Raw genomic sequence first — 57,671 nt, 5'->3', positions numbered from 1 at the left:
ACCCTAACCTAGACCTTGATAAAGTCAAAAAAGAATGTCAAGGAATGGTAAAAAGACGCGCTAGAGTTTCTGCTGGTGTAGCGGTTGTGCCAGTGCCATTTTTTGATGTAGCAGTTGACGCGGGCATGTTGACGCAGTTGATTCCAGAGATTAGTGAGCGTTTTGGTCTCATTGAAGACCGTCAATCAGCCATTAACTTGGAATCTCGCGAAGTGCATTGGAGCGCAGTAAAAGACCGTACGGTAGATTTCGCTGGGCTAATGGCAACACGTGGTATCGTCAAAAAAACTATCCAAGGTTTCGGTGGTCGTATCGCTGCCAAACAAGTTACTAAGTTTATCCCACTTGGTGGTCAACTGGTTGCTGCAACTATGGGCTATACCATTTTTAAGAAAATTGCCAATGACCATATCAATGAATGCTATAAATTGGCAAAAGATATTCAGCAAAAAGAACACGGCAAAAACGTATAAATAAGCTGAATAGCTTGGTCTATATTAAGCCAGTTAAGTGATTACTTAGCTGGCTTTTTTGTGGTTTATACATATAGGTTATAGAGTTCTAAAATAACATGCGCTTGTGGTTAATGATGTCATTACTAGGTTTTACTGATAATATACAGCTTTATTTATGACAGACACCTTAAAGGACTAACTTATGAAAAAAATCTTGGCTTCAACGATTATGCTAGCCACTTTTGCCTTGGCGGGATGTACCACAACAGGTGCTACAAACAATGGTACAGGTACAGCAATCGGTACTGCAAATGAGATCGGCATGAATGTTTTTAGAGCTGCGATCGACAACCAATGCCGTAGCCAAATTGAAAAACAAAACGCGTGGCGTGTTGCAAGCGTCGCCATGACAGAAGCACAGCAAGAATCTGTTAAAACCAATGTTTGTGGCTGCGTCAGTGAGCAAGCACCGCAGCAAGTGACGATTGTTGAACTGGGCAACGCCGCGATTGACTCTCAGTACCGTACTCAGTTAGTCGCACAAGTCGTCGCCAAATCTCTACAGAGCTGCTATACAAGCTTTGTTCAATAGAACAATCAAATAACTGGTTAGAATAAAAAATAATAAAAAGGGTGCGTTATACATAACGCACCCTTTTTATTGCTAATAGATTAGTTCAGTTCTTAGCCTAAAATTTATTTGTGTCAGCTGGTTGAGACGTTATAGAAGCAGTAAAAGGTAACGATTGGCTACGACGGAAATACTTCGAGGTGCTATCAATAATTTTATCTACTTCCTTAATTAAATCATTAATCACATCATCATAAATACCATGATATAGCTCTTTTTCAAATGCTGTAAATGGGTGCTTGCGCGAAGCTGAACCCACCTCAGTGACACCGTCTTTACTATAAAAAATATCTACGCGACCATCACTATTCAACACACAATTTAATAGTCCGCCTTCAATCTCCATCTCTACGCGTTCTGGCATAAAAATATAGTCATCTACATTGATAAGCTTTTTCTCTACTTCTCGTTTAAAAAATGATTTGATATCAAACATAGGTACATCCCTAACTTTATAATTATAAGATACGTGAGCATGCCGAGCACTGTGACTGTTACCCAGTATTCATCTGTGTGATTAACGGGTCATGCTTTACTCAGTTATCCTATAAGATAGCGTTAGATTATTTAAGGTGCGATATGTAAAACTGCGTTTGATGTTGGTAAAAATGTGCGATTGATTTTGACTGGGATATAGACCCAACAAAACAGAACCAGAAAAATATACCCAACAAAAAAAGCTACCAATAAGCAACTTCCTTTTTTATTATTGAACTGCATTAACTGACTTAATTAAACCCAGCCCTTTTCACGAAATGATTTGAGTACTTCTACAAATACTGCCATCTCATCAGGTCTGCCAAGTGTTAAGCGATTAAAGCCAGTGATTGGCGCAAACTCACGCCCGACCGCAATACCATGTTCGCGCATTCTATCGATATAGATTTGCACATCGCCTTGTATCTCATGAAATATAAAGCTCGCTTGTGATGGCAAATAGCGCAAACCAAGCTCATCTAATGTTTGCTCAACCAGCTGACGCGATTGATTGGCTGTACGTAAGCTCAATGCTAGAAATGCTTCATCATCAAGCGTCGCTAACGCAGCTACAGCACCTGACAAATTGGTATTATCAATCGAGATAAATGCTTCTAATCTAGCAATCGTTTGCGGGCTAGCAACTGCATAGCCGACACGCATGCCAGCGAGTGCACATAGTTTTGAGAAAGTACGCACCACAACGATATTTTCTGAGTACTCCTCTCGTATCCATGCGACACCACTCTCAAAACTTGGATCAGTCACATACTCTGAATAAGCTTCATCTAATAAAAAGTAATAGTTACTTGGTGCATGCCCTACCCATTCTTTGAGCTTTACTGTGTCAGTAATAGTCGACGTTGGATTATTTGGATTGCACAGATAAAACAAGCTAATACCGTCAAAGTCATCAGCGACTTTTTGCATGCTTTGCAAGTCAAAGGCATAATTTTCAGTGGTCAGCGGTACTTTTACCACAGGCACATCGATGGATGTCGCGTATAACTCAGCATAGGCAAAGGTTGGATGCGGCACGATAACTTGGAACTTCTTGCCTTCTACCAAAGCTTGATTTTGTAGCATTTGGACGGCAGTACGAATATTTTCACTAGAGCCACTGCCTAGAGAAATTTGACTCTCTGTCACATCATTTATCTCAGCAACTTTGGTAATCAGCGCCGCACGTTGGTCATCGGGATAACGAAAACCGATGTCTAGAGAGTCGATAACCGCTTGTTTGGCAGCATCTGACATGCCGAGTGAGTTTTCGTTAGAGTTTAATTCTATTAAGTTATTGGTAAGCACAGTGAATAATACGCCTAGATTATGTCCATTCCAAAAATTTAGTCTGTGTTGATAATGTGAGCTATAAAAACAGTAAGCCTAGCCTACCAAGAACATTACACGTACTCGGCTTATTAGCTTGTGCCTTAAATTTTTGAAATATTATATGGATGGTGAGGTTTATGCGGATATGGTAAGTGGCAATGCGGTGTATTACAAGTATTCTGCACATTCCGATATTGAATAACCCATAAAAAAGTGGGGTACTCAAAAAGCACCCCACCTTCGATATTACTTAGCCTCTTTTTAGCTTCAATATTCGACCTACGCTATCAGATTAAATGTGCTTTTAACTCCAGCACTTTATCACGCGTTTTTGCTGCTTCTTCAAACTTCAAATCACGCGACATTTGCTGCATTTGCTTCTCTAGACGTTTGATTTCTTTGGCAAGCAGATCAGGGCTACGCAAGATATTGATATCCACATCTGGCAAATTACTCTTAACTGGGATAGCTTGATTGTCATTGGCATCCAAGCTTTCACCCGTATCAATCTTGTCCGTGATACTACGGCGAGCACCTTTTGGCGTGATATTATGCTCAAGGTTAAAGGCAATCTGCTTATCACGGCGACGATCCGTCTCATCTATCGCCTTCTGCATACTTGGCGTAATGCGATCAGCATAGAGAATAGCTTTACCATTCAAGTGACGGGCGGCACGACCAATGGTCTGAATAAGCGAACGCTCTGAACGCAAAAAGCCTTCTTTATCGGCATCAAATATCGCTACCAATGATACCTCTGGCATATCCAAGCCTTCACGTAATAAGTTGATACCGACCAGCACATCATGCACGCCAGTACGGAGCTCATGGATAATCTGCATACGCTCAACAGTATCGATGTCCGAATGTAGATAGGCGACCTTTACATCGTACTCTTTAAGGTAACTGGTCAGATCTTCCGACATACGCTTAGTCAATGTGGTAATCAGTACACGCTCGTCCTTTTCACGGCGTTTGGTAATCTCTGATAACACATCATCGACTTGCGTCAAGACTGGACGTATCTCAATCTCAGGATCAATCAGACCCGTCGGACGGACGACCTGCTCTACGACTTGCTCGCTATGCTCAAGCTCATATAGCGCTGGCGTAGCACTGACATAAATGGTTTTGGGCTTGATACGCTCCCATTCTTCAAACTTCATCGGACGGTTATTCATCGCACTTGGCAATCTAAAACCATAATTGACCAAGTTTTCTTTACGTGATCTATCGCCTTTATACATCGCGCCAATCTGCGAAACCGTCACGTGCGACTCATCAAGGAACAACAAGGCATCTTCTGGAATATAATCAAACAATGTCGGCGGCGCTTCCCCTGATGGACGACCAGAGAGATGCTGCGAGTAGTTTTCGATACCGTTACAGTAACCAAGCTGCTGAATCATCTCTAAATCATACTGTGTACGCTCTTTGAGGCGCTGTGCTTCAATTAACTTATTATTGTCACGGAAGTACTCTAAACGCGGCTCTAATTCAGCACGAATCGTATGACTGGCAGCTTCTAACTTATTGCGCGGCGTCACGTAGTGCGACTTTGGATAAATGGTAATACGTGGCACGCTGCGTACCGTCTTACCCGTTAAGGGATCAAACCACGTAATCTTCTCGACTTCGTTATCGAATAAATGCACACGTACCGCTAGCTGCTCAGACTCAGCAGGATAGATATCTAACAGCTCTCCACGCAAACGATACGTACCACGGCCAAAATCTAGCTCGTTACGTGTGTACTGCATCTCAACCAAACGCTTGATAGTCGCTGTACGATCGATGTTATCGCCCACAACGACATGCAATAGCATTTTTAGATAACTTTCTGGATCACCCAAACCATAGATACAAGATACTGAAGCGACGATAATCGCATCACGACGCTCTAACAAGGCACGCGTGGCGGACAGGCGCATCTGATCAATATGATCGTTAATAGCGCTGTCTTTTTCGATAAAGGTATCACTAGCAGCGACATACGCTTCTGGCTGATAGTAATCATAATAGCTGACAAAATATTCGACCGCATTATTGGGGAAGAACGATTTAAACTCGCCATATAGCTGAGCGGCTAGCGTTTTATTGTGCGCCATGATAATGGTCGGACGCTGAGTTTCAGCAATGACCTTTGCCATGGTATAGGTCTTACCAGAGCCAGTCACACCCAATAGCAACTGCTCGTCCATGTCCGAATTGATACCGTTAACTAGCTTTTTGATGGCTTGCGGCTGGTCGCCTGCTGGCTCAAAATCAGTAACCATCTCGAAGGCACGACTTGATATTTGCGTCCCTGACGCATTAACACCACTAATTTCAGCTTCGCCTTGGAGCTGAGTGGCCAATTGATTTAACTGACGCGATGAGCGCGGTTCAGGCATTCGCATAATGGCTTTCTTCTTCTTAAGGTTTATAACAATATGGGGTCTGAGCAGCGGTTTTTAAAGGAGAATAAGGAGTCTCATCCTATAATTAAAACACTGTCTCGCTGCCCAAAAATATGAGTGTATAAATGTACGGTTTATCAGAAATTAAAGCTTAATATTAGCGGATAAAACTTACATCGTTATAAAAAACGCACACAGTATTCGATAAATTTACAAAGCTTTTCACGGTTAACAAACTCGTTACACGACCACTCAACAAAGCCTAACACTCAAGGGTTCCAACACTGAGTTAAGCTGCTATTATCATTCTTGAATTAACAAGTTGATGACTTTTCAGTACTAGTGAGCAGTATTGATGAATTGAAAGATTTATAGCAATTCATATTGTTAGCTTTAACTTAATTGTCATCGAATAGAAGACCAATAAAAATACATTGAACTTTCATTCAATATAATAATTTTAAATAAATGACGGAGTAAAATATGAGAGAACGTTACGCAAGTGGTATTTCAGACGAAACTGCGAAAAAAATGATTGATTTATTAAACGCTAACCTAGCAAACGTTATCGATTTAACATTAGATGGCAAACAGTGCCATTGGAATCTACAAGGCACTGGCTTTATCGGTGTACATCAATTATTAGATGAGACATCAGATCGTATCCTTGAAGTATCAGATACTATCGCAGAGCGTATTGTAATCTTAGGTGGTCAACCAAATGGTTTGGCAAGTCGCGTAGTAAAAGAGTCTATCCTAGATGACTACCCAACCGACATCACTGAAGTAGATCAGCATGTACGTGAGTTAACTAGCCGCTACAAGAAAGTCGCAGAGACATTGCGTGAAGCGATTGCTACCGCTGGTGATGCAGGTGATGAAGACACCGCTGACTTGTTTACAGAAGCTAGCCGTATTGTTGATAAAGATGCATGGTTCATCGGTGCAAACGCACCAAAGAAATAGTACCGTTTAAGTTAAAAAATTACTAAGTACTAAAGTTATAAGAAAAGCCGTCACTCATGACGGCTTTTTTGTGTTTTGATTTTTGAATTTAGAAAGTGTACTTAAAAGTATTCAATAGGATTTCTCTACCACATACTTAATCTACTAGGGCGTGTCTTCAATTCATCTTACAATGAACGATAGTACACGCCAGATAAAGCATTGACTTAAAATTACGCGCTAACTTCTCATAGCGAGTGGCGATACTACGAAAGTGTTTAAGCCTTGCAAACATATTTTCAACAAGATGACGCAGCTTGTACAAATAGCTATCAAACTCTGGATTAGGCTGTTTGGCGTTCTTCCTTTTAGGAACGACAGGTATCATATTATGGCTGCGAGCTTTGTCTCTGATACACTCTGAGTCATAGCCTTTATCAGCGATAAAGTAATCTGCCTGTCCAATCATCTCAATCAATTCACCTGCAATTTGACTGTCGTGGACGTCACACCCAGTGATTTTAAAATGGAGCGGATATCCATCGGCATCACAGGATAGGTGTATCTTTGTAGTTGCTCCGCCACGGCTTTGTCCAATTGCTCGCTCTTCACCACGCCGAGCTCCACTTGCATGCTGATGACAGCGAACATAGCTTCCGTCTGTGAATACCCATTCCGTATCAACTTCTTTTCGTAAGCCAAAAAAAAATCCGCCCATAAGCCAGTTTTCGACCAGCGGTTGAAACGACTATAGGCTGTTTTCCACGAACATAATTCTTCAGGTATGTCACGCCAAGGCGCCCCTGTGCGTAGTTTCCACAGTATGGCTTCCATGATCTCTCGGCTGTTTTGAGTTTGATAGCAGCCGTACTTTATCATCGTCGATTGCAATTGATCCCAAAGCGTATCTGTTAATGCTTTTCTTGCCATAACTTGTATTTCTCGCATCGACTCAATAGATGCGGTATTGTAACTATTATTTAGGGCTTATCCAATTGAAGACACGCCCTAAGCTTTTAAATTAAATATTCTCTAAACTTAGCAGCTCAGCGTTAGGTTCGGACAGTGTCAAGATAGCCTCTTGAAAGACTGGATTACCTCTGAATAGATTTTCAATCTCTTCAAACTTCTGTGCGATATGCTCTTCTTTTTGATTGCCTGCGATATCTACTGCCGCCACCATAAATATCTTCTTTGGACCGACCCACTCTAGGTGCAGATAGGACACACTATCGATATCTGGATGATTTAGCAGCTCGCTCAAAACGTATTCGTGCATCCGGTCAGTGACTCTATGCCCGACTAAGAAATCTCGGTTACGACTAATCAAGAATATCGCGACGACGCCCAATAGTAGACCGACAATGATAGACCCTAACGCATCCCAATATGGTTCGCCCGTATAAGCGTGCATACCCATAGCAGCAGCGGCAATCACCAAACCGATGACTGCTGCTAAATCTTCAAAGAATACGCCGCGCAACGTTGGGTTGGACGTATCTACGACATAGCCAAGTGCACTGATATCGAGCGCTTCACCATGCTTTTTACTTTGTCTGTATGCCTGAATCAATGAGATCCCTTCGAGCACAAACGCTACTGCCAATACGATAAAGCCAATCGTATAGTTAGCCTCAGACTCAGTAGCGTTCCATTCCTTAATACCGGTATAGATAGAGACAATCGAACCTGCCGTAAATACACCGAAAGCCGCAATCATCGACCAAACGTAAGACTCTTTGCCATAGCCTAACGGATGGCTTTTATCAGCAGGTTTGATCGATTTTTTTTCTGCGACGATGAGCAAAGTACCATTACCAGCATCTGCCCATGAGTGAGCTGCCTCTGCAATCATGGAGGCTGAGCCTGTCATAAAGGCGGCAACTGTTTTCGCGATTGCAATAACCAGATTGGCTCCAACTGCAATTAACACGGTAATGAGTGAGCCTGAATGCTCATCATTGGTTTCGGGGCTTTGATTAAGGGTATGTTTTAATTCAGGGTCATTTGGAATTTTAGGATTGCCCGCCCCACGCGCGCGAGGTGTTTGCGCCTTAGGAGAGGCTGGTAGATGGCGCTGGGGATTAGCAATAGATGGCTTTAGACTCATGCTAGACTCACTGAAATAACGTATTTATATAGAATTTTTGCCGTAGATAGATGGCTTGAAATATATATCAGCTTAAAATAAGCGCTCTACAATATCAGTGTCTTTTTAGTGAGTCGTTGTATGAATTATTAATTTAATAAAACTAGATAACTTTATACAATTTTAGATAGCTTTGAATAACTTTAGATAAATTAGGCTACTTTTCCACCTCGGCATTTTCTTCGTGTTCGCTAAACTGCTTGTTAATTTCTTCGAAGTCGCAACTAGGACGATGTGAGCTTTCCATACGCAGTTTCTTTCGTTCTTTAGCCGCATCAGCTCGACATTGCTGCATCTTGTTTTTGATATCGAGTGGCGGTGCGGATGTCGGTTTACCATTGTCATCGATAGCCACCATCGTAAAGTAACAGCTATTGGTATGACGGACGGTACGACCGCGCACATCTTCTGCTTCGACGCGGATACCTACTTCCATTGAGGTGTTACCAACATAATTGACACTGGCGGCAAAAGTAACCAGCTCGCCCACATATATCGGCTCACGGAACATCACCTGATCGACAGACAGTGTCACCACATAGTTACCACTATAGCGACTGGCACAAGCATAAGCGACCTGATCAAGCATCTTGAGCAAATCCCCACCATGCACATTGCCAATGAAATTCGCCATATCAGGTGTCATCAGTACTGACATATATAGCTCGTGGTTTAATGGGGCTTTTTTGGCAGTGGAGCTGGTATTGTATTGCGGCATAATATTCCTTAATGGGTTAACACTTATTTATTATGTCTACCATTTATACAGCAGGTCGCCGTATAGCACAAACAGACCTCTGTCATTGGACAGTCTAAATTGTGTAAATCAGGGCTATTTAAACAGCATTAGGGCGTGTCTTCAATTCAATCGATAGTCATCTAAATGGGTTAAAAATGGCTAAATCTTGCCAAATGGCGTCAAATAGCTGACTAATATCTCGATATTATCTGCGCTATTTTCCTTGTTTGACTGCGATTTATCTCATTTTTATCACCATTTTTAAAATGAGGACACGCCCTAGATAAGCCAAAATAATAAGCTTTAGGCCAACCAATGAAAGCGATACGCAAGCCATGCCACTATCGCACTCACTGAACCGGTCAAAATACCACCCCATACAAAGTCAACCAACGCTGTATCTAGCGTAAAGCCTTTATACAGTGCCAAATTGGTAAAGTCGTATGTTCCATAAGCCATCAAGCCAATCAGCCCGCCGAGTAAGAAGATATGACCAACGGATGCGCCAGCTTTGATTTGCGGATACAGAACCAAAATACAAAGCGCCAATATATAAAACATATAAAACACGCCAGCCGCCATCATGTTTGGCTCATCAGCCAATAGATGCCCGATACGCGACTCATAAAAGGCGCCTTTCATGGTCGTTAGCCATACAGCATCGACACCCAAAAAGATAACCACAGCAGCGAGATAAATAAAAACGTAACCCATGATATTACCTCTTATAAAATGAATAAAAACGGATAAAATTTATAGTGTCAGTCTTGGTTGAATAAAGTCTAAAAATGCCAGAATACGCGAAGATACGGCACTGTTTTTGTAATATACCGCCTGTATGGCTTCGCGGTTATTTGGTCTGACTATCGCCTCGGGCAATACCTCAACCAATCGTCCAGATTTCAAATCTTCACCAATCATAAAATGTGACAATAAAGCGATACCTTGGTGATTTAAACATAGCTGACGCAGGGTCTCGCCGCTACTGGCTGTCATGTGGAAATTCAGTTTAACTGGTGTTTTTAGTGGCCAGCTATTTAGTTTTGACGCATCGTTAAAGCCAATTAACTTATGGGTGCTCAAATTATCAATATTCAAATCCTCAATATGAGTCACTTCATTATACTGATGTAAATATTCAGGACTGGATACTAGCCGCAGCTTACTTTTACCTAATAGACGTGCATGCAAATTTGAGTCTTTTAAATCGCCAATTCTGATAGCCAGATCCGTTTTGTGCTCAAGCAAATCGATAATATTGTCATGCGAGGTAAGGTCGAGAGTAATGTGTGGATATTGCGCCACAAAATCACCAACCAAAGGCGTCAATTGATGAAAGACAAACGGGCTCGCGGCGTCAATTCGTAGATGCCCACTCGGCGCTTGTTTTAACAGCTTAATCGCTTCTTCACCGGTATATAACGTATTTAAACTCTCACGCGCATATCTTATAAAGACATGCCCTTCCTCCGTCAGCTCCAAACGCCGTGTCGTTCTATTTAGCAGCGTACATTGCAGCGTGTCTTCGAGTCTGGACACTGCACGAGATACTTTGGCTACTTGCTGATTCAATAAGTTGGCAGCGCCAGTAAAGCTGCCCGTGTCTACTACCGTCAAAAATATCTCTATGTCTTCTGTTTTAGCATGTCCCATCATCATGATTACCTTTACAAAATTAACAAAGGTATTTTGTCATTTGTGCTGTTTTTTGCAAACTATAAATCGGTCAAACTACGCGCATCATTTAATTATTAGGATGTCGTTATGCCACTCGCTTTATGGGCGCTTACTCTAAGCGCATTTGCAATTGGGACAACCGAATTTGTCATCGTTGGATTGGTACCAACTATTGCCGCCGATCTGGGCGTGAGCTTACCTTCAGCAGGGTTACTCGTTAGCCTATATGCTGTCGGTGTTGCTATCGGTGCCCCTATACTCACCGCACTCACTGGCCGCTGGAACCGCAAAATAGTACTGATGAGCCTAATGGGTCTGTTTGTCATCGGCAACTTGCTGGCTTGGCAAGCACCCAGTTATGAAACCTTAATACTTGCCCGTATCTTGACTGGTCTGGCACATGGTGTGTTTTTCTCTATTGGTTCCATGATTGCTACTAGCCTTGTCAGTAAAGAAAAAGAAGCCAGTGCAATTGCCATTATGTTTACCGGACTCACTGTGGCGCTCGTCACTGGCGTCCCCCTTGGTACATGGATTGGACAGCATTTCGGTTGGCGCGCTACGTTTTTGGTCGTCTCAGCACTGGGCTTAATCGCTTTAATTGGTAGCGCGATATTAGTACCAAAAAACCTAAAAAAATCTATCCCTGCAACCTTCAAAGAGCAATTACAAGTCATTGTAAAACCGCAATTACTACTGGTCTATCTAATGACTATTCTCGGCTATGGCGGTACGTTTACGGCATTTACCTACCTAGCACCTATCTTAGAACAGCAAACCAAATTTGCGCCATCAGCCATCGGTCTTATCATGCTCGTATATGGCGTGTCCGTTGCTATCGGTAATATCTGGGGCGGCAAACTTGCAGATAAACGTGGCCCTATTAGTGCGCTTAGCATTATATTTAGCGCCTTAAGTGTCATTCTTTTATTATTCACCTTTACTATGCAATCCAAGATCGCTGCTGTACTCACTATTTTGGTATGGGGTGCTTTTGCCTTTGGTAATGTACCGGGCCTACAAATCTACGTGGTCAAACAAGCTGAAAAATATACACCGAACGCTGTCGATGTCGCTTCTGGATTGAACATTGCTGCATTTAATATCGGTATTGCACTGGGCTCAGTCATCGGTGGTAGCGTGGTTGAAAATATGTCACTGCAAGATACAGCTTGGATCGGTGCTGTTATCTCTTTAATGGCATTAGCGGTAACACGCTATTCAGGTCTACTTGATAAGCGTGCCCTGCAAACATCATAGAACCTTTCGATGTAGAACTTTTCAATGTACAACCTCTCAACATATGTGTCTCAAACTGTTCATGCAGTATGAGACTCTATGAATGTTATGAACAAACCATATCTGTATCACTTAACTTATACCGATGCTGTGTCTGCCCTATCTTCTTCACTAAATGTCTCATTGTTCAAAACCGTTTTATGATTTAAGACAGCAGATGGCAAATCGGAAAAATGCAGCGTATCAATGTTGTTAGGCTTCACCGCAGTGACTTGAACCACACCGATGGTACGCTCCAAGAATCCCCCTTCGCAGTAACAGAAATAAAACGCCCATAGGCGGATAAAGGCATCGTCATAGCCAAGCGCTTGAATTTCTGTACGCTGCGCCATAAATGCAGCACGCCAGTCACGCAGCGTGTACGCATAATCAAAGCCATAATCATGTAGTTGCTTGATGACCATGTCCGTCTGCTCAGTAAACTGTGTCGTCAGCTCTTGGTTGGATAGCAGACAGCCCCCTGGGAATATATGTGTCTGGATAAAATCGACCGAATCGATATAGTCTTGATAATTCTGATCATTAAAAGTGATGGCCTGCAATACCATAAGACCCGTCGGTTTGAGCAAGCTATTACATTTAGCAAAGAACGTCGGTAAGTACTCATGTCCCACCGCTTCAATCATCTCGATACTGACCAGTTTGTCGTACTCTCCCGTCAGATCACGATAGTCTTGCTTAAGAAGCGTGATCTTATCAGACAATCCTGCCGCTTCGACTCGTCTCTGCGCCTCATCATATTGCGCATCAGAGATAGTCGTGGTGGTCACATGGCAGCCATAATGAGTAGCTGCATAGATAGCGAATCCGCCCCACCCTGTACCAATTTCAATCACACGATCGTCTGCATCGAGTTGCAAGCGTTGGCAGATTAGCGACAGCTTGTGCTGCTGAGCATCGCTGAGCGTCACGTCAGGCGTAGGATAGACTGCTGATGAGTACATCATCGTATCGTCCAAAAAACGCTCATACATGTCATTACCCAAATCATAATGCGCTAGGATATTGGATTTGGATCCAGATTTGTCATTGCTACGTAGTTGATGCTTCGCTTTTTCAAATGCTTTACTAATACCAGCAAAACGATTTTCTAGTTTATTGAGTACGGCTAAGTTACGAGCTGCCAAACGAATCAAACCTGTTAGATCATCCGTATCCCACTCACCATCGATATAACTGTCTGCTAGCGCGATAGAGCCGCCAAGTAATAGCTGGCGATAGACAGCAGAATCGTGAATCTCTAGCGTCACATGTAGCGAATGGCGACCAACTGCCGAGCTACTAGCGTCGTTAGTAGCTACTTTACCAAAACTACTTGTCTTAGGTTCCTGCTCGTCAAATGTTTCAATCAGCGTGAGGCTACCAAACTGAACGTGCTGTAACGCACGAAAGATAAGCTTTCTAGCTAAGTGATTAACACTATTGCTGACTGGCTGTAGTGCAGCACTTTCATTAACCACTTTGCTCACACGAGCAGTTAATTTTTCTAGTTTTGTGACTGGTGCTCGATCGGTCGGTCGTGCTGGCATCGTGTATTTATCCTTATTTAAATGCTTTATTTTTAGTGATTCATTTTTAGTATTACATTGACAAAATTTTTGGATTGTTGATATTTGAAAATTGCTGTAACTGTAAGACATCTTTTTGCGATCAAGACTGCTGGCTGCTTTTCTGTTGACTGCTTTTCTGTTGACTGTCGGCCAACTTTTCATCATAGTTGATATATGGCACTTTTTTTATCGCATAGAGCTTAAACGCATGCCAATAAATACGGGTTAAGGACGTTATATTCATCAGAGGGTTTTTTCGCAAGCTATGACGAACAGCCTCTTCTGTCATCGGTACGCCTGATATCTTTATACCAGTTTTTAGCACTTCACCGCGCTCATCGCTGATATTGATAGCAATACGAACTTGTAATCCAGTATTAGGCAGCTCATCCGTTTTAGTACCTTTTACTGTGACCTGCCAGCGGTACAGCTGATCGATAGGGTTAAAAGGTGATACGTGAAAATCCTTGTCATGACAGAACTCAGTGTCTTCTCCTTCTAATAAAAACCCATAGTAATGGCGCTTGTCCCATGGCGTATTAGACACTTCAGCCAACAAATGAGTGGGCGTCTGCTGCGCATCAAACCCCAAGTAAAAATTAACTGGGCTAAAGTACATGCCCGCATTACGGCAGACAAGCAATCCCAACATATCTCCTTGAGGCGCGCTTCCTGCATATTTTTCAAATGCTCGGCTTAGACGTTTTTCTAGTGCTTGAATAGACTGTCCGTTACTATCATGTTTTTCATTGTTACTTAGGCTATTAGCACTCTGTAGGTCAGTATGCTGTAAATAATCATCAGCACAGAATCGTTGTAGCGCCTTTTTCTTTGCTGAAAATAGAGGCAGACCTTTTGCTAGTAGCTTTTTCGGTAATACTTTACGTAATGGTAATTTCCCTGAAACTTTACTCTCATCAAATGCTGCCGTACTAATTTCAGGAAGTTCCTGTCCTGCCGCGAGCGCGCTAATATTGACGCCCCAATAGCGATACGGATAAACAAATTTATTCACACTAGGTAGCAGCCGACTGTGCCATGTCGTACCCTCAAACAGCTGATGCGGCAATGCAGTGGTACCATAAGAAGACTCATGATTTGGCGTAGCATTGGTATCTTGGGCGGATATGGTCATAAATAGTCTCTTGTGTAACGTCGTACTTTTATATGGCGAATCTTTCAAAACACTTAGAATACATAGCGGCATTAATCGTCATATTATTTGGTTTTACGGCGACCGAATAAGCCACGTTTCTTATATTGGCGCGTATCAGCAGTTGAACTCTGCAAACGATTAGCATACTCGACCAGCTCCTGATTGGTTGTCGCTATGGTTACTTCGCGCTTGTTCAGTTTACGTAATTTGGTATCCGCTTTTATAGGTAAGTCTTTATAACGAAACGGCGTATGCGCGCTATCAGCATCAGGTAAATGAGCTGGATCAACCTCGTCTTTTATATCAATATCAAAACCGAGTGCCTGACAGACACGTAATCCACTGCGTACGCCGTCTTCATGAAAGCCATTAAACCAATAAGCCCCGCAGAAATGTGTGTGAGAACCGTTACTAGAGATACTCGACCATTTAGTCTGCGCATCAATCATCGCAAGATCAAACACTGGATGACTATAATCGATGCTCTTAACTATCTGCTTATCATCAACGCTTTTACTGTCTACAGATGGGTTTAGTGTGACTAAATAATTGTGTTTTTTGGTCAAGCGTTGCAAAATATTCATATGATAAGTCAGCACTGGCTTTGCAGGTACCTGTGCGTTTCCAGACGCCTGCTCATCCTTAGCATTGCCTGAAACTGTTTCATCTATTAAGTAATTCCAGCTTGCCCATGCCAGTGGTTTCTTAGGTAAAACACTGGTATCGGTGTGCAATACAGCCGTGTTTTTAGTAAAGCGGAAATGACCTAATACTTCAGATTCATTGGTGCTCGCATCCTTTAGAATCTTTAGCGCAGTATCTGCATGACAAGCAAAGATCACATCATCGAATACAAGATTTTCGCTACGGTTGTCAGCGTTATCTTTATCCTGCACTGTCAAAGCATTCTTCACCGTCAAAATCACTTGCTCACCATCACGAACCACAGACTGTACTGGGCTATTGACTCGTATCTTGCCACCCGCTTTGATAAAGCGTGGAATCAGTTTATTGACGTACTGCTTTGAGCCGCCTTTTATCGTAAACCACTGCGGACGATTGACCACGTCTAGCAACCCGTGGTTGTCAAAGAATTGTGCAAAGAACACCAGTGGGAAATCTTGTACTTCATCTAAACTGGTTGACCAAATAGCCGAGACCATTGGTAGTAGATAGTTATCGGTAAATAGCTGACCGTATTTCTTTTGTGCCAAATAACCACCGAGCGTTTGTTCTGCAAAGCTACTAACGTCTTGTCCTTGAGAGCGCGCACTATCGTAATCTTGGCGTAGCTGTTTGATATGCTTATTAAACTGCAAAATATCTTTGATAAATTGCCAGAACTTTGGATTAAGTACATTTTTACGTTGTGACAATAAAGTGTTGAGCGTATGACCATTGTATTCAAAATGACGTACGGTATTTTTGACAGAAAAGCTCATGTCTGTTGCCTGAAACGGCACCTGCAACTCATGAAGCAAACGAAAGAAGTTCGGGTATGTGCGCTCATTAAAAACAATAAACCCTGTATCTATCACACTACTCTCTACATTGCTACTCTTTGCTTTTTTACCGTCTTGTAGTGCCACATCAATCGTGTTTACATGCCCGCCGATATAGTCATTGGCTTCAAATACCGTCACATCATGTTGCGTACCTAAATAATGGGCACATGTCAGTCCTGATACACCTGAGCCAATGATAGCAATACGTTTCTGGGTAGTCTGATGGTCAGAATCTGTTGCAGCATCGGTAGCATTTTTTTGGTTACTTGCACGCTTGAAACGAGTAAACGGCATAAAAGCATTCCCTTCTGTATTTTTCTGTCGATATGATGGCTGAGAGTTCTATTAGATAAGAGCTCTATTAACAGTAGATTATTTTTTATTAAGTTTTTCACTAACTTGCTGCCAGATCAAATCAGGCAACGTACCTAAGGCTTTTAATGGCATGGTTAGTTTTTTTGGAAATTCAATCACCTCATGTCCGCTCTCGATACCATCGCGTATGGCTTGACTGGCCTGCGCTGGCGTCTGGATAAATGGCATCGGAAAGTCATTCTGTTTGGTCATCGGTGTCTCAACAAAACCAGGCACGACTAAGCTAACTGACACATCATGCGGAGCAAGGCTAATCTGTAGGGTCTTCATCAGATAATGAATAGCAGCTTTTGAGCTACCATAGGCCTCAGCGCGCGCAAAAGGTACATAAGCAGACGCTGAACCGATACCGACCAAGCGACCTTTTGAAGCGATTAGCTTTGGCAGCACTCCCTCTATCGCATGAGACAACGTACCCATATTGACCGACATGACTTTCATAAAGACACTGCTATCAAAGTTCGGCATATCTAAGTACTCGCACATGCCAGCACCGCAAATCGCTAGATCGACATTGTCGATTTTTTCAAAAGCTTCGATGACCTTTTCTCGATCCATTAAGTCTAAATCAATCGTTTCCGCGCCTAACGCCTGAAGTTCAGACAACGCTTCGTCGTCACGGCCAACTGCATATACATGATGTTCTGCTAGCAGATAGTCTTTTGCCAACTGCTTACCAATGCCTGACGTCGCCCCAGTAATGAGAATATGTAATTTTTCAGTAGAATCTGTCATCGCAAATATCCTTTTTGAGTATTCTTATCTTTTTAAGTATTTTCATAATATGGAATTAATGTGCTTAAACTGATTGCTTAACGAACCTTAGAACTTTGATAGCAACTAGCTATTAATTATCGTTATTCTGCGCAAATATCATTGGTCGCATTTCATTAAGCTATAAGCCATTTTATTTAACGAATCTAAATAATTATAGTGGTCGGCTACAGGTTTATTGTTGTGTCTTCGCAATCGTCTGGGCTCAAGCTTAATCTCAGCGTGTTATTTACTACTTTCACAAGGATGCTGCTATCACAAGCAACGACACAAGATTCTGTTACTAGCGTCATAAGACAGCTCAATATCAGCATGCTACAATGCAAAAACTAGCAATCGCGTCGTTTGCCGAAGCATCATCACCATCATCTATAATCGAATGACCGCCGTATCAAGGTAAGATAACACTATCTTTTTTCAAACTGCATGACATCTTGTCCTGATAGCAATGAAAACGTTATATAATTAATATCAGATTTTCACCAACCCCACCCTCATATAAAAAAGGATCTCTCATGAGCGAGTTGCAACTGTCTGACCGCGTCAACAACATCCAACCATCACCTACGCTAGCGATTACCAATAAAGCCAAAGAGCTAAAAGCAGCTGGTAAAGATATTATCGGTTTGGGCGCTGGTGAACCTGATTTTGATACTCCTGAACACATCAAAAAAGCAGCAATCGACGCAATCAATAATGGCTTTACTAAATATACAGCTGTCGATGGTACGCCAGAGCTAAAAACAGCCATTATCGAAAAATTCAAGCGTGACAACGACATCAGCTATGAGCCAAACGAAATCCTAGTATCGGTCGGTGGTAAGCAGTCATTTTTTAACCTTGCTCAAGCATTTATCAATCCTGGCGACGAAGTCATCATCCCAGCACCATATTGGGTCAGCTATCCTGACATGGTTATCATCGCAGAAGGCGTGCCAGTCATCGTCAAATGCCCAGCTGAACAAGATTTCAAAATTACTCCTGAGCAGTTGGAAGAAGCCATCACTGACAAGACTAAATTGTTAGTATTAAATAGCCCATCTAACCCAACGGGTATGATTTATACGTTAGATGAGCTAAAGGCCATCGCTGAAGTATTGAAAAAGCATCCACAAGTCTATGTAGCTTCAGACGATATGTACGAGCACATCCGCTGGACAGGCGATAAGTTCTACAATATCTTAAACGCGGCACCTGAGCTAAAAGATCGCGCCATTATCTTGAACGGTGTGTCTAAAGCGTATGCGATGACGGGCTGGCGTATCGGCTATGCGGGTGGCCCTGCTAAGCTAATTGGCGCGATGAAAAAGGTACAGTCACAGTCTACTTCATGCCCGACATCAATCAGCCAAGTGGCTGCCGAAGTTGCTATCAGTGGTGATCAGAGCGTACTAGAGCCGATGGTAGCCGCTTTTGAGAAACGCTGTGACCTAGTCGTAGATGGTCTAAATGCCATTAAAGGCATTACCTGCCTACGCCCTGATGGCGCATTCTATGTATACCCAAATATCGTACCGCTCATCAAAGCGGCTGGCCTGTCATCATGTACTGAATTCTCAGCATGGTTATTGGACAAAGTAGGCGTAGCAGTCGTACCTGGTGATGCGTTCGGTCTTGGCGGCTATATGCGTATCTCGTACGCTACTGATGAGGCAACATTGAAAGATGCCCTATCGCGTATCGAAAAAGCAGTGGCTGATTTAGACGTTGCTGAATAAATCGTAAATAGCAACGAGTCTTACCGCTGTTCATTAAAAAGACGCCCTATACACTCTATAGGGCGTCTTTTTTTGCGAGAGTCTTAGACATAATTAGGAAAAACACGCTATCTCATCATTAAAATGACAATTTTTACTAATTATGCAAAAAAAGGCTTGACGTATTTTTTAACTTTGCTAGAATACGCCCCACTTAGCAAGAACTCGTTAGAGACTTCTAAGGCTCGTTGTAAGCGATTAAACACTTACAGCCTATTCTCCAATAGCTCAGTTGGTAGAGCAACGGACTGTTAATCCGTGTGTCCCTGGTTCGAGCCCAGGTTGGAGAGCCACATTTTAGTAGTAATTTTCTTGAGTCAACTTTGATTCAATTATGGCATTTGCCAAAACCCTCATCAATTTGATGAGGGTTTTTTTATGCGTATCATTTAGGTTCTGTTGAACATTCAAATGTGGTACTGGCAGTGACTATTTTTTAGACAATACGCAGTGAAATTTTTGACGCCTAGTCGTTCTAGGTTAGACAATTTCGCCATGTATTGGCAAAAAATAGCCCTGCCCTCCACTCGAGCACAGCTCTCGTCTTGCAAACGGGCAAAGCAGTGCTTTACTCAATCCGTTCTCAAGGCTGATGCTAAAATCACCTCAAACGTTGTTGCAAGCCTAGTTAAGGTCTCGACATTATCGTCGGTTTACGCCTAGTTTGATGCGATTTTCGCGATCAGCAGTCCTAATATTTGGATGTTCAACAGACCCTAATATTGATTATCTATTTTACCATTTTGATAAGCGCTAATAACTACTTTATCTCATACTTGATTATGACCATGATATTTAAAAGTAAATATCATAGTCACGATAAAACATTACTGTAGCAAGTTCTCTATTGGCTAACTTAGCTTGGCAATATTGGTAACCAGAATACCAATGCTAACAGTGTCACTAACAACACAGGCGGCGTGATCAGTAGACCAATCTTTATGTACTGCCCCCAGCTGATTTTGTAGTCCTTCTCTGCCAATACATGTAACCATAGTAAAGTAGCCAGACTACCAATCGGCGTAAATTTAGGTCCCAAATCATTACCGATGACATTAGCATAAATCATTAGCTCTCGTGTCGCTGCAGGTACTTGTGCTTGATCGATCGCAAGCGCGCCAACTAGGGTTGCTGGCATATTATTCATAACAGAAGCGACTATCGCTGATAAAAACCCAGTTCCAACGGTAGCAATGACTGCGCCTTGTTGTCCCAACCAGTTGAGTACTTGCGCACCATAGGCTGTAAGCCCCGCATTACCTAAACCATATACCACCAGATACATACCGATTGAGAACAAGACGATTTGCCAAGGCGCCTTACGTACTACGTCGCTCACTGAAACCACCGCACCATGCCCGCCTTGCCATAAGCGGCCAGCGATTGCCATTAGTGTAACAGCAGCGATACCTGTGACCAGTGAAATAGGCAGTCCCAACGGCTCAGTCGCAAAGTAGGCGACCAATAGCAAGCCTAATAGAGGAAATGCAGCTCGGAATACCAATGGATCGGTAATAGCAGACTCTGGAGCGCTGAGTTCGCTAGTCGAGTAGGTTTTTGGAATATGACGTGCGTAGACAACCCACAATACCAGTAGCGTCGCTAATACAGACACTATATTGACCGGTACCATCACCGCCGCATAACGACCAAAGCCAATATCGAAATAATTGGCACTGACAATATTGACTAAATTTGAGGTGACCAATGGCAAGCTTGCCGTATCAGCGATAAAACCAGTCGCTATGATAAATGCCAGAGCTGATGGTGGCGAAAATTTCAGACGCAGCAAGATAGCAATGACAATCGGGGTTAGTAATAGCGCAGCCCCATCATTGGCAAAAAAGGCAGAAATAAAGGCGCCGAGTACGACAATCATCGGAAACAATAAGCGCCCTTGCCCATTGCCAAGGCGTGCCACATGCAATGCTGCCCAGCCGAAAAACCCTGCCCGATCTAAGATAAGCGAGATGATAATCAGCGCCACAAAAGTAAAGGTCGCATCCCAGACAATATCCCAGACGATACCCACATCTGATAGTTGCACGACGCCAAGCACTAACGCGACTAAGGCACCACCCATGGCGCTCCAGCCGATACCCAGTCCTTTAGGTTGCCAGATAACTAAGACTAAAGTGACCACAAAAATAGCAAATGCAAGCATTGTACAACCTTACTTAAGCTGACTTTATTCAGCCGATTTAATATAGGGAATTAGATCGATTAGGAGGTTAGATCGATTTTTGATTGACGCGGCTCGATACTTCTTCAGCACTCTCGACGCGTTCTGAATAGCGATCAGTGAGATAATCTGAACGCCCACGTGTGAGCCAAGTAAACTTCACTAGCTCCTCACAGACATCGACAAGACGCAGATATAACGGAGACATATCCATGCGATTGTCGTCGTTGAACTCCAAAAACGCTTTGGGTATCGAAGATTGATTAGGGATAGTAATCATCCGCATCCAGCGCCCAAGAATACGCATTTGATTGACTGTATTAAAGCTCTGACTACCGCCGCTGACTTGCATTAGTGCTAGGGTTTTACCTTGAGTTGGACGTACACCACCTAGGGACAGCGGTATCCAGTCGATTTGCGCTTTCATGATACTGGTAATACTGCCGTGACGCTCTGGACTTACCCACAGCATGCCTTCTGACCACTGCGCCAGCTCTCGCAATTCTTGCACTTTGGGATGGTCTGAGTCTACATCGTCAGGCAACGGCAAGCCGGATGGATCAAACATTTTTACTTCACAACCATACCAACGTAGCAACCGGCTCGACTCTTCAGCGGCCAATCTAGAAAACGAGCGTGCACGGACAGAACCGTATAGCACTAATATTTTCGGTGGATGACGTGAGTCATTTGGCGCAACCAAAGAATCAATGTCGATAGGCTGAAGATTATCTATATCAATATTGGGCAAATCGTCTAAGCTAAATTCTGGCGAAACAGTTGGATCAACTGCTAATGTTTGGTCAACCTCAGTGTTTGTCATGAGTAACAACCTCGCCGTCTTCTTTTGTGAAGCTACTTACTGGATTGGCTAGTAATTCAAACACATGCTCTGACGGACGGCATAGAGCAGCGCCTTTATCAGTCACTACGATAGGACGATTGATTAAAATAGGATGCGCAATCATGGCATCGATAATTTGGTCGTCAGACAACTCAGGATTATCCAGACCAAGCTCATCATTGATAGTTTCTTTACTTCTTAACAGCTCTCTAGGCGAAATCTGCATTTGTGCCAACAGCTCCACTAAACGATCGCGCGTTGGTGTATTTTTCAGGTATTCCACCACTTCTGGCTCTTCACCTGATGCTTTAATAATGGCAAGCGTGTTACGAGAGGTTCCGCATTTAGGATTATGAAAGATTAATGGCTTCATAGTGTTTACACCTATTTCATGTATTTATTGAAATGATAATTGGTTTAATCGTTACCTTGCTCAGCAGACTCATTTACTCTGCAGTCACTCAGGCTATCCATGAGTGACGCACACAATTCTGGATGTCCCGCACAGCAATCTTGCAACAGGAACTGAATGACGCTATCCATATGTGATAGCGAAGCACGATAGATAATCTGTCGGCTATGACGCTGTGAGACCACCCATCCTGCCCGTGCTAGCACCGATAAGTGGGCTGACATTGTGTTATGAGGGACAGAGAGCTGACGGGCTATTTCGCCCGCAGGCAGGCCTTCAGGCTCATGGCTGACAAGCAGCTTAAAAGCCTTTAAACGAGTATCTTGAGAGAGCGCAGCAAAGCTTGCGATAGCATTAGTTATTTCCATATGTCCAATAATACAGACATATTAAAATAATTCAATGTTTTACAGATATTTTTATTCTAAAAGAGATATCTCTGTGTAATTAAACTATATATATCAACGAGTAGAGGCGATTAACTAAATAGTGAAAATGACGATCACTTCACCTTCTCAACTTAAAATTATCTACGTTTGGCCTTATGTAAATAACAAGTTTAATATATGTTATTGTATATTGATGATACTTATAAGTTCATGCTAGATTGAATACGAGTTTATGCAACAGTAAAACTAAGTTTGGCTGGTAGCTCTCGCTCTGTACTGCCAATAAACCTGATTAAAATAACTATTATGATTAAAACAACAATAAGGAAATAACCATGCTACTAGAGAAAATTAAGACACCTGGACTTTCGCACCTATCCTACTTGGTAGGCTCTGGCGGTCAAGCAGCGGTAATTGACCCACGTCGTGACTGTGCGATATATGTAGAAAAGGCGCGCGCAGCTGGACTTAAGATTACTCATATTTTTGAGACACATCGCAATGAGGATTTGGTTTCTGGAGCACCTATCTTGGCCGCAATGACAGGAGCAACAGTTTTGCATGGACCCAATCCAGAACAACCTGTTGTCTACGCTGAGACAGTACGTAATGGTGACTGCTTTTCAATTGGCCAATTAGAAATCCGTGTCTTAGAAACGCCTGGTCATACTGATGATCATCTTGCTTATACGCTGTTTGACACGGTGTACCCAGATAAGGCGGTTGGCGTTTTTACTGGAGATGCACTATTTGTAGGTGATGTCGGTCGTACTGACTTCTATCCTGAGCATCGTAGAGAAGTTGCAGGTTTACTTTATGATTCGTTACAAGACATTCTAGCGCTCGGTGATCAAGCAATTATTTATCCAGCTCATGGTGCAGGCTCAGTCTGTGGTTCAGGCATGGCGGAGCGTGAGTTTTCTACCGTCGGTCACGAAAGAATGAACAACCCACGTTTACAGATTAACGATCGTGAGGCTTTCATTGATTTCAAGACTAGCGAGAACCATTATCAGCCACCCTATTTCAGATTGATGGAGCGCCTTAATATGGAAGGTGGTGAAGCGCCTCCAGTCGTTATGCGTCCGCGTAACCTTTCGCTCAAACAGCTGCATGACTGCAATGCTGATCATCTCATCGATATTCGTGAACCAATGGCATATGCGTCAGGACACCTGCCCGGCTCTATGAGCTTACCTGTCAACATGCTACCTGCGTTTGCTGGATGGTTTATTGAAGAAGGACAAAGCTTGTCCCTGATTGCCTCTGATGAAGAGCAACTGGCGACTGCGATGGAGCATCTGGTGCGTATTGCTTTTGATAACATCATAGGTGGCTATGTAGGTATCGTCCCTGCCGCTGCTAAAGGGGAACAGATGCAGCAAACCCCTATGATCGATACAACTGAGGTAGAGAGTCGTCTTAATAAGGCTCAGAACTGGACATTGCTTGATGTACGCGATGTCGATGAGAGGAATACTAGTGCGATTGAAGGGTCAGAGCATATCTATGTCGGTCACCTGAACGAGCGTTGGCATGAGCTTGACCAAAGTCGCCACTACACATTAATGTGTGCTAGCGGTGCTCGGGCAACGATAGCAGCAGGGTGGCTTGCTAGTCGAGGTTTTGAACACATTGATATCTATCTAGGGTCAATGGGTGCATGGCAAGCAACGCATGAGTAACTCTTTACCCGTAGCTAAAATCTACAATGAGCTAAACGCGTCTCAAGTTTTAAACAATAAGTTTTAAGCGAAGCCATTTTAAAGTGCTGTAACTAAGACATGCTATACCTAAAATAAGTACAACGACCCTTCTTTTACTCAGTATAAGACTGATATAAAAGAAAGGTTGTCTTTTTAGCTGACCTTTAATTGATACGACTTAAGTGAATATAAGTCATAGTTCTAGATTCTAATTCTAGATTCTGACTCTTACTGTATTTCCTTACCTGACTTATCACTCATAAAACATAGATACATAAAAAACAGACACAAAAAAACCCCAAGTAAACTAATACTTGAGGCGAAACTTGCTTAAACTTAAGAGTTTAAATTCGTTTTAAATATGGCGCAGCGGACGGGACTCGAACCCGCGACCCCCGGCGTGACAGGCCGGTATTCTAACCAACTGAACTACCGCTGCTTAGGTCTCTTAGCTTGTTTAGCCACTTGCTAAGAAGTGGTGGGTGATGACGGATTCGAACCGCCGACATTCTGCGTGTAAGGCAGACGCTCTACCAACTGAGCTAATCACCCTTCGAACAATTGCGATGCAATTTATTCAACATCAACTGAGCTCTTAAGTTTGTCACTAAGCTCTGCTGCTGTGGGTGTGTATTATATAGATTTACAGTTGGGTGTCAAACAGTATTTACCACTTTTTTAGATATTTTTTCGATTTTTATTAGAATGTCTAGCAAGCATTTGTTTTTATTGATTTTATATTTTCATACAAAACCAATATTTTTTAAGTTTAATGCTTACTTATTGGCTAATGCTTGCTCTATGTCGTTTTCGATGGCTTCTGGCTTAGTCGTTGGTGCATAACGGTCAATCACCTGACCTTTACTATCGACTAGAAACTTGGTGAAGTTCCACTTGATACCATCTGTCAGCACGCCACCCTTTTGTTCTTTGAGCCATTGATAGATAGGATGAGCATCTGCGCCATTGACATCAGTCTTCGCCATCATCGGAAAGCTGACACCATAATTCTTTTGGCAAAACGCACCAATCTCGTCATTGCTACCTGGGTCTTGGCTACCAAATTGATTACAAGGAAAACTGATAACCACCAGTCCTTGGTCTTTATACTGTTGATATAGCGACTCTAAGCCTTCGAACTGCGGCGTAAATCCACATTTGCTTGCGGTATTGACGATTAATAATACTTTATCTTGATAATCTGAAAACGCTTGCGAGCTACCATCCATGCGCTCAGCCGTAAAATCATAAATTGTACTCATCATTTATCCTTAAATTGAGGTTTTTGTTGTTTTGGGTGTTTATGCAGTATTTCTTTTTCTATCATACACATAATAAAACTATTAAAAAGGAAGCACCGTGTACTTCCCTTTCACACTTCTAATACTACTTAGCCTACTTACTTCTCAGACTTATCCAAATCAATAGATACTGAGTTGATGCAATAGCGCATGCCTGTTGTCTCAGTAGGACCATCAGGGAATACATGACCTAAATGTGCGCCGCAGTTGCTACAAGTGACTTCGGTGCGAGTCATGCCTAGCGAGTTATCGACGTGCTCTTCAATCGCGCTATTATCGATACCTTGATCAAAACTTGGCCAGCCACAGCTCGCATCAAATTTATTGCTTGAGTCAAACAAGCTTGCACCGCAGCCTTTACAACGGTAAACGCCATCATCAGTCGCATCATTATATACACCTGTAAATGGGCGTTCAGTGCCCTTCTCACGCATAATATGATACTCATCAGCGGTTAAACGCTCTTTCCAGTCAGCTTCAGTCAACTGGCTGATTTCTTCTTTGCTTAGTTGATTGTCTTGCATAATTTATCCTTATTCGAGTATTTATTATCTAATCTCGGTAACTATTTTATCGCCATATGATTATGAGAACGACGTGCTCTATCTGTTGGTTATCGACACACTATTCAAGGCATATATAAGAAAAGCACTCTTTATATTGGGAGATAGACAACATGATTGAGGAGATTAACTGAATTAAATATAGCAAATTAATTTTGGATAATGATGGGTAAAGATGTAATTTTGATATCTATACATTTTATGCTCTATATAAGAGATTTAGAGCTACATAAGTATAAGCAAAATGCTAATTGCTAATTGCTAATTGCTAATTGCTAATTGCTAATTGCAAGATATACTTGCAAATACTAATAAAGCTGATTGTAAAATTGTTTGCAAATTAACTATCGATGCAATAATATCTTGCATTAGTGTTTAATTAAAATGTTTAATATATCTCTACACTGAATAACTACTGATTAATAAAGGCTCAAACGACTATGTCTGACGACAATAGCAAAAGTACGCAAGCGGAACGACTGGTACAGTTGCGCCGTGACAAAGGATTTACTGCTGAGCAGCTAGCACAAGCCATGACAGCCGCTGGTGCAAAAGTGAGTCGTGGCGCTATCTCAAACTGGGAGCGCGGTACCAACGGTATTGTCTCATCCAAGCTGCCTACACTTGCACGTATTTTGGGCTGTAGTGAAGGATATCTGTTGCGCGGCGACCTCAACAATGAGGCTATTGATGCAGACGAATCGACATCATCTGTAAAGCGCAGTGAACATCAAGAGATAGATACGATTTCCCACACCCAGTCAGATATTAAAATAACTGATGCTCAGTCCATGATAACTTCTACTGCTGGTAAAGACTCAAAAACCAATTCGACAACCAATCCGAAAAACGGTCATGCTATGAACACCATAAAAAAATCTGATAAATTACAAAACGTTTGCTATGACATTCGTGGTCCTCTATTGCAGACTGCCAATAAGATGGAAGCAGAAGGCAAACGCATATTAAAACTAAACGTGGGCAATCCAGCGCCTTTTGGTTTAGAAGCCCCGCATGAGATTTTGCGCGATGTCGCTATGAACCTATCTGAGGCGACTGGTTATTCAGACTCGCAGGGGATTTTCTCAGCGCGCAAAGCCATTTTGCAATACTACCAATCAAAGGGGTTGCTGTCGGCCGTTGACGTACGTGATGTGTATTTGGGCAATGGGGTTTCTGAGCTTATTGTTATGACCATGCAGGCGTTGATGAATGACGGTGATGAAGTCTTGATTCCGATGCCAGACTACCCGCTTTGGACAGCAGCAGCCAATCTCGCTGGCGGTACTGCTGTGCACTATCGCTGTAATGAAGAAGATAACTGGCACCCTGATATTGAAGACATTAAGTCTAAAATCACGAGCAAAACGAAAGGTATCGTGGTTATTAACCCAAATAACCCGACAGGTTCACTTTATAGTGATGAGCTATTAAAGCAAATTATTGAAGTCGCTAAAGAGCATGATTTAATCATCATGGCCGATGAGATTTACGACCGCATTCTCTATGATGATAATGTACATACGCCGATGAGCACCTTAACTGACGACGTGCTAGTACTCTCTTACAATGGCTTGTCGAAGTCGCATCGTATTGCAGGATTTCGCTCAGGTTGGATGATGGTATCAGGCCGCAAACAGCACGCAGCTGACTTTATTGAAGGCTTAGACATGCTAGCATCCATGCGTCTTTGCTCTAACGTGCAAGGACAATATGCTATTCAAACCGCGATGGGTGGGCATCAGAGCATGCAAGACCTGACTTCTGAAAAGGGTCGCTTGTATAAGCAACGTGAGATGGCAGTCTCACGTCTTAATGCTATCAAAGGTATTTCTTGTACCATGCCTCAAGGCGCATTTTACTGTTTCCCAAAAATGGATCCAGAGGTCTATCCTATCACTGATGATATGGATTTTATGATGGATTTGCTCGTTGAAGAAAACGTATTGATGGTTCAAGGTACTGGGTTTAACTGGGACAGACCCGACCATTTCCGTCTGGTGTTCTTACCTAACTTGCTTGACCTAGAGAATGCGATGGATAGATTGGACAGATTTTTTGCCAAAAAACGTAAGCAATTTGGTACCGAGTAAATCGTTATATATCATTAAAAAAACGCTTATCGGCATGATGCTGATAAGCGTTTTTTATTGCGTTGAACCTAGTTATTCAAACTCAATTATGACAATTCACTGATAAAAACAGCGCATTAAAAAATGTTGCTCAATACGAGATAACTGATGGCAGACATAGTAGCCGCTGCAGGCAGCGTCACAATCCAAGCCAAACCAATTGGTTTCATAAGCTTCCAGTTAGTATCTCTGTTGACGATACCGATACCCAGTACCGCGCCTACTAGCGTGTGAGTACTTGATACAGGTAGACCCATCGTCGATGCACCCATCACAACAGCTGCTGCTGCTAGCTCAGCTGAGAAGCCTGAAGCTGGATGCATTTTCGCTAGATTGGTACCGACAGTTTGAATCACTTCTTTACCAATGAACCAAAGACCAACGATTAGTGCCACACCAAAGGTCAGCATGACAGCAGGTGGCACCGCAGCTTCAGTAGCGATACTATTAGTACGAATCACATCCATAATGGCGGCAAAAGGACCAACCGCGTTGGCGATATCGTTTGAACCATGACTAAAGGCAAAAGCTGACGCGGTAAAGACCTGCATCCAGCTAAACATAATGAACGTCGCTTTGGTCAAATCTTCTTTATGCTTACCGCGGATACTCTTGGTATAAATATAGGTCGCTAACCATACTAGCGCCGCTATCATACCCATAATCAAGAAGCCCTGTAGTGTGGTCAGGCCGCTATTAACATTTTTCAGACCTTTAAAGACGACTAGAGAAGTCATCACCGCACCACCTGCGGCAGCAATGATAGGTACCCATTGCTTAAGTGCTTTTAGAGTATCAAGGCTACTGCGCTCATTCTCAATATCATAAAGCTTTTTGTAGTAATCAGTTTCTAAATCTTCAACGATACAATCATCATCTTTATAGATTTCCTGATCACGTAGCATCGCTGACGTATAGGCCAATTGCTCAGACTCTGTCAAACCATCCAAAAACTCTTTATGGTTTTGCTTTAAGACTTTTTTATTGCCTTTTAGCGTCGCAATATGAGCTTCGGTTTTATCATTATATTCAATGATGTTTTTCTTAATTTGTCCATATAAAAGATAAGACAACACGCCACCTAGTAGCGGCGACAATACCCAAGAAATAGCGATGGTCCCAACCGTTCCCCAGTCTACCGTTGATAGCGCCATGTCCGTACCACCTAACGTGATACCTAAAACAATGGAGCTACCAATCACACCGCCAATAATGGAGTGAGTGGTCGAAACAGGCAGACCTTTTTTGGTCGCAAATAACAGCCAAAATGCTGCTGCAACCAATGCGGAGAGCATGACATAAATGAACTGATTGGGCGTCACTGATAGACCATCTAGATCGACGATGCCGCTTCGAATCGTATCAGTCACCTCCCCGCCTGCAAGGACTGCCCCCGATACTTCAAATATCGCGGCAATACCCAATGCTTGCGGGATAGTCAACGTCCCTGCACCCACCGAAGTACCAAAGGAGTTGGCGACATCGTTACCACCGATATTGAATGCCATAAAGACACCAAAAGCGGTCGCCACAATGAATAGCGTCGTTTGCTGACGCATGGTGTAATCTAAACCCCACCACAAGAAGTAGGAAGTCATCGCAATCAGTAAAATGGCAAAAAATAGATTGATTCTCATAGAGCCAACTGGCTTGACTGACTCTGTAGAACTGCTGCTAATACCCATACGTTAGTACGTCCTGCGTAAGCTGATTAAAATTATATGAGGTTGATAATATTGCGCTGCTACTCACAGTGCTTGTTACGGCATCTAATGAAGTAGCATATATAAAATATACAACATGCGGTTAGAAGATTTTGAACCGACTAGAGAGAAAGTAAATAATACATCCTTCAACATGTCACAAAGCCGCAAGTGATATTGCCAAATCGTCTGATTACAGCATCTTGCGGCTTATATATTTCTTAGCGATATTTGTGGTACTACTAGGGCGTGTCTTCAATTCACCCGATAGTCATCTAAATGGGCTAAAAATGGCTAAATCTTGCCAAACAGCGTCAAATAGCTAGTTAATATCCCGATATTATCTGCGCTATTTTTCTTGTTTGACGGCAATTTATCTCATTTTTATCACCATTTTTGAAATGAAGACACGCCCTAACAGCTATTGTAACAATTTTTGTCGTAATTATTAAGTTATCTATACTAAATAACCAAAACACGTTGTTTGCTAAATTAAAATTATTATTTAGCAGGAGCTGTTTTGCGCTCTATTATATTAAATATGAGCACATAATGCATGATGATATTGCGAGATTTGTAACTGCTAGTGTATACGGACAAGACCACACTCTGTAAAAGACAGGATAACTCGAATATGTTTCGAGCCATCCTACTTAGGAAATACTTGAAAAACACTTGGAAAATACAATTATATGAGCCTATAAGAATCCTTAAAACTCATTCATTTTTGAGAACTATTTGCTTTCAGAAAATGCAGACAACTGCTCAATAGCATGATCTAACACGTCTAAACGCGCTTGACGTTTTTCATTGGTCGCAATAACACACCATGGTGCTATCTTGGTATCCGTGCGTGCCAGCATATCTGCTGCAGACTGCACATAATCTGACCATTTATCACGGTTACGCCAGTCATCATCTGTCAGTTTAAATTGCTTATGTGGTGTTTCTTCACGATCTTCAAACCGTTTAAGCTGCTCTTTTTTATCAATCGCTAACCAATACTTGATAACCAACGTTCCTGCTGCTGCCAAGTCCGCCTCAAAACGATTGATCTCATCATATGCTCGTTGCCATTCATCAGTCGACGCAAATCCTTCAATACGCTCAACCAACACGCGCCCATACCACGTACGATCAAAAATGGCGATACGGCTAATACGATTGGTTTGCTCGTCAGGCAATCTTGTCCAGAAACGCCACAAGTAAGGATGCTGAGTCTCATACAACATCGGCGCGCCAATATTATAAATTTGATACTCGCGGGGATCTAGCGGTGCGACCAACCTCTTGATTGCACCGCCCTTGCCAGCAGCGTCCATTCCTTCAAAAGCAAATACAACATGCTGGCCTTGGCGTGCACGTAACAATTCAGCGAGCCTTGCCTGCTTCTCTGCCAATGCCTCACGATAGTCGGACTTACTGATTTTTTTATCTTTAATAGACGTCAGCTGCTTAGGTATCGGTACAGGCTCAAACTGTTTTTGTTTAGTATCTGAGTTAATTTTCAGTGTCTCGGACTGAGAATGGTTTTCTGACGTTTCCTTGTCACTGTCATTGCTATCTGCCTGACTACTCACCAGCGCGGTTTGCATAGCGTGTAGCACCAAGTGACAAAAGTTATCAGCAGCCTCTAACTTATCGTCACCATCAATGATGACCCAATCATCCTGTTGACGCAGCAAGGTTGCAGCCACCTCATTAAACTTTTCGATGACTTGCTTATTATGCCAGTCAATTTGATACAAAAACTGCGGATCTGCTTCATCATCCTCTAAGCGACTGTGTAACGTTTCGATATCAACATGAAACCAGCATTTTAGTAATTTGGTTTGATTAGAAATGAGATCCTTTTCAAATGCTTTTAGCGTATCTAACTGCTGCTGTAGATAGTCTTGCCACTGAGCGATAGGAAGCGAATTTTTATCTGTCTGACCTTTATCATTTGATAATGTTTCAAGGTTCTCACTATCTGATGTCGCTAGTCGCATGACGTTGTATAATAAATCAGCATACCAGTTGCCGAAATATACCATGACATCACCATGGCGCGGCATTGCGCTAGTATGTGCTTGCCAAATAGGCTGATAGCTCAATGGCGAATGACCAATGGTAGCCTCAACTTTAAGCAGCCTTGGATCCACCCATTGCCGTAACTGTTTAACGGCGGTACCTTTACCCGCTTGCTCCATTCCGTTAACTAGTACTAACAGGCCTGTTGGCTTATTGAGGGTCGGCGGCGTTTGCTGGCGAGTGGCTTTTAAAGCATACTGAGCTGTTACCAATGCCAGTCTAAGTGAATCTTCATCCAGTGAAAACTGACTTAAAGGATTGGGCTTTAGACGCTGCTCCACAATTTGCTCACTAAATTGTGTACTTACCGCTTGTGGTGCTTTTGGTTCAGTAGTATCATTTTTTTTAGACATGATTACACTCGCTATTATTGTTATTGGGCTGCTTTACCGTTGAGTGACTTATGGAATAGCTATTAATAGGACAACTCTCAATATTTCGATCTCATCGCTCATTTTCATCTCATTTAATCATAGCACTGCGCCGATCGAGTAAATAATATTGCTGTGTAACAGATTGATATTTGTATTCTTAATTACTTTCTTTTAAGGTGAACACAATTTTGAGTATAGGATAGAACAGTTGTTGAAAACCTTATAGCCCTGAACCACCATATTTAAAACAACCATACTCAAATTTGATTACCCTATTTACTTCTACAGGATCTACTGCCATGACCGCTTTAGCTGATTTACAACAGCATTTGACACGTTTTTGGGCGATGCCTCATCACCAAGATGATGAATTAAATGCTAAGCTCAAAGAAGTACAAACATGGCAACAAGCACGTCTGCAGCAGACGCATCGCGAGCTATTTGAACAACCCAAAAACCAGCTAATGGCAGATTACTTTCTCACCCAACTGTATGGTGGCGAAGAGTTCAAGTTATTAGCAGAGCAATTGGCACGTATCCTGCCAAAAGCGAAAAAGCTAGAACGTCTTGCCAAAGAGTCAGCTCTAGAGGCTGGTAGCATGGGTATCCAAGCAGCAATTTTTGCCATTGAGCTAGATCTGCATTTAGCCCAGTGGTTACTCGCTCAAGATTTGCCAGTGAACGAAGAGAACATGCTAACCGCCTATCGAACTATCGATGAAGAAAACGAGCGCCGAGTTCAGATTGCCAATTTAAAAGACGTCTGTTATCGCACAGACAAACATTTAAATTCGTTTATGCTCAAAAAAGCCTTTGCACTAGCAAAAAGTACAGCCTATCGTCATGGCTACCAGCCGCTTTATGATTTTATTGATACAGGATTTAAGGCCATGAAACCTCTGAGCAGCGTCAGCGATTTTATTGAGCCGTTCTGCAAGCGTGAGCTGTCCATTATTGATCAGGTTCATGATACGGATAATGGCAGTAAGCCAGTAGCGTTTGGTGTATCATAAGGTCAATATGTTGAATAGCCAATTGACGCTTACTATTTAACGATTTCCTCCGATAAAGACAATCATAAAAATAAATTCTAGGACAACATGATGACTGATAATTCAAAAGATAGCAGCGCCCCTTCTAATCAAGCCACAACAACTAATGGTCATTTGCAAGACAAACTGGTAAAAGACAGTATTGCTCATAATCAACAGATTAGCGCGCAGATATTACGCAACCAAACAACCAATGTCGTGCCGAGCAAGAATAATAGCGTTGCTAGTGATGACAATAGCGACTTTACTAAAGTTCAAGACCTACCAACTGGAACGCCACAAGGCCAACAAACCACTATGCCAAACAACGATCAAACGACTCGCACAAACCCTTCAGAGCAAACCATAAAACAAACGCTATTCAATCAGCGTGATGATATCAATAATCCGCACACGCCTGAAACAGACGGCAACGAGCAGACGCATTTTGGTTATAAGACAGTCAATAAAGCAGAAAAACAAGCACGTGTGGCTGACGTATTCACTTCTGTTGCCAAAAAATACGACATCATGAATGACTTGATGTCATTCGGTATTCATCGTCTGTGGAAACGCTATGCGATTAGTCTATCAGGCGTACGTGCTGGTCAGCATGTCCTTGATATCGCTGGTGGTACAGGTGATTTAGCCAAAGTATTTAGCCGTGAAGTTGGTCGAAATGGCCACGTAGTACTATCTGATATCAATGCTGCGATGCTAGAAGTAGGCCGTGAGCGCCTGATTAATGCTGGTTGTAATAATGTTGATTTTGTCTTGGCAAACGCTGAGACATTAGCACCATTTGATGATGAAAGCTTCGATTTAGTGACCATTAGCTTTGGTTTGCGTAACGTCACAGATAAAGATGCCGCGCTAAAATCTATGTATCGCGTCCTAAAGCCAGGCGGTCGTCTATTGATTTTAGAATTCTCCAAACCAGTATTTGAGCCACTATCTAAAGCCTATGATTTGTATTCATTTACCGCACTGCCAGTGATGGGTAAGCTGATTGCTAATGATGCTGAAAGTTATCAGTACTTAGCTGAGTCAATTCGTATGCATCCTGATCAGCAGACACTCAAGCAGATGATGCAACAAGCTGGGTTTGAAAACTGCGATTATCATAACTTGACTGCTGGTATCGTGGCTGTCCATCGCGGCTTTAAAGCGTAACGATAGAGTACGATTTGCAAGACTATTACGTTTAACAGACCTTATTGAACCTAACACGAACACACTATGCGCTGATGCAGCTAATGCGAAGGCGCTCACTTAACGATGCGAGAGCCTTATGCTGACTGTCCTTCTATTAGCTGGTGCCGAAAAGCTAATTAACATTGCCATTGCTAGTGATGAGATTACCAAAGCAGGTTTAGCGCCCCTTGCAGGTAAGGTGTTACGTCTTAATATGGGAATGCCGGAGATTCATTTAGATATCTTGTTCACTCATGAGCGTTTGCGCTTTGAGCCGGTCACGACAGAGAGCGTATTTGAGCCAAGTGGCCAGATGAATGAGCGCCAAAGAGCCGGCATGGAGCGCGCACGTTTTGGTCACAGTCGTCCGGACTGTACCATCACCGTAGACAATGCCGCTCAACTACTCAATCTAATGCGCGGTGCGGAAGGTAACCTGCCAATCGCTGGCGATTACAAAGTGCTAATGCAGCTCAAACAACTGGTTGCAGGATTTGACCCTGACGTGGCTGGACAGCTTGAGCCTTTTATTGGTAAACCAATGGCTAGCCAGTTACACCTTCTTATCTCTCAGCTCAAAGGTAGCTGGCGTCATAGTGCCAAACGTGCTTTTGATGACGTCAGTGATTGGGCCAATGAAGTAGCTGGCAATAGCACACCTGACCCTATCGAGGTGGCTGAAGCAAATGATCTTAAGCAGCTATTGTTAAAATTACGTGCTGACGTCGAACGAGAAGAAGCCAAACTTGCTGCTATCAAAGAAGAGCAAGCTCAGTTTCTTAACAACTCGTTTCATCAATAGCCGATTGTCTCAATCATAAATGAACGCTATTACCGATGGCACTATTTATGATTAAGCACAACGCCTACCCCATTTTCGTCTTTGTTTAGAGTACCTAACCTCATGCTATTATCGCACCGCGCTCGTCTACTTGAGCTTTGGCGTATCGCCGCAATGTATCGCCTTGATACCCATTTTTCTATCGAAGAAGCACCGCAACTGCAACCTTTGGCGCGATTAATTCGCATGCATCCAGCAGCATGGGGTAAAAAGCACCAACCAAATGCGATTAAGTATGCGCTTGAAGATATGGGTACGCTGTTTTTGAAACTTGGCCAGTTACTCTCAACGCGTCGCGACTTGGTACCGCCTGAGATTATCGCTCAGTTGATTCAGTTGCAGGACAAAGTTAAGCCTTTTGACGCTGATATCGCTGTCGCCCAAATTCAGCATTCTAAACATGGTCTTGGCCAGTCTATTGAAACCTTGTTTGCTCGATTCGATATCAAACCGTTAGCGGCCGCCTCTATCGCCCAAGTACATACGGCTGCCTTACATGATGGGCGTGAAGTCGTGGTAAAAGTGGTTCGCCCCGATATTCGCACTGTGATTGTTTCTGACTTTGAGCTACTGCGAGAATTGGCAAGTTGGGCATCTGCACGTATTGAAGCAGCACGTGCCGTCCATATCATTGATATTGTCGAAGACTATCGGCAAGTCATGCTCAACGAGTTAGATTTAACGCTTGAGGCTGACAATACTACTCAGATGCGTAATAACTTCTTGGGTTCAGCATTGATGTATGTGCCTGAAGTTTATGACGCTGCCAAAAACGTGATGGTCATGGAGCGTATCCAAGGCGTCCCTATCTCACAAGTTGAGATGTTTGATCAGTTAGGTTATGACCGTGCAGCGCTTGCAGAAAAAGGCCTAACCATATTTTTCACCCAAGTCTTCCGTGATAACTTCTTTCATGCTGATATGCATCCAGGCAATGTGTTCGTAGAGACGCCACCTGTGCAAACTCTACATGCAGGTATGGAAGCAGTTGATTTAGGTCATGAGCCACGTTATATCGGGCTTGATTGCGCCATCATGGGCACTTTATCAAAAGACGATCAGCTCATCGTGGCGCGGATGTTACTTGCTGTAATGAACAATAACTTTACCGCTGTGGTTGATATCGTCAGCCGTGCAGGCTGGATACCGCCAAATGCTGATAAGCATGCCCTGATGCGTGATATGAAACGTACCGTCGGCCCTATGCTACAAAAATCAATCGATGATATCGACTTTGCTGGCGTACTGATGCAGATTTTGGACATTGCGCGTAGACATCATATGAGTATCCCGCCGCAGCTGATGCTTCTGCTAAAAACCTTGGTCCATGTGGAAGGACTCGGTCGTGATTTATATCCTGATCTAGACATTTGGTCACTTGCCAAACCAATTCTAAGCAGTTGGATTAAAGAGCAGTTAGATCCTATGCGTAATCTACAGCAACTGCGTCAACAACTGCCTGAAATACTCCTGTCTACCACTGATATTCCTAAACTATTAGATCAAGGGCTACAAAGCCTTGCCTCACAGGGCTCTCGTCAGGACAGTCAACTACGCGAGATACAACAGATTCGCGCTGACATGCTAAACGACCGTCGCCGCGATTGGTTGGCACTCGCAGGGTTTGCTATTTTTATTGCTATCGCTACGCAAGTTATCGGCTGGCTATCACCTATATTTTATATACTGGCTGTCTTGGTAGTTGTTTGGCGCATCTTAACTTAATTATAAAAGAACAAATGTCTATCAATAGAGCATATCAAATGGATATTGAATATGCTAAGTTAATGCTAAATAGTCACATTATCTATAGGAATCCTCATGTCAGCGCTACCACTGTCACAGACCCATAATACTAATAAACCAGACTATAGTGAGGCTATCACAGCTTTGCAAGAACGTTTTGGCAAGCAACTGAGTTTGAACGCTACAGTGCGTGAGCAGCATGGCCATACCATGACTTGGTTAGCCAATCAGCCGCCAGATGCTGTATTAACGGTACAGGACAAACAGGAAGTAGCTGCGGCCGTTAAAATTTGTCATCAGCATCAAATGCCAGTGATTGCTTTTGGTATCGGCTCTTCTTTGGAAGGTCAATTAAATGCTCCCTATGGTGGACTGTGCATCGATATGCATGCGATGGATGCTATTTTACAGGTCAATAATGAAGATTTGACTGTTACCGTTCAGCCTGGCGTGACGCGTGAGCAGCTAAACCACTATCTGCGCGATACAGGGCTGTTTTTTCCGATAGACCCTGGTGCCAATGCCAGTATTGGCGGCATGGTCGCCACTCGTGCCTCAGGTACTAATGCGGTACGTTATGGCACTATGAAAGATGTGGTACTTGCACTAGAAGTAGTAACCGCAAGTGGCGATATCGTACGAACAGGCACACGCGCGAAGAAGTCTGCGGCCGGTTATGATTTGACGCGCTTGATGATAGGCTCAGAAGGTACACTTGGTATTGTCACTGAAGTCACGCTAAAACTATTTGGTATTAGCGAGTGTATAGGCAGCGGCATTTGTCATTTTTCAACCATCGAAGATGCTTGCCAGGCCGTAATGCTGACCATTCAGATGTGCTTACCTATTGCTCGTGTCGAGCTGCTTGATGCAATGCAAATCAAAGCATGTAATCAATATGCCAATCTCGATTTAACCGAAACGCCTACGCTATTTGTTGAATTTCACGGTACAGAAGCAAGTGTTGCTGAACAAGCGCAAATGTTTGCTGATATTATCGAAGAGTTTGATGGTCGTGATTTTGCTTGGGATAGCAATGAAGCTGAGCGTAAACGTCTCTGGCAGGCAAGACACAATGCTTATCATGCTAGCTGTGCGTTACGTCCTGAGACAAGCGCCCTATCGACTGACGCTTGCGTACCTATTTCTCGCTTGGCAGAATGTGTCAGCGCCACTGCAAAAGATATTGAAGCATCAGGGATGATTGGACCAATTGTAGGTCATGTAGGCGACGGTAACTTTCATGTTTTATTATTGGTCGATACCAATAATCCTGAAGAGGTAGCTACTGCTGAGGGTATTATCGGTCGTCTCGCCACGCGGGCTATCGAGATGGATGGTACTTGTACGGGTGAGCACGGGATCGGACAAGGCAAACAAAAATATATGCAGCAAGAACATGGTAATGCCCTGATACTTATGGAAGCTATCAAGGCAGCCCTCGACCCTAAAAACATCCTTAATCCAGGGAAAATATGGCCTGAGGCTTTATCTATTTCCTAATACTATTAGAAAAACTAAAACCGTACTAAAGCCAGAGCGATAGCCAAAAAAAATGCGCCTACTTCTCATCAAAAGCAGGCGCATTTTTTATATTGAATACTGATTACTATAACATCTGATCGATTGCCATCTGTGTCAGTACGCGGCCACGAGCAGTACGCAGCACATAACCTTGTTGAATCAGATATGGCTCAATCACATCTTCAAGCGTACCACGGTCTTCAGCCATCGCTGCTGCCACTGCTTCAACACCAGCCGGACCACCGTCAAAGCGCTCGTGCAATATTTCGATATAGCGTCTGTCTAGATGATCAAGACCACGTCTATCCACTGCCAGCATATCTAGCGCGCTACCTGCAATCGCGCCATTAATACTACCGTCGCCTCTTACCTCGGCATAGTCACGCACACGGCGTAATAGGCGGTTAGCAATCCTTGGTGTACCCCGTGCACGGCGCGCAATCTCTATAGCGCCATCTTCACTCATTGGTACACGCATTAGACGTGCTGCTCGACTGACAATCGTCGTTAGATCAGCGATGTTGTAAAACTCAAGGCGCTGTACAATCCCAAAACGGTCACGTAGTGGTGACGTCAGTAGCCCTGCTCTAGTCGTTGCTGCTACCAAGGTAAACGGTGGCAAATCAAGCTTGATAGAACGCGCAGCAGGCCCTTCGCCAATCATAATATCTAATTGGAAATCTTCCATCGCTGGATAAAGTATCTCTTCAATAACCGAGCTTAGACGGTGAATTTCATCAATAAACAGTACGTCACCCGCTTCTAGATTGGTCAGCATGGCTGCCAAATCTCCTGGGCGCTCAAGCACTGGCCCTGAAGTAGAACGCAGATTACCACCCATTTCACGAGCGATAATATTGGCGAGGGTCGTCTTGCCCAGACCCGGTGGACCAAATATAAGTGTGTGATCTAGCGCTTCGTCACGGCCACGAGCAGCACCGATGAACACTTCCATCTGCTCACGTACCACCGGCTGACCAATATACTCAGCCAATAATGCTGGTCGGATATTGGCATCAGGAGCATCACTTGCACCTTCTAGCGGATTAATTAAGCGATCTTGCGTCATAGAATTTATCATTATATTAAAAAATTAGTTAACAAATAGCATAACCAAACGCTGCGCATAAGTCATGCAAAACCTCATTAAGCGAGCACTAAAACGAAAATAAGCGACATTCAATGTCGCTTATTACTTTGATACATTATGTGGTTGTTATCGATAAACGGCTAGTTAATATGAATTAAAAGCCAGATAACTGCTGTAAAGTAGCTTTTAATAAGCCTTGAGTATCAGCAAAAGTATCTCCTTTACTCTTAGCAGCTTTAATCGCTAGCTGAGCTTCTTTTTCTTTGTAACCCAAGCTAATCAACGCGCCTTCTACTTCAGCGATGATACTGCCTTCGTGAGAAATCGTGGTTTCTTGAGGCGTCAATTCAAACGCACCATTATCAACGTCGATATTCTTTAACTTATCTTTTAGCTCAATTAATAAACGTTGCGCCGTCTTTTTACCAATACCTGGGATACGAGTCAATGCCGTCTCCGACTCTTGTTCGACGTGCATTTTTAGCTCAGCTGCTGACATTGCCGACAGCATAGCCAAGGCCATTTTTGCTCCAACACCATTAATTTTAATTAACTGGCGAAAGACATCTCGTTCTTTTCGATCGATGAAGCCGTATAGCAATTGGGCATCTTCGCGAACATGGAAATGTGTCCAAATGCTGGCTTGTTCGTTAAGCTGTAACTGACAAAATGAAGGCAATGGCAGTTCGATATCATAACCCACACCAGAGGTCGTAATGATACAAGCAGTCGGTGCCATCAAGTACTGCACCTGTCCGGTAATCAATCCAATCATTATTTACGACCTCTTATGTAAAATATTATAAAATCAGCTGCTACTTCATGATTAACAACTACGTTCTACAATACAGTCTTATTGATAAAAATTTACCATACCTTCAAGACTGGTTGGGCGAATTTTATATGCTTGACCTGCAGAACCAAACGCTTCAAAACGATTGGTACAGATATCTGACATCGCTACCATAGACGCTTTGAAATATTTGCGTGGATCAAATTCACTTGGATTTTTTGCAAGGAATTCACGGATAGCACCAGTTGATGCCAGACGTAAATCCGTATCGATATTGACTTTACGCACACCATGTTTGATCGCTTCAACGATTTGCTCAACTGGCACACCATAAGTTTCGCCGATATCACCGCCATTTTCATTAATAACTTTTAGCCATTCTTGTGGCACTGATGAAGAACCATGCATAACAAGGTGAGTATTAGGAATACGGGCATGAATCTCTTTTACGCGCTCAATAGATAAGATATCACCTGTCGGTGGACGTGTGAACTTATAGGCACCATGACTAGTACCGATAGCAATCGCTAACGCATCGACATTGGTATCTTTTACAAACTGCTCAGCTTCATCAGCACTGGTCAAAAGCTGCTCATGATCCAATACGCCTTCAGCGCCAGAGCCATCTTCTTCACCAGCCATACCGGTTTCAAGACTACCTAAACAACCGATTTCGCCCTCTACAGAAACACCGCAAGCGTGTGCCATTTTGACGACTTCGCGCGTGACGCTAGCATTATAATCATAGTCCATTGGCGTTTTGCCATCTTCACCAAGTGAGCCGTCCATCATCACTGATGAAAAACCTAACTGGATTGAGCGTTGGCAGATAGCTGGCGACATACCATGATCTTGATGCATTACTACTGGAATATGTGGCCATTCTTCGATCGCAGCGATAATCAAATGACGCAAAAATGCTGACCCTGCATAGTTACGTGCGCCTGCACTGGCTTGGACAATAACAGGTGAATCACAAGCATCCGCAGCCATCATGATTGCACGCATTTGCTCTAAGTTATTGACGTTAAAGGCAGGAACACCATAGCTGTGTTCAGCGGCATGATCTAGAAGTTGACGTAAGGATATTAGGGCCATAAGACGCTCTCTGATTAGATTTTGAATAGTATTTTAAAAAACAGCTTGATAGCAATCATTTCACTGTATATTCGACCATACTGACCGTATATAGGCTAGTAAAATCCTGAATGATATTGGATATGATTACCACGCGGTGATTATAGCAAAAATTGTTCTGTCTTCGTAGCGGTTGACCGACTATTTGTCAGTCTATACCGTCTCTTGATATCAGTTTAATTTTATAAACTGTTATTTTATAAACTATCGTTATGACATACAACGCAAAAAGCCTTGGCAATCACCAAGGCTTTTCTAGTATTTTGAGGCTTATAAAGCAATGACTATTCTTAAAGGTTACATATCAATCGATAGCTTCCCAGTAAATCAGTCATTATAGTGCTTAGTCATCGCGTAGCTTAGTACTGTTGCTCTGCATCAACTGCAACATCATTTGCGCCATCAGCGACAGCGTTAGCGCCATCAGCAACAGCTTCAGCAGTATTTTCAACCGCTGTGTTAGTGCTTTCAGCAATAGCATCGCCAGTGTTTTCTAGAGCGTCTGTCGCAGCTGCACCAGCAGTGTCAGCGCCTTCGGCAACTTCAGTACCAGCGTCTTGAGCAGCAGCTTCAGCTTCAGCAGCAGCAGATTCTGTTTCAGCGGCAGCAGCATCAGCGTTTGCAGCAGCATCATCGCCAGCAGATTCAACAGCAGCTTCTGTGTTTTCTTCTGTTTGTTGGCTACATGCAGTGATTGCAAAGGTACCAGCAAGTACGCTAGCAAGTAATAAATGACGTTTTAACATAATAAACCTCTCGTAAATAATGCATGTCAAAATACATGGTCGCGCTATTTTATAGAGTGCGAATCAGACATGCAATAATAATTTTCAGTATATAAATAAATAATTACTGCTTAATAATAATCGATGGCTATTGCACTTACTTATGCTAATAAAAACAAGTAAATCAACAGCCAAAATATTATTTTTACAGACTACCTTAGTTATTTAAAGTTAGTTGTACGTCTAATGTTACTAAGCTACAGAGTATCGTTAATTAGTTAGGCATCTATTTGCAGCGCAGCGACTGCCGGAAGCACTTTGCCTTCTACAAACTCCAAAAACGCCCCACCACCCGTTGACATATAGCTCACACCATCAGCAACTTGATATTTATCAATAGCTGCTAACGTATCACCGCCGCCCGCGATAGAAAAACCATCGCTGTCTCTTACAGCAGTAGCTAATATCTGTGTGCCTTGCCCGAAAGCATCGACCTCAAATACACCCACTGGACCATTCCATAAGATAGTTTTTGCATTGATAATAGCATCGGCAAGCTGCTTTGCGCTTTCTGGTGCGATGTCCAATATCATGTCATTGTCACCGATCGCATCAACTGATTTGATCGTTGCAATGGCTTTTTGCAATGAGCCAGTAAAGTCAGCGAAATCGATGTCATTTTTATCAGCGACTACGACGTACTCAGGCAGCAAAATTTCAGTCTTGGTCATAATGTCATGTGCAGTATCGAGCAAGTCTGCTTCGTACAATGAGGCGCCAACACTATGACCTTGTGCCGCCAAGAAAGTGTTAGCAATACCGCCACCAACGATAATCCGTGTGCAAACTTCAGCCAAGCTGTGTAGCACTTCTAATTTTGTAGACACTTTTGACCCACCAACGATAGCAAGCATTGGTTGTGCTGGTGTTTCAAGCGCTAGGCTCAAAGCATCAAGTTCAGCAGCTAACAATGGCCCTGCACAAACGGTTTTGTCTGCTTGACGCATCGCTTGCGTAACGCCTTCTGTTGATGCCTGTGCACGGTGCGCTGTACCAAAAGCATCCATCACAAACACATCGCACAAATCAGCGTACTTTTTCGCCAGCGTGGCATCATTTTTCTTTTCACCGTCATTGAAGCGTACGTTTTCTAATAGAACCACTTCGCCAGATTTTAGATTGACACCTTGGGTAAGGTAATCAGTATTAAGACGTACAGGTGTCGATAGTTGCAAGCTTAATTTTTCCGTCAAATAGTCAGCAACCGGCGCTAATGAATATACAGCTTCAGGATTGCCTTCTGTTGGGCGGCCTAAATGTGAGCAAACAATTACCGCAGCGCCTTTTTCGAGCGCCATCTTGATGGTAGGAAGACTGGCTTGCAAGCGCGCATCGCTTGTGACCTTACCATCTTTAATAGGCACATTTAAATCTTCTCGAATCAAGACCACTTTATCCGTTAAGTTCAACTCACTCATACGCAAAAAATTCATTACCTGCTCCTATGCATCAATATATCTGTTAATTTGCGATTACTGTCGTTACTGATGTGACCGTTATAGTCAGCTCTATATAAATCGGATTCAGTGCTAAGCTCGATCAATCTACTATTTTGTAGCATTCTCGCTCGCCTGCCATATAGCCAAGCTATTTTATACCCGTGCTATATAGTCACTATCAGCTTTATTAATTTTTAATGTTTTTTAACGCTTGGCTCTTACACTTATCAAACCACTCTGATGGATCGATCAAGTAAGCAGAATTCAGCGGCGGTGTATTCTACCAGTTTTCTAGCGCAGTCTCACAAGCAACCTGACACAAATCTCAGCACGTTTAAAATATTTAGTCTAAATTCTCAGAGCATTATTCGATTGCAACAATTGCAGTTGCTAGCTTTAAGCATAGTCAATAAACCGTAACATTTCGTGGTGGTACTCAGCAGTCAAGCTCTTTATGATAGAAACATTGACAATAAAAATAATCCATTAGGAGAAAATAATGAGCATCAACTTAGACACTGCTAAACAAAACCTATTAAAATTAAAAGATGAGTACGAATCTCGAATTGATAAGATAGAAGATCATATTCAGAATCCGCAAGATGATCTCAATGAACACTGGGAAGATCAGGCTATATCCTATCGTCAAAATGACATGCGTAAAAATTTGATGAGTGAGGCACGTCAAAGCTTAATCTATGTCGAAAATGCATTAGGTCGGATTGAAAATGGTACTTATGGCGAGTGTGAAGTCTGCGGTGAACAGATCGAAGAGCAACGCTTAGAAGCGCTGCCCTATGCTACCTTATGTATGGAACACGCTGAGTAGCACTGTCATATTAATACTATATTGTAAGACTATTGCTACTCTAAAACTTCTCTAAAAAGCATGTTTCAAGTAGGTATTTTCCATCTAGAAAATGCCTGCTGCCATTGGTGACAGCGCTGAGCTATGTCTGCTACTGGTAGATCCATGATATCCCCGACTACTGCCACAAGCGCAATGGGCAAATCTACCAGCTCTGAGACATTTTCTGCGGTTAACCCTCCTATCACACATATTGGTATGCCTTGCTGACACCCTTCCACAAGCTGCTGACGCGAAATGATATTAGCATTTGGCTTAGTTGTAGAAGTAAATACAGCACCCATCGCAGCATAACTTGCGCCGTCATTTTTTGCTTCTTTAATCAGCGCTACATCACCATGGCAGGTACGACCGATGATTTGATGCGGTGATAGAGACTGTAGAGCATCACCGATACTGCCGTCTGTTTGACCAAGGTGTACCCCAACGCCAAGCTTTTCGGCCAACTTCACGTCATCATTAATAACAACTGGCACGTTATACGTTTTAGCTAACTCAACGATTCTTTGCGCCTCATCAAAAAGCTTCAAAGCTCCATCAGGTAGACTAAGCATTTGCTTACGACGAATTTGTAATAGCGCAATTAATCCTGTCGATAAGGCTGCTTCTAGCTTTTGATATAACAGCTCAAATTCATCATCGTTGGTCAACAAATATAGCTTAGGCATAACTGAGGAGAATGATGAACGACTCATAGCGTGTATCCTTAATTCTTAAATTCAACACAATAAAAAAGCCGTTATATGATATAACAGCTTTTTTATACATTTAGAACAGATAGCTTATACTGTACGGCGTGTAGCCAAACTATTTAAGATATTTTTAGCATCGCCCCAACGTGTTGCTGAGCTGTTTGCTCCTAAGATAACAATAATTGCAGGACGATTATTGACCCGAGTTTCCATTACCACACAACGTCCGGCTTCATTGATAAAGCCTGTCTTAGAGATACCGATTGGATAGCTGCCGTCACGGACCAACGTGCTAGTATTACTGGCTTTATAGGTACGGTTACCACTTGAGTAGTTTGAGACAAAAAAGTCATAGCTCTTAGTAGTAGAAAAACGACGAATAACATCATAATTACCAGCAGCACGTACCATCTTGACCAAGTCTTTTGAAGAAGCTACGTTACGCTTATCAAGTCCAGTTGGATCACCAAAAAATGCCGTATTCATGCCCAAATCTTGCGCTTTACGATTCATTGCACGCATAAAGGCATCATAGCCACCTGGGTAATTACGCGCTAGACTCTTTGCTGCTGGGTTTTCAGACTTCATCAAAGCCATCAATAGCATCTCAGCGCGGTTCAAACGATCACCTGATTTCAAACGTGAGCTTGCACGCTTTGGACCAACAAAATCTTCTGGATCAAGCGTTATTTCTTCACGCATATCAAGACCTGCATCCAATACGACCATAGCCGTCATAACCTTGGTGATACTAGCCATTGGGCGCGCGATATCAGCATCTTTTTCGTAGATAGATTCGCCTGTTTCAGCATCGATCACCGCAACACTACGTGAATCCGTGCTAATCGGAATCATGTCACTACTACCAAATGCCCCACGATAAGTTGTGTTATAGCGAGCACTATTGGTGTTATTACTACTAGCAAAACTATTAGTATTCGTAATATTGGTAGTACCATAGCCATTATCGACTTTCTTAATAGCAGAGCCGTTGGACTTGTACATTATGTTGCGGGCTTCAGACAAGCTATCAGCGCCGCCCCAACTCAGGCGTGCACTAGAGGCAGTGTCAGTGCTACCATTAATTGTCAGTGCGGCTTGTGCAACACTGCCCAAACTCAATGAAATCATAGCAGCGATCAATTGCTGTTTGGTTAATGGTAGTTGCTTCATTATGCCTCCTGCTGTCGCTATTACGCCAGTTACATATTGTCTGACGCCAAAAACGTACGTAGCGTTTATAGATGTGTTTGTAAGTACTCACATAGAGCTTTTGTATTTCTAGTGTATCATGGTTTACATTTAAGTTTAATCTATCAAACTGATTTAGTAGTTTTTTTTGGCTTCATTCAAACTTTGCTACAACCAATTTATATTATAGAAACATCAATTCACACTGCAGCAATATAATTTAACTTCTAATGTTATGATTACTCGTATTTTGTTATATTAATCAGCGGTATTTTGAATATACAAAGATAAAATAATGGTTGAAATATATTCGTTTTTTATACTATTTGAACCTAATAAAGCGTTCATTCTGACAATCAATAAAGAGTATGGTTATGATTAAAGTATTAGTGGTAGATGATCATGATTTGGTACGGATGGGTATTAGCCGTATGTTGTCAGACAGCCCCGATATTGAAGTAGTAGGTGAAGCAGACAGCGGTGACATGGCTATCAAACAAGCCAAACAATTACATCCTGATGTAATTTTACTAGACGTCAATATGCCGAATATTGGCGGGCTCGAAGCAACCAAACGTCTGATTCAACTCGATATGGGTATCAAGATTCTAGCGGTCAGTAGTATGTCTGCACAGCCTTATCCTTCAATGCTGATCAAAGCAGGTGTTAATGGTTACATTACCAAAGGCACGCCGCTTGATGAAATGATACGTGCAGTCAAAAAGATTTATCAAGGAGGTCGCTACTTCAGCCAAGATGTTGCTGAACAGTTAGCGGATGTTTTATTGTCTGATAATGCCAACTCACCTTTTGACTTATTAAGTGACAGAGAAAAACAAGTGGCCATGATGGTTGTCAATTGTCAGAGCCCTCAGCAAATAGCCGATCAATTGTTTGTTAGCGTCAAGACCATTAATACGTATCGCTATCGTATTTATGAAAAAGTTGGGGTTGATAGTGATGTTAAATTAACTCATTTGGCCATTCGTCATGGTCTGATTCAACCATAAATCATTCTAGCGTTTATTTTATTACGGCCAGTTTATGAACCCTGCTACCAATTTTAGCTCTGCCATTACTCGTTATGTTCATCATGACGATACGCTTCCTCTGCCGCAGTTGCGTAAGTTGGGGCTGATCTATAGTAGCTATCGCTTCGTTGTTAGCCTGTTCTCTATGCTCATGCTATACATCTCTGCTCGTACTGGTGATAGCGCGTCCTTACCGAGTTTTCTACAACAAACGACTCTAAGCTTCTATGTACTGTTAAGTTTGATACTGCTTGGGCTATTTTATGTCGTTAGAAAACATATGCGCCGCCAACTGGCATTCGGACTGGCGTTGGACGTTATTATATTAAGCCTACTGCTCTACACGACAGGCAACCCTGATTTGCAGTTAACCATGCTATACATGGTGGTCGTCGCAGCTAGCTTTATGCTACTACATGGCTCACAAGCGCTAGTTATTACTTTACTTGCCATCATTCTCGTTATTTATCAGCAGTTTTTTTACGCTATTGCTAATAGCATGAGTCTAGCTAATCTAGGTGATGCGCTACTGATGTCAGCGAGCTTTTTAGCAGTGGGTGGTTTGAGTTGGTCTATCTCTCAGCGATTGGTACAGCTTGAAAAGGTTGCGGCAAACCATGCTAAGGAAGTTGAGCGACTCAACGTGATTAATCAAGAGGTTGTCACGCAGATGGTGAATGGTGTTATCGTTATCGATAAGCAACATATTGTCTTAGCAAATCTTGCCGCACATCAGTTGCTGAGCCTTTCTCTTGTCACACCTACCACAGCGCAGAATACCTTTGAAGATGTGAAAGAGACTCAAAACAAAGCGCTTCTCTCTAATTTCGAGCAGCAACTCAATAAGCAGCATTCACAGTTGTTTAATGCCTGCTTATCGGTAGCATCTGGGCAGTCACGCGCTTTTACCTACGATGTGCCAGCTGTGGCAAATGCCTCAATATTTGGCAAATTACGTGTACAAATTATTCCACTAAAAGACGATAGTAAGCTTGTCATATTAGAAGATTTACGCCGTGAGCAAGCCAGTGCTCAACAACTGAAACTGGCTTCCTTAGGGCAATTGACTGCCAGTATTGCTCATGAAATCAGAAACCCATTAGCAGCGATATCGCAAGCCAGCCAGCTATTAATGGAGGATGTTGCAGAACAAATGGAAGATGACAGTGCATTAACAAGTGAATCGAATGCTGCCATGACCGGCAACCATGAGCTTTATGAAATGATATTTTCACAGACAAAACGTGTAAACCGTATCATTGAGGATATTTTAAAGCTGTCTCGTCAGCAGACAGCTACCCAGCAGGTGCTCGAATTGGCTGAATGGATGCCATCGTTTTTGGAGAATTACTTTCAAGGACACGACATTTTTCTACTAATAAAAACCAAACCCATCATATCATTTGATACTCATCAGTTAGAGCAGATATTGATCAACTTAATCAACAATGGTCTGCGTTATAGCAGCTATGCTCATCCTCATGCTTATGTAGAAATCGACATTTACTGCGCAGACAACGATGTTATAATCGATATATTAGATAATGGTAATGGTGTAAGTGCTGGAAATTTAGAACTTTTGTTCGATCCATTTTTTACAACAGATAAAGCTGGTACAGGACTGGGGCTCTATTTATCACAAGCATTTTGTGAAGCCAATCAAGCGCGTTTACTCTACATTCCTGAACATGAGAAAACATGTTTTCGATTAATTGTACCTTCTATTAAATCTGATAATAAATTTCAAACTATCGAAGAAAATCTTACCTAAATTTATCTTTTGAAAGCTATTACGCCCATTTAGTCCCAGCTATTGATTTTATAGCCATAAAATACGATGAGATGATGTATGACAACAACCGCGCTAGTCGTCGATGATGAAGTAGATTTATGTCGATTGATGCAAATTACCCTAACTAAAATGGGTATCAAAAGTGATGTGGCTTATACATTGTCGCAAGCAAGAACGTTTTGGCAAGACAATGACTATGATTTTTGTCTGACAGATTTAAAATTGCCAGATGGCTCTGGACTGGAGCTGGTAAAAGAAATTAGCAATAGCTCTAATATTCCAATAGCGGTGATCACGGCTCATGGCAGCATGGATTTAGCTATTGAGGCATTAAAGCTTGGTGCCTTTGATTTTGTCAATAAACCGCTAGAACTACCACGTTTACGCCAACTGGTAGAGAATACCCTAAAAGTTATTCATCAGGATAGCGAAATACAGGCCACACCAGAATGCTCTCCTGAACAAAAAATGCTAGATAGTAGATTGATTGGTAATTCTGCTGTCATGCATCCCCTCAAAAATACTATTTTAAAGCTAGCACGCTCACAGGCACCTGTATTTTTATCGGGCGCTTCTGGCACAGGTAAAGAAGTGGTCGCCAGATTGATCCATGATTTAAGTCCACGGCGTGATGGCAGCTTTGTACCAGTGAACTGCGGTGCGATACCATCAGAATTAATGGAGTCGGAGTTTTTTGGTCATAAAAAAGGCAGCTTTACAGGGGCTGTCGCTGATAAACAAGGGTTATTCCAGCAAGCCGATGGCGGCACGTTATTTTTAGATGAAGTAGCGGATTTACCTTTAGCCATGCAGGTTAAATTGTTACGTGCCATTCAAGAAAAAACAGTAAGGGCAATTGGTGATACAAAAGAAGTTCCAGTAGACATCCGCATTTTGTCTGCCACTCACAAAGACCTGAGCCAATTGGTACAAGATGGTGCATTTCGACAAGACTTATATTATCGCATCAATGTCATTGAGCTAAAGCTTCCAACACTTAATGCACGCCGTGATGATATCCCTGTGTTAGCAGAACACTTTTTGGCGATGATTGCTGATGACTGGCAATTAGAGTCGCCGCTGTCATTGACGATGGAAGCCTGCGAACGCTTACAACGCCACGATTTTGCGGGTAATGTCCGTGAACTACGTAACTTACTGGAGCGTGCAGTTACGTTAGCTGAAACCTCCTACATTGACGTTAGTCATTTAGGTCTTCCTGACATTGAACCTGAGCTTGTAAATACACAAGAGCAAAATCATAGCTCAGCTATCGATAGCTCTGAGCCACCTGACCGTAACGTAGAAAATCATATAGACGTTCAATCTACAGGCCAATCAACAAAGAACGGTGAGCAAGTCATTCAATCTAGTAATATGGCAACGCCGGTTGAACAAAGGGTGACCAATTTACACCCTTATCGTACTAACACCAACCACTACCCTTCAATGGTTCAGCATTCGTCAACTAGTAATGATAGTTCGTCAACCAACGTAGCAAGTACTCATGACGAAGAGTCGCTCCTTGACTCCACCGCCCAACAAGAAACTTCTAAAGACATATCAGGTTTACCAGAATTGTTCGACGGTCAATTACCGCCTCAAGGGTTAGAGCATTATTTGCAGGAACAAGAAAAGCAGCTGATTATCACGGCACTCAAACAAACTGGCTGGAACAAAACCCAAGCAGCTGAATTATTAGGAACCACCTTTCGCTCTTTACGCTACCGTATGAAAAAGCTCGAAATTTCTGAAGATGCGTCTGATTAGCTTCTGTTAAGCGGCATCTTCAAATATTTTTAAGCGTTGAATGGTATGTACTATTAGTTAAATGCTACGAAATTCTATTCTTTCGTAGCATTTTTTCTAACAAAGCGAATGCCAGAATCAAGCGCGCGCGTCTTTACTAGTTCTAATGCTTGCTGCTCCCACGTGTTCTCGTTGCCAGATAAGGTCACATCAGGCTCTACACCGATCTCGTCTATTTGTTTGCCTGCTGCCGTCATATAATTGGCCACAGTCAATTTGACGGCTTGCTCATCGTTTAACGGTATGACCGATTGTACTGAGCCCTTACCATAGCTAACTTCACCGATAATAGTAGCGCGTTTTTGTGCTTGTAAACTACTGGCAAGCACCTCTGCCGCTGATGCTGAATAGCGGTTTTGTAATACCACTAATGGCAAAGGTTTAAGTATCGCATCACCTTGGGTCGATAGTACCCGTGATTTATTTTGACGTGCTTGCACCTGCACCACATCGGTATCATCCATAAATAAACTGGCCACGCTCACTGCTGATGTCAGTACGCCACCTGGATTATCACGCATATCTAGTAAAATTCCTGATATAGGAGCGTTTAGGTTAATCAAACCTTCTAGTAATTTTTCACGGCTGTTGTTTTGAAACGCCGGTAATTTGACAATGGCAATACCATCAACCAGTTTGGTCTCGATAATCTGCGGATGACTATTATTACGCTGCAACGTCGTTGTGTGCTTACGGCGGCCAGCTTTGGAAGTAATAATATCTACCTGCGTACCGGCAATACCCGTTAAGAGCTGCTCAACATCATTGACCTGTCGCCCTTCGTCTAGCTTAAACTCATCAACTTGATGCAAATAATCACCAACTGCGATGCCTTTTTTGTCTGCAGGTGAATCATCGATAACCTCTGTCACAACCCAATAACCTGCCTCTGGTCGGTAATTAACCTTAATACCAATATCACCAACGTCACCCTCAGTAAAAGCACGCAGGTTCTCATAAGCTTCTGCGTCCAAAAACTCAGCATGGCTGTCAAGTTTGGTCAGCATACCGCTCATCGCATTGCTAAATAACTCTTCGTCATTGACCGCATCGACGTATTGACGACGTACTAAGTCCACCACAGCCACAAATGTCTTTAGCGTCTCAGGAGAGATAGCATTTAACGATACTTGTGCAACTTCTGCTGGAATGTCCGTATCAATATCATCGGCATCATCTGTTAGCGCGCTTTCATCTGGCACACTATCTATCGAGTCATCTGGCTCATCGGCGACATCTAACATATCAGCAATATTCGATAAATTATCAGCGTCGTTTTCATCCGCTATCTCATCTGCATTTAGACTAATGAGCTGTAAACCGTTTGTAGGATTATTATTTGTAGAAGCTTCCACTGCTGCTTGTGCATTTACGCTAATCGCACAACCAAGTACACCTATTAAAATTGCAGGCTGCAAAACCGTGGACGCGACTGACGCCCTCCCTACTGATTTACTTAACCCTTTGGATAAAAAAGAACGTGCAAAAGAAATAGGCTGCATAAAAGAACTCATTTGAATAATAGAGAATACGAATTTATCGTTATATAGCGATTTATAAGATAGCACCAAACGCATATTTCGAACTAGCATAGTATTGCAAGTAAATTAAGTAAAATGTATCACAAAAAAAGGAAAGGATAATAGGTTATCCTTTCCTTTTTGATATCTTCTGGTACAGCTGTCAAGTCAGTATAAACCACAGTCATTCAAGTACTGTGGTTTAACTCGACTGGCTTAGACTGCTGGAACCAATAAGCTCTCACCTGTCATCTCAGCAGGGGCGTCGACATTCATTAGTGATAAAATAGTCGGCGCCACATCACTAAGTTTGCCGCCACGGCGTACTTGCAGCTTTTGCTCACCTACGTAAATTAATGGTACATGCTCTGTCGTATGCTGTGTATGTACTTGACCACTTTCATAGTCTTGCATCTGCTCGCAGTTACCATGATCGGCTGTGATAAGCATGTCACCACCAGCAGCACGCACCGCTGACTCGATACGGCCAACACATACATCCAAAGCTTCTACCGCTTTTACCGCTGCATCAAAGATACCTGTGTGTCCAACCATATCACCATTGGCATAATTGACCACCAATACATCATACTTACCAGACTCAATCGCTTCTACTAATTTATCAGTGACTTCAGGCGCGCTCATCTCAGGCTGTAGATCATAAGTTGCAACGTCTGGAGATGGCACTAATATACGGGTCTCGCCCTGATATTCTTCTTCGCGGCCACCACTAAAGAAAAACGTCACATGCGCATATTTTTCAGTTTCAGCGATACGTAGCTGGGTTTTTCCTTGATCCTGCAAGTACTCTCCCAATGTATTGGCCAAAGATGTTGGGTAGTAAGCAATGCTGGTTTTTGGATTGTCAGCTAGGACATCTGAATACTTAGTTAGCATCACAAATGCCGCCAGTTTTGGCTGCTTTTGACGTGCAAATCCAGAAAACTCATGATCTGGCAGAACAAATGCTTGGGCAAGCTCACGAGCACGGTCAGCACGGAAATTCATAAAAATAAGTGCGTCGTTATCATTGACAGTATATGGCACTTCATCACGTCCAATTACAGTCGTTGGACTGACAAACTCATCGGTCTCACGCGCTTTATAAGCAGCTTGAACAGCGCCATCTGCCCGTGTCGATAGACGATCAGCTTTCCCTTCAGTAATCAGCTCATAAGCTTTTTGCACTCTATCCCAACGATTGTCACGATCCATTGCATAGTAGCGACCGATGATACTTGCAATCTGTACGCGGCCACCTTCGTAATGAGCATTCAATTTATCAATATAGTCGCGCAGACGATTGATGTACTTATCAGCAGATTTAGGCGGGGTATCACGGCCATCTAAGAAACAATGAATAAAGACATTCTTGGCACCATGGACCAATGCTGAATGACACATGCCTTCGATATGGTCTTGATGTGAGTGGACGCCGCCATCAGAGAGCAAGCCCATAATATGGACGTTACCGCCACGCTCATTAGCCGCTTTTACGGCATTGACCAATGCTTCATTTTTATAGAATTCACGATTGGCAAGTTCACTTGAGATACGTGTTGAGTCCTGATAAAGAACACGCCCTGCGCCTAAGTTCATGTGACCGACTTCTGAATTACCAAACTGACCATCTGGCAAACCAACATCTTCCCCTGAAGCTGAAATAAGCCCATGAGGATATTGCTGATAAATCTTGTCTAAATTTGGCATATTGGCAGCAGCGATGGCGTTATCTTTATCTTCTTCACGATGACCAAAGCCGTCCAATATCATCAAGACATGCGGTATTTTTTTATTCTGTGCACCGTCTTGGTTATTGCTAAGCTGTGTTTTATTATTATCAATAGAGTCTGATGCTTGTTGGGTACTGGTCATATATTACCGCTCCTCGAGTGAATGAACGCCTATAATGCTGTGTAAGGGAATATAAAGCCCTCTATATTAACACACATCTTGAAATAGCTGAAAAACTGAGCATTTTTCGTGAGTTTATGAATAATTTTATAGGGTTATCTTATGACGTTTTTTCTAGATAAGACAATATAAGTGCGGCCAACCAACCAAGCTACGTATCAATCTGTAATTCAGACTTGCAATCACTCTTTTCATTGGTTAAGATAAAACTATTCTGAAGTGTTGGCTAGTAGATGTTTATTCCCTGAGCCGATAATGCTTTACCAGGATGTGGTACCTATTGTCTCATTGTGTATGCCTGCACCGCTTGCGGTGTATCAGGAAACCTGCAGAGATGATGACGCATCCGCCCTGAACTTCACGGTTCATGGGTCACCATCTTACAGCGGCACTTCGGTTGTTTCATTCAGTTAGTAAATATATCTCTTATAATTTATTTACTACCACTAAAAAGCCCCTTTCGTCATCGACGAGAGGGGCTTTTTTTCTGCTTATGATTTAACTATATAGTTATTCGTCATTAGCAGACTTGGTAATTTTCTTGACATCTTTAGGGATGTTTTTGGCAGTACCATCAACCGTAGTATGCTGTTTAAACACGTCACCAAATGGGTTTTGCTGCTGTTGACCAAACGGATTCTGGCCATTCATGCCACCTGCGCCACCGAACGGGTTTTGACCGCCCATACCACCAGCACCGCCAAATGGATTTTGACCACCACCCATTTGACCACCCATCTGCTTCGCCATCATTTCCATCATTTTTTGCTGATTATTCATGACATAATTATTGGCCAAGTCTTTTAGCTTTTTCTGCACAGGTGGCAATACTACCAACAGCGCCATCAAATCACTAAGTACCCCAGGAATAAGTAGTAAAATACCAGCAGCTGCCATCGCGATACTCTTAATCATCGTGGTCTCTGGCGGGCGCATCGCAGGGTTCATCATGCCACCAGCTTTCATTTGCTGTGCCATTGGATTAAGAGCAGCCATACCTTTGCGCATCAAAGAGATACCGATAACCGCGGCGATAATAAACCACATAAACACCCACCAGCCGCTCATAAACTGAGCAAGCAAATACCACAGTAGCATCTCGATAATAAACCAAACGATGGCTATACCAACTATCTGACCCATAAAGTGTCGTCCTATAAAATAAAAACCAATAAATTGAGCGCCATGAAAATTAAAATGGCTAACATATGATGTATATGGGGATTGGTTGCTATACTATCAAACTTAAGGCTAATTTTTAAGCCATATAGTCGGTACAATATAATTTGGCTACAAGGAAAGTGAGCAACAGTACTAGGAATAGTAGGCTAAGCGAGTCCGTATCCAATTTATATAGGACTGAATATAAAATGACAGGTAAGCAAGACGGAATACTATGGCAATTATTATAGGAATTGATCCAGGGTCACGCATGACCGGTTATGGGATAGTACAGCAGACAGGTGACAAGCTGACCTATATCGATGCAGGGACGATTCGCACAGATACCAAAGAGATGCCTGAACGCCTCAAGCGTATCTTTAATGGACTAACCCGTATCACACAGCATCATTTAAAATACGCTGACGAGCCTATCTATACGGCAATTGAGCAAGTATTTATGGCAGAAAACCCTGATTCTGCGCTTAAGCTTGGGCAAGCACGAGGTGCAGCGATTGCAGCGATGGTGGCTTTAGATTTAGAAGTGTCAGAATATACGGCTCGGCAAATCAAACAAGCCGTCTGTGGCTATGGAGCGGCAGCCAAAGAACAAGTACAGGAGATGGTGTGCCGGATATTAGCGTTAGAAGTCGTGCCGCAACAAGATGCTGCCGATGGACTTGCCTGCGCCATCTGTCATGCTCACTCAAGCCATTCAATGAATAAGTTAATATTGAATAGCGCTATGCGTGGTCGCGGTGCTTCTAAGAAAAAAGGTCGTTGGCGTTTGACTGAAGAAGATTTAGGTAACTTACGCTAAAGATCAGCGTTAAGATAGTGAGGCGTTAAGATAGCGAGGCGTTAGAGCAAACAATCGTCAAAATAAATAAACAGCAAAGTAGACATTTCATAAAAAACACGCGTTATTAGACGCGTGTTTTTTATGGCTAGGGAGTTTCCTAAAAACTGTGTAACTGCTTATAATCCATTAACAGGAGAATAAGCAATGACTACTCAATCTGACATTAAAAAACTGGCCGAGCAAATGGCTGGTAGCATGAAAAGCTTTGATAACATCAAAGACTTTCAAAAGCAGCTCATGCAATCCTTTATTGATACTGCCTTAGAGGCTGAGATGGAAGACCATCTCGGCTACCCCAAGCATGAGAAAGCAGATAAACCAAACAAGCGCAACGGACACACTAAAAAGACCG

Annotated in this window: 47 protein-coding genes, 3 tRNA genes, 1 other RNA gene and 2 pseudogenes (1 of these 53 running past the window's edge); 21 read left to right on the top strand and 32 right to left on the bottom strand. The window is 42.6% G+C overall.

Annotated features, from left to right (window positions below):
• Both JMX63_RS00260 and JMX63_RS00255 read left to right on the top strand, forming a co-directional pair.
• Window positions 1-473: the 3' portion of a hypothetical protein gene (locus tag JMX63_RS00260; protein ID WP_057760892.1), read on the top strand. 43 nt of this gene lie to the left of the window's left edge; the window shows 473 of its 516 coding nt (coding positions 44-516); the start codon falls outside the window, past its left edge; its stop codon occupies window positions 471-473.
• Between the two features lie 184 nt (window positions 474-657).
• Window positions 658-1,047 carry a hypothetical protein gene (locus tag JMX63_RS00255; protein ID WP_201569851.1) on the top strand — a complete coding sequence of 130 codons (390 nt, stop codon included), beginning with the start codon at window positions 658-660 and terminating at the stop codon, window positions 1,045-1,047.
• A gap of 97 nt (window positions 1,048-1,144) precedes the next feature.
• Here JMX63_RS00255 and JMX63_RS00250 read toward each other — a convergent pair whose 3' ends face one another.
• From JMX63_RS00250 to uvrB, 3 genes are all read right to left on the bottom strand, one after another.
• Window positions 1,145-1,522: a hypothetical protein gene (locus JMX63_RS00250; RefSeq protein WP_165597842.1), complete on the bottom strand. Its 378-nt coding sequence runs from the start codon at window positions 1,520-1,522 to the stop codon at window positions 1,145-1,147.
• 296 nt (window positions 1,523-1,818) lie between these two features.
• Window positions 1,819-2,871: a pyridoxal phosphate-dependent aminotransferase gene (locus JMX63_RS00245; RefSeq protein WP_227673185.1), complete on the bottom strand. Its 1,053-nt coding sequence runs from the start codon at window positions 2,869-2,871 to the stop codon at window positions 1,819-1,821.
• A 311-nt stretch (window positions 2,872-3,182) separates the two neighbouring features.
• Entirely contained in the window at window positions 3,183-5,294 is a 2,112-nt protein-coding gene (uvrB, locus tag JMX63_RS00240; protein ID WP_101206411.1) for an excinuclease ABC subunit UvrB, read from the bottom strand.
• 483 nt (window positions 5,295-5,777) lie between these two features.
• Between uvrB and dps the strand changes: the two genes are divergently transcribed.
• Window positions 5,778-6,260 carry a DNA starvation/stationary phase protection protein Dps gene (gene dps, locus JMX63_RS00235; RefSeq protein ID WP_057760902.1) on the top strand — a complete coding sequence of 161 codons (483 nt, stop codon included), beginning with the start codon at window positions 5,778-5,780 and terminating at the stop codon, window positions 6,258-6,260.
• 157 nt (window positions 6,261-6,417) lie between these two features.
• Here the strand turns inward: dps and JMX63_RS00230 are convergent.
• From JMX63_RS00230 to JMX63_RS00210, 5 genes are all read right to left on the bottom strand, one after another.
• Window positions 6,418-7,169, bottom strand: a protein-coding gene (locus tag JMX63_RS00230) for an IS5 family transposase (protein WP_201569849.1) whose coding sequence is annotated in 2 segments (ribosomal slippage) — window positions 6,418-6,962 and window positions 6,962-7,169 — 753 coding nt in all. Because the reading frame shifts where the segments join, the coding sequence is not laid out codon by codon here.
• A gap of 91 nt (window positions 7,170-7,260) precedes the next feature.
• Window positions 7,261-8,349 carry a cation diffusion facilitator family transporter gene (locus JMX63_RS00225; protein ID WP_179798333.1) on the bottom strand — a complete coding sequence of 363 codons (1,089 nt, stop codon included), beginning with the start codon at window positions 8,347-8,349 and terminating at the stop codon, window positions 7,261-7,263.
• Window positions 8,350-8,545: 196 nt separating this feature from the next.
• Complete coding sequence (locus JMX63_RS00220) at window positions 8,546-9,106, bottom strand: acyl-CoA thioesterase (protein WP_101206408.1); 561 nt, start codon at window positions 9,104-9,106, stop codon at window positions 8,546-8,548.
• A gap of 324 nt (window positions 9,107-9,430) precedes the next feature.
• On the bottom strand, window positions 9,431-9,841 hold the full coding sequence (locus JMX63_RS00215; protein WP_201569847.1) for a DUF2177 family protein: 411 nt from the start codon (window positions 9,839-9,841) through the stop codon (window positions 9,431-9,433).
• Between the two features lie 39 nt (window positions 9,842-9,880).
• Window positions 9,881-10,786 carry a LysR substrate-binding domain-containing protein gene (locus JMX63_RS00210; protein ID WP_265089079.1) on the bottom strand — a complete coding sequence of 302 codons (906 nt, stop codon included), beginning with the start codon at window positions 10,784-10,786 and terminating at the stop codon, window positions 9,881-9,883.
• A gap of 105 nt (window positions 10,787-10,891) precedes the next feature.
• On the opposite strand from JMX63_RS00210, the gene JMX63_RS00205 reads away from it, so the two are divergent.
• On the top strand, window positions 10,892-12,064 hold the full coding sequence (locus JMX63_RS00205; RefSeq protein ID WP_201569845.1) for an MFS transporter: 1,173 nt from the start codon (window positions 10,892-10,894) through the stop codon (window positions 12,062-12,064).
• A 116-nt stretch (window positions 12,065-12,180) separates the two neighbouring features.
• Here the strand turns inward: JMX63_RS00205 and JMX63_RS00200 are convergent, their stop codons facing one another.
• The 4 genes from JMX63_RS00200 to JMX63_RS00185 form a co-directional block, all read right to left on the bottom strand.
• Complete coding sequence (locus JMX63_RS00200) at window positions 12,181-13,632, bottom strand: SAM-dependent methyltransferase (protein WP_201569843.1); 1,452 nt, start codon at window positions 13,630-13,632, stop codon at window positions 12,181-12,183.
• 121 nt (window positions 13,633-13,753) lie between these two features.
• Window positions 13,754-14,788 carry a DUF1365 domain-containing protein gene (locus JMX63_RS00195; RefSeq protein WP_201569841.1) on the bottom strand — a complete coding sequence of 345 codons (1,035 nt, stop codon included), beginning with the start codon at window positions 14,786-14,788 and terminating at the stop codon, window positions 13,754-13,756.
• Window positions 14,789-14,871: 83 nt separating this feature from the next.
• Window positions 14,872-16,608, bottom strand: coding sequence for an NAD(P)/FAD-dependent oxidoreductase (locus tag JMX63_RS00190; RefSeq protein WP_201569839.1), 1,737 nt, complete (start codon window positions 16,606-16,608; stop codon window positions 14,872-14,874).
• 78 nt (window positions 16,609-16,686) lie between these two features.
• Window positions 16,687-17,424: an SDR family NAD(P)-dependent oxidoreductase gene (locus JMX63_RS00185; protein WP_201569829.1), complete on the bottom strand. Its 738-nt coding sequence runs from the start codon at window positions 17,422-17,424 to the stop codon at window positions 16,687-16,689.
• Window positions 17,425-17,978: 554 nt separating this feature from the next.
• Here JMX63_RS00185 and JMX63_RS00180 point away from each other — a divergent pair.
• The gene (locus JMX63_RS00180) at window positions 17,979-19,181 is read left to right on the top strand and encodes a pyridoxal phosphate-dependent aminotransferase (RefSeq protein WP_201569818.1); all 1,203 of its coding nucleotides are present in this window, start codon (window positions 17,979-17,981) and stop codon (window positions 19,179-19,181) included.
• A gap of 256 nt (window positions 19,182-19,437) precedes the next feature.
• Window positions 19,438-19,513: transfer RNA gene (locus JMX63_RS00175), tRNA-Asn, on the top strand.
• 563 nt (window positions 19,514-20,076) lie between these two features.
• Here JMX63_RS00175 and JMX63_RS00170 read toward each other — a convergent pair.
• The 4 genes from JMX63_RS00170 to JMX63_RS00155 form a co-directional block, all read right to left on the bottom strand.
• Window positions 20,077-21,384, bottom strand: a complete 1,308-nt coding sequence (locus JMX63_RS00170; RefSeq protein ID WP_201569816.1) for an arsenic transporter — start codon at window positions 21,382-21,384, stop codon at window positions 20,077-20,079.
• Between the two features lie 67 nt (window positions 21,385-21,451).
• Window positions 21,452-22,225, bottom strand: a complete 774-nt coding sequence (gene arsH / locus JMX63_RS00165) for an arsenical resistance protein ArsH (RefSeq protein ID WP_082624620.1) — start codon at window positions 22,223-22,225, stop codon at window positions 21,452-21,454.
• Window positions 22,212-22,619 carry an arsenate reductase (glutaredoxin) gene (gene arsC / locus JMX63_RS00160; RefSeq protein ID WP_201569814.1) on the bottom strand — a complete coding sequence of 136 codons (408 nt, stop codon included), beginning with the start codon at window positions 22,617-22,619 and terminating at the stop codon, window positions 22,212-22,214. The genes arsH and arsC overlap by 14 nt, the downstream gene beginning before the upstream one ends.
• Window positions 22,620-22,663: 44 nt before the next feature.
• A complete protein-coding gene (locus JMX63_RS00155) occupies window positions 22,664-23,026 on the bottom strand; it encodes an ArsR/SmtB family transcription factor (RefSeq protein ID WP_201569812.1) in 363 nt (120 codons plus the stop codon).
• A 356-nt stretch (window positions 23,027-23,382) separates the two neighbouring features.
• Here JMX63_RS00155 and JMX63_RS00150 point away from each other — a divergent pair, with 356 nt between their 5' ends.
• Entirely contained in the window at window positions 23,383-24,732 is a 1,350-nt protein-coding gene (locus tag JMX63_RS00150) for an MBL fold metallo-hydrolase (protein WP_201569810.1), read from the top strand.
• Between the two features lie 383 nt (window positions 24,733-25,115).
• Here the strand turns inward: JMX63_RS00150 and JMX63_RS00145 are convergent.
• The 4 genes from JMX63_RS00145 to msrB all read right to left on the bottom strand — a co-directional run bounded on the left by JMX63_RS00145 (window position 25,116) and on the right by msrB (window position 26,578).
• Window positions 25,116-25,192 (bottom strand) — tRNA-Asp (locus JMX63_RS00145).
• A 37-nt stretch (window positions 25,193-25,229) separates the two neighbouring features.
• A tRNA-Val gene (locus JMX63_RS00140) sits at window positions 25,230-25,305 on the bottom strand.
• A 224-nt stretch (window positions 25,306-25,529) separates the two neighbouring features.
• Window positions 25,530-26,015: a glutathione peroxidase gene (locus JMX63_RS00135; RefSeq protein WP_201569807.1), complete on the bottom strand. Its 486-nt coding sequence runs from the start codon at window positions 26,013-26,015 to the stop codon at window positions 25,530-25,532.
• 137 nt (window positions 26,016-26,152) lie between these two features.
• On the bottom strand, window positions 26,153-26,578 hold the full coding sequence (gene msrB / locus JMX63_RS00130; RefSeq protein ID WP_057760931.1) for a peptide-methionine (R)-S-oxide reductase MsrB: 426 nt from the start codon (window positions 26,576-26,578) through the stop codon (window positions 26,153-26,155).
• A 479-nt stretch (window positions 26,579-27,057) separates the two neighbouring features.
• On the opposite strand from msrB, the pseudogene JMX63_RS14655 reads away from it, so the two are divergent.
• Window positions 27,058-27,292 (top strand): annotated as a pseudogene (locus tag JMX63_RS14655) (helix-turn-helix domain-containing protein); the annotation flags it as partial.
• Window positions 27,293-27,345: 53 nt separating this feature from the next.
• Window positions 27,346-28,710, top strand: a pseudogene (locus tag JMX63_RS00125) (aminotransferase class I/II-fold pyridoxal phosphate-dependent enzyme); the annotation flags it as partial.
• Window positions 28,711-28,826: 116 nt separating this feature from the next.
• Here the strand turns inward: JMX63_RS00125 and JMX63_RS00120 are convergent.
• Both JMX63_RS00120 and JMX63_RS00115 read right to left on the bottom strand, forming a co-directional pair.
• On the bottom strand, window positions 28,827-30,434 hold the full coding sequence (locus JMX63_RS00120; RefSeq protein WP_102092917.1) for an inorganic phosphate transporter: 1,608 nt from the start codon (window positions 30,432-30,434) through the stop codon (window positions 28,827-28,829).
• 752 nt (window positions 30,435-31,186) lie between these two features.
• Window positions 31,187-32,878, bottom strand: a complete 1,692-nt coding sequence (locus JMX63_RS00115; protein WP_201569796.1) for an ATPase — start codon at window positions 32,876-32,878, stop codon at window positions 31,187-31,189.
• Window positions 32,879-33,198: 320 nt separating this feature from the next.
• Here JMX63_RS00115 and JMX63_RS00110 point away from each other — a divergent pair, with 320 nt between their 5' ends.
• The 5 genes from JMX63_RS00110 to JMX63_RS00090 all read left to right on the top strand — a co-directional run bounded on the left by JMX63_RS00110 (window position 33,199) and on the right by JMX63_RS00090 (window position 39,214).
• Window positions 33,199-33,912, top strand: coding sequence for an FFLEELY motif protein (locus JMX63_RS00110; RefSeq protein WP_201569794.1), 714 nt, complete (start codon window positions 33,199-33,201; stop codon window positions 33,910-33,912).
• A 90-nt stretch (window positions 33,913-34,002) separates the two neighbouring features.
• A complete protein-coding gene (gene ubiE, locus JMX63_RS00105) occupies window positions 34,003-35,103 on the top strand; it encodes a bifunctional demethylmenaquinone methyltransferase/2-methoxy-6-polyprenyl-1,4-benzoquinol methylase UbiE (RefSeq protein ID WP_227522989.1) in 1,101 nt (366 codons plus the stop codon).
• Between the two features lie 118 nt (window positions 35,104-35,221).
• Window positions 35,222-35,926, top strand: coding sequence for a ubiquinone biosynthesis accessory factor UbiJ (locus JMX63_RS00100; RefSeq protein WP_101206389.1), 705 nt, complete (start codon window positions 35,222-35,224; stop codon window positions 35,924-35,926).
• A gap of 102 nt (window positions 35,927-36,028) precedes the next feature.
• Window positions 36,029-37,690, top strand: a complete 1,662-nt coding sequence (locus JMX63_RS00095) for an ABC1 kinase family protein (protein ID WP_201569792.1) — start codon at window positions 36,029-36,031, stop codon at window positions 37,688-37,690.
• Between the two features lie 96 nt (window positions 37,691-37,786).
• A complete protein-coding gene (locus JMX63_RS00090) occupies window positions 37,787-39,214 on the top strand; it encodes an FAD-binding oxidoreductase (protein WP_201569790.1) in 1,428 nt (475 codons plus the stop codon).
• Between the two features lie 106 nt (window positions 39,215-39,320).
• On the opposite strand, the gene ruvB is transcribed toward JMX63_RS00090, so the two are convergent.
• The 5 genes from ruvB to JMX63_RS00065 form a co-directional block, all read right to left on the bottom strand.
• Window positions 39,321-40,304, bottom strand: a complete 984-nt coding sequence (ruvB, locus tag JMX63_RS00085) for a Holliday junction branch migration DNA helicase RuvB (RefSeq protein WP_201569780.1) — start codon at window positions 40,302-40,304, stop codon at window positions 39,321-39,323.
• Window positions 40,305-40,479: 175 nt separating this feature from the next.
• Window positions 40,480-41,100 carry a Holliday junction branch migration protein RuvA gene (ruvA, locus tag JMX63_RS00080; RefSeq protein ID WP_102092922.1) on the bottom strand — a complete coding sequence of 207 codons (621 nt, stop codon included), beginning with the start codon at window positions 41,098-41,100 and terminating at the stop codon, window positions 40,480-40,482.
• Between the two features lie 78 nt (window positions 41,101-41,178).
• Entirely contained in the window at window positions 41,179-42,216 is a 1,038-nt protein-coding gene (gene fba, locus JMX63_RS00075; protein ID WP_201569771.1) for a class II fructose-bisphosphate aldolase, read from the bottom strand.
• A 398-nt stretch (window positions 42,217-42,614) separates the two neighbouring features.
• Window positions 42,615-43,001 (bottom strand): hypothetical protein, encoded by a 387-nt coding sequence (locus JMX63_RS00070; protein WP_201569769.1) that lies wholly within the window; start codon window positions 42,999-43,001, stop codon window positions 42,615-42,617.
• A gap of 257 nt (window positions 43,002-43,258) precedes the next feature.
• On the bottom strand, window positions 43,259-44,473 hold the full coding sequence (locus tag JMX63_RS00065; protein ID WP_201569767.1) for a phosphoglycerate kinase: 1,215 nt from the start codon (window positions 44,471-44,473) through the stop codon (window positions 43,259-43,261).
• Between the two features lie 505 nt (window positions 44,474-44,978).
• Here JMX63_RS00065 and JMX63_RS00060 point away from each other — a divergent pair.
• Complete coding sequence (locus JMX63_RS00060) at window positions 44,979-45,308, top strand: TraR/DksA family transcriptional regulator (RefSeq protein WP_102090459.1); 330 nt, start codon at window positions 44,979-44,981, stop codon at window positions 45,306-45,308.
• A gap of 65 nt (window positions 45,309-45,373) precedes the next feature.
• Here JMX63_RS00060 and JMX63_RS00055 read toward each other — a convergent pair whose 3' ends face one another.
• Both JMX63_RS00055 and JMX63_RS00050 read right to left on the bottom strand, forming a co-directional pair.
• Window positions 45,374-46,042 (bottom strand): thiamine phosphate synthase, encoded by a 669-nt coding sequence (locus JMX63_RS00055; protein WP_201569764.1) that lies wholly within the window; start codon window positions 46,040-46,042, stop codon window positions 45,374-45,376.
• Window positions 46,043-46,129: 87 nt separating this feature from the next.
• Window positions 46,130-47,212, bottom strand: coding sequence for a serine hydrolase (locus tag JMX63_RS00050; protein WP_057760963.1), 1,083 nt, complete (start codon window positions 47,210-47,212; stop codon window positions 46,130-46,132).
• Window positions 47,213-47,604: 392 nt separating this feature from the next.
• On the opposite strand from JMX63_RS00050, the gene JMX63_RS00045 reads away from it, so the two are divergent.
• The 3 genes from JMX63_RS00045 (at window position 47,605) to JMX63_RS00035 (ending at window position 51,823) form a co-directional block, all read left to right on the top strand.
• Entirely contained in the window at window positions 47,605-48,240 is a 636-nt protein-coding gene (locus JMX63_RS00045; protein ID WP_101206382.1) for a response regulator, read from the top strand.
• 34 nt (window positions 48,241-48,274) lie between these two features.
• The gene (locus tag JMX63_RS00040) at window positions 48,275-50,032 is read left to right on the top strand and encodes a sensor histidine kinase (RefSeq protein ID WP_201569762.1); all 1,758 of its coding nucleotides are present in this window, start codon (window positions 48,275-48,277) and stop codon (window positions 50,030-50,032) included.
• A 78-nt stretch (window positions 50,033-50,110) separates the two neighbouring features.
• Window positions 50,111-51,823 carry a sigma-54-dependent transcriptional regulator gene (locus JMX63_RS00035; RefSeq protein ID WP_201569760.1) on the top strand — a complete coding sequence of 571 codons (1,713 nt, stop codon included), beginning with the start codon at window positions 50,111-50,113 and terminating at the stop codon, window positions 51,821-51,823.
• 74 nt (window positions 51,824-51,897) lie between these two features.
• On the opposite strand, the gene JMX63_RS00030 is transcribed toward JMX63_RS00035, so the two are convergent.
• Window positions 51,898-53,364, bottom strand: a complete 1,467-nt coding sequence (locus JMX63_RS00030; protein WP_201569758.1) for a S41 family peptidase — start codon at window positions 53,362-53,364, stop codon at window positions 51,898-51,900.
• Between the two features lie 234 nt (window positions 53,365-53,598).
• Window positions 53,599-55,257, bottom strand: a complete 1,659-nt coding sequence (gene gpmI, locus JMX63_RS00025; RefSeq protein ID WP_165597015.1) for a 2,3-bisphosphoglycerate-independent phosphoglycerate mutase — start codon at window positions 55,255-55,257, stop codon at window positions 53,599-53,601.
• Window positions 55,258-55,504: 247 nt separating this feature from the next.
• Between gpmI and ssrS the strand changes: the two genes are divergently transcribed.
• Window positions 55,505-55,700: non-coding RNA, 6S RNA (ssrS, locus tag JMX63_RS00020), on the top strand.
• Between the two features lie 106 nt (window positions 55,701-55,806).
• On the opposite strand, the gene JMX63_RS00015 is transcribed toward ssrS, so the two are convergent.
• Window positions 55,807-56,439: an FxsA family protein gene (locus JMX63_RS00015; RefSeq protein ID WP_057760971.1), complete on the bottom strand. Its 633-nt coding sequence runs from the start codon at window positions 56,437-56,439 to the stop codon at window positions 55,807-55,809.
• Window positions 56,440-56,692: 253 nt separating this feature from the next.
• Here JMX63_RS00015 and ruvC point away from each other — a divergent pair, with 253 nt between their 5' ends.
• Complete coding sequence (ruvC, locus tag JMX63_RS00010) at window positions 56,693-57,277, top strand: crossover junction endodeoxyribonuclease RuvC (RefSeq protein ID WP_057760973.1); 585 nt, start codon at window positions 56,693-56,695, stop codon at window positions 57,275-57,277.
• Window positions 57,278-57,463: 186 nt separating this feature from the next.
• Window positions 57,464-57,671, top strand: a 208-nt coding sequence (locus JMX63_RS00005; RefSeq protein ID WP_201569740.1) for a transposase, incomplete at its 3' end; no start/stop codon positions are given.

Source organism: Psychrobacter nivimaris (genome assembly GCF_904846365.1).
In the GTDB taxonomy this organism is placed as follows: Bacteria; Pseudomonadota; Gammaproteobacteria; order Pseudomonadales; family Moraxellaceae; genus Psychrobacter; species Psychrobacter nivimaris_B.
This window is presented reverse-complemented; position numbering and strand designations above follow the sequence as displayed.

Coding starts and splice junctions, on each gene's coding strand:
- dps (WP_057760902.1), top strand. CDS start 5,778: ATGAGAGAACGTTACGCAAGTGGTATTTCAGACGAAACTGCGAAAAAA.
- JMX63_RS00195 (WP_201569841.1), bottom strand. CDS start 14,788: ATGACCATATCCGCCCAAGATACCAATGCTACGCCAAATCATGAGTCT.
- ruvC (WP_057760973.1), top strand. CDS start 56,693: ATGGCAATTATTATAGGAATTGATCCAGGGTCACGCATGACCGGTTAT.
- arsC (WP_201569814.1), bottom strand. CDS start 22,619: ATGAAGCCATTAATCTTTCATAATCCTAAATGCGGAACCTCTCGTAAC.
- JMX63_RS00120 (WP_102092917.1), bottom strand. CDS start 30,434: ATGGGTATTAGCAGCAGTTCTACAGAGTCAGTCAAGCCAGTTGGCTCT.
- JMX63_RS00115 (WP_201569796.1), bottom strand. CDS start 32,878: ATGTCTAAAAAAAATGATACTACTGAACCAAAAGCACCACAAGCGGTA.
- msrB (WP_057760931.1), bottom strand. CDS start 26,578: ATGCAAGACAATCAACTAAGCAAAGAAGAAATCAGCCAGTTGACTGAA.
- JMX63_RS00050 (WP_057760963.1), bottom strand. CDS start 47,212: ATGAAGCAACTACCATTAACCAAACAGCAATTGATCGCTGCTATGATT.
- JMX63_RS00185 (WP_201569829.1), bottom strand. CDS start 17,424: ATGACAGATTCTACTGAAAAATTACATATTCTCATTACTGGGGCGACG.
- JMX63_RS00065 (WP_201569767.1), bottom strand. CDS start 44,473: ATGAATTTTTTGCGTATGAGTGAGTTGAACTTAACGGATAAAGTGGTC.
- ruvA (WP_102092922.1), bottom strand. CDS start 41,100: ATGATTGGATTGATTACCGGACAGGTGCAGTACTTGATGGCACCGACT.
- JMX63_RS00070 (WP_201569769.1), bottom strand. CDS start 43,001: ATGTTAAAACGTCATTTATTACTTGCTAGCGTACTTGCTGGTACCTTT.
- JMX63_RS00100 (WP_101206389.1), top strand. CDS start 35,222: ATGCTGACTGTCCTTCTATTAGCTGGTGCCGAAAAGCTAATTAACATT.
- JMX63_RS00255 (WP_201569851.1), top strand. CDS start 658: ATGAAAAAAATCTTGGCTTCAACGATTATGCTAGCCACTTTTGCCTTG.
- fba (WP_201569771.1), bottom strand. CDS start 42,216: ATGGCCCTAATATCCTTACGTCAACTTCTAGATCATGCCGCTGAACAC.
- JMX63_RS00015 (WP_057760971.1), bottom strand. CDS start 56,439: ATGGGTCAGATAGTTGGTATAGCCATCGTTTGGTTTATTATCGAGATG.
- uvrB (WP_101206411.1), bottom strand. CDS start 5,294: ATGCGAATGCCTGAACCGCGCTCATCGCGTCAGTTAAATCAATTGGCC.
- JMX63_RS00215 (WP_201569847.1), bottom strand. CDS start 9,841: ATGGGTTACGTTTTTATTTATCTCGCTGCTGTGGTTATCTTTTTGGGT.
- JMX63_RS00150 (WP_201569810.1), top strand. CDS start 23,383: ATGCTACTAGAGAAAATTAAGACACCTGGACTTTCGCACCTATCCTAC.
- JMX63_RS00180 (WP_201569818.1), top strand. CDS start 17,979: ATGAGCGAGTTGCAACTGTCTGACCGCGTCAACAACATCCAACCATCA.
- JMX63_RS00090 (WP_201569790.1), top strand. CDS start 37,787: ATGTCAGCGCTACCACTGTCACAGACCCATAATACTAATAAACCAGAC.
- JMX63_RS00210 (WP_265089079.1), bottom strand. CDS start 10,786: ATGATGATGGGACATGCTAAAACAGAAGACATAGAGATATTTTTGACG.
- JMX63_RS00135 (WP_201569807.1), bottom strand. CDS start 26,015: ATGAGTACAATTTATGATTTTACGGCTGAGCGCATGGATGGTAGCTCG.
- arsH (WP_082624620.1), bottom strand. CDS start 22,225: ATGACAAACACTGAGGTTGACCAAACATTAGCAGTTGATCCAACTGTT.
- ruvB (WP_201569780.1), bottom strand. CDS start 40,304: ATGACGCAAGATCGCTTAATTAATCCGCTAGAAGGTGCAAGTGATGCT.
- JMX63_RS00055 (WP_201569764.1), bottom strand. CDS start 46,042: ATGAGTCGTTCATCATTCTCCTCAGTTATGCCTAAGCTATATTTGTTG.
- JMX63_RS00155 (WP_201569812.1), bottom strand. CDS start 23,026: ATGGAAATAACTAATGCTATCGCAAGCTTTGCTGCGCTCTCTCAAGAT.
- JMX63_RS00250 (WP_165597842.1), bottom strand. CDS start 1,522: ATGTTTGATATCAAATCATTTTTTAAACGAGAAGTAGAGAAAAAGCTT.
- JMX63_RS00095 (WP_201569792.1), top strand. CDS start 36,029: ATGCTATTATCGCACCGCGCTCGTCTACTTGAGCTTTGGCGTATCGCC.
- JMX63_RS00170 (WP_201569816.1), bottom strand. CDS start 21,384: ATGCTTGCATTTGCTATTTTTGTGGTCACTTTAGTCTTAGTTATCTGG.
- JMX63_RS00060 (WP_102090459.1), top strand. CDS start 44,979: ATGAGCATCAACTTAGACACTGCTAAACAAAACCTATTAAAATTAAAA.
- JMX63_RS00225 (WP_179798333.1), bottom strand. CDS start 8,349: ATGAGTCTAAAGCCATCTATTGCTAATCCCCAGCGCCATCTACCAGCC.
- JMX63_RS00205 (WP_201569845.1), top strand. CDS start 10,892: ATGCCACTCGCTTTATGGGCGCTTACTCTAAGCGCATTTGCAATTGGG.
- JMX63_RS00045 (WP_101206382.1), top strand. CDS start 47,605: ATGATTAAAGTATTAGTGGTAGATGATCATGATTTGGTACGGATGGGT.
- ubiE (WP_227522989.1), top strand. CDS start 34,003: ATGACTGATAATTCAAAAGATAGCAGCGCCCCTTCTAATCAAGCCACA.
- JMX63_RS00110 (WP_201569794.1), top strand. CDS start 33,199: ATGACCGCTTTAGCTGATTTACAACAGCATTTGACACGTTTTTGGGCG.
- JMX63_RS00040 (WP_201569762.1), top strand. CDS start 48,275: ATGAACCCTGCTACCAATTTTAGCTCTGCCATTACTCGTTATGTTCAT.
- JMX63_RS00190 (WP_201569839.1), bottom strand. CDS start 16,608: ATGCCGTTTACTCGTTTCAAGCGTGCAAGTAACCAAAAAAATGCTACC.
- JMX63_RS00200 (WP_201569843.1), bottom strand. CDS start 13,632: ATGCCAGCACGACCGACCGATCGAGCACCAGTCACAAAACTAGAAAAA.
- JMX63_RS00035 (WP_201569760.1), top strand. CDS start 50,111: ATGACAACAACCGCGCTAGTCGTCGATGATGAAGTAGATTTATGTCGA.
- JMX63_RS00030 (WP_201569758.1), bottom strand. CDS start 53,364: ATGCAGCCTATTTCTTTTGCACGTTCTTTTTTATCCAAAGGGTTAAGT.
- gpmI (WP_165597015.1), bottom strand. CDS start 55,257: ATGACCAGTACCCAACAAGCATCAGACTCTATTGATAATAATAAAACA.
- JMX63_RS00220 (WP_101206408.1), bottom strand. CDS start 9,106: ATGCCGCAATACAATACCAGCTCCACTGCCAAAAAAGCCCCATTAAAC.